A 55,561-nucleotide genomic window follows, 5' to 3' on the forward strand; every position below is an offset into this window, starting at 1 on the left:
GCGGGGTCGAGCGTGCCCACGCGGTCGAGGATCTTCGCGGGCCCGGAGAACGCGGCCTCCATCGCGATCTGCTGGTCCAGGAGCATGCCCACGAGCAGCGCGAAGGGGTCGTCGGTCAGCAGCTGGTCGGCGGTGTCGTCGCCGGTGATCGAGAGGCTCATGGCACCATCCTCGCTCCTGCGGCGGGCGAGCTGCCACCCGCGGCCAGCTCGCGCATCCGCGCCACGAGGGTGTCGAGCCAGGCGCCGACGTTCCGCCGCGCCTCGTGGGTGTCGGGATAGCGGCAGCGCAGGTGCACGCCCGAGTCGTCGATGATGAACCACAGCATCACGCCGTGCGTGCGGATGGCCGCGCCCACGTACTGCGCGTCGAGTCCGGCCGTGTCGATCCGCACGGGGAGGCGGCGCAGGTCGAGCCACGAGACCGCGAACATGCCCGGCTGCTCGGGCATCCCGCCCCACGGCTTCATCAGGTCGGCCAGCGGCCAGGAGCCGAGCCGGATCGCCTCCTTCACCGCGGCGGAGCACGCCCGCGGGTCCTCGTCGGCGGACTCGAGCACGGAGTTCGTGATGAACCAGCCGACGGAGTCGTGCCAGCGGTCCTCGTGGCGACTGTGCACGGGGAAGACCGTCCGCAGCGGCGTGCCCGCGAGCTCGAGCGTCGTGGCCGTCATGGCAGAGACCGCGAGGGCGAGCGTCGAGACGCGCTGGTCGGCGGCGCGCGCGGAGAACGCGGCCAGCTCCCCGAGGTCGAGCACGTCGCGGATCACCACGCGCTCGGGCTGGGGCGTGGGTCGCCGGGGAGGAAGCGCGGCATCGCCCCGCCGCCCGCTTCGATGACCTCGTCCCAGCGCTGGCGGATCTCCTCCGGCGCGGGGTCGAGCCGCGCGAGCTCGACCGTGTGCTCGGCGAACGGCGGCACCGCCGCTCCGCGTCCCGGCCCTCGCGGATCCGGCCGAGCGCCGACAGCAGGTCGCGCGCCATGACGAGCAGCGACCACATGTCCACGTGCGAGTGGTCGGCCGCGATGACGAGGCTCGGGCCGTCCGCCGTCTCGATGACGCAGAACCGGTGCGACGGGCGCTGGTAGGGGCGGCAGCTCTCGTCCAGCACGTCGCGCAGCGCGTCGTTCATGGACTGCCCCGGCAATACCTCGTGCTCGGTCCAGCGTCCGGCCTCCACCGTCACCTCGTGCAGGGCGGCGGAGCCGTCGGGCCCCGGCACGAACACCGAGCGCAGGGTCCCGTGCGCCTGCACCACGGCTCGCCACGCGGCCGCCAGGTCGTCGCGGGGCACGGGAGCGCCCAGCCGCATGGCCAGCGCCATCCACGAGCCCGTGCGGTCGCCCATGCCGACGTGACGCGCCTGGTCGAACGAGACGGGCAGCTCCGGACCGGGCTCGGACACCACGAGGTCGTGGCTGAGCAGCGGACCGAAGGGAAGGCGCAGGTGCGCGACGTGCGTGAGACGCATGCCAGTAACCTATTGCCCCGGTCACCCCCATCAGATCAGGAGCCGTCGTGCACAGGTTCTCCGTGCCGGATGCCGAGCTCGCCTGGGCGTTCAGTGACGAGTCCGGCCATGCCGTCGTCCAGCTCCACGGCCTGACGTCGAGCCGGTCCCGCGACCGCGTGCTCGACCTCGACCTCGGACGTGGTCTGTCCGACACGCGCCTGCTGCGCTACGACGCCCGCGGGCACGGGCACTCGTCCGGCAGGGGAGTGCCCGAGGACTACCGGTGGTCGACGCTCGCCGACGACCTGCTGCGGCTGCTGGACTTCTGGTTCCCCGACGAGCCGGTGCACGGCGTCGGGCCCTCCATGGGAGCCGGCACGCTGCTGCACGCGGCCGTGCGCGATCCCGGCCGCTTCGACGGCCTCACGCTGCTGCTGCCGCCGACGGCCTGGGAGACCAGGGCGGCGCGAGCCGACGACTACCGTGCCATGGCCGACGTCATCGAGGCGCAGGGCGTCGAGCCGTTCCTCGAGCTCGACGGCGGGGCGCCGAAGCCTCCGGCGACGGTCGGGCACCTGGACACCGTGCCCCACGTCCGTCCCGAGCTGTTGCCGTCGGTGCTGCGCGGCGCCGCGCTGAGCGACCTCCCGTCCCCGGAGGAGATCTCCCGCATCGACGTCACCACCACCGTGCTGGCGTGGGTGGAGGACCCCGCGCACCCGCTGTCCACCGCCGAGGCGCTCGTGGAGCTCATGCCGCAAGCTCGGCTCCAGGTGGCGCACACGCCTGACGACGTGCAGCGCTGGCCCGGCGTCCTCGCCGACGACATCGCCCACCGCGCCCGCTGAGCGGACCGAGCGGCGCTTCCCCGAAAGTCCACCGACAACGAACGAGGGCCCCGACCGGAACGGTCGGGGCCCTCGTTCGAGGTGACTCAGTGGACGCGCGGGACGCCGGTCTCGGAGACGCCCTGGAAGTCGTCGCCGAGCTCCACCGGGTGCTCGCCGCCGCCGGCCAGGTGCTCGGCCGCGTGCTCCATGTCGTGGCGGGTCGGCTTGTCGACCGAACCGTCGTAGTAGAAGTTGCGCAGCTTCGCGCGCATCGACTGCTTGCGGTACTTCGGGTTGCGCACGCCGTAGGCGTCCTGCTTGTGCACTTCCTCCAGTTCGGGCAGCCGCTCGCGCGACGACGTGAGCGCGTACGCGGCGCTGTCGGGCAGCGGCGCGTGACGCTCGGCGTACCCGCCGTCGGGCGAGCGGTCGATGACGCCCGTCTCCCAGCCGTGGGTCAGCGTCTCGTTGTCCTTGCGCTGCAACGAGATGCAGATGCGCTTGGTCACGATGAACGCGATGACCGGGAAGACGAAGATGCCGATACGCAGCACCCACGTGATCGCGAAGATGTCCAACCCGAACTTCAGCGCGATGATGTCGTTGCCGCCGGCGATCCAGCCGCAGGCGTAGGCGGTCATCGCCGCGACACCGAGCGCGGTGCGGACCGGCGCGTTGCGCGGACGCTCGAGCAGGTGGTGCTCGCGCTGGTCACCGGTGATCCACCGCTCGATGAACGGCCACACGGCCAGGGACGTGAACAGGATCCCCAAGCCGCCGACGCCGGGCAGGAAGACGCTCCACGTCCACGTGCGGTTGAACCATGTGGTCTCCAGCGGAGGCATGAGGCGCACGAGGCCCTCTGACAGGCCCATGTACCAGTCGGGCTGCGAGCCGGCCGTGACCTCGGACGGGTTGTACGGACCGTAGGCCCACACCGGGTTGATCTGGATCAGGGCACCCATCAGCGCGGTGAAGCCGAAGACGACGAAGAAGAAGCCGCCGGCCTTGGCCATGTACACCGGGAGCATCGGGTAGCCCACGACGTTGTCGTTGGTGCGTCCGGCGCCGGGCCACTGCGTGTGCTTGTGGTAGACGAGCAGCAGCATGTGGGCACCGATCAGGCCGAGCAGCAGCGCCGGGATCAGCAGGATGTGCGCCATGTAGAGGCGGGGGATGATGATCTCGCCGGGGAACTCGCCGCCGAAGATGAAGAACTCCAGGTAGGAGCCGACGAGCGGGATCGAGCGGATCAGGCCGTCGACGAAGCGCAGACCCGTGCCGGACAGCAGGTCGTCGGGCAGCGAGTAGCCCGCGAAGCCCTCGACCATGCCGAGGCTGAGCAGGCCGACGCCGATGAGCCAGTTGAGCTCACGCGGCTTGCGGTACGCGCCCGTGAAGAACACGCGCAGCATGTGGGCCATCATCGACGCGATGAACAGGTTCGCCGACCAATGGTGGACCTGGCGCATGAGCAGGCCGCCACGGATGTCGAACGAGATGTCGAGGGTCGAGGCGTAGGCCTGCGACATCTCGATGCCGTACAGCGGCGCGTAGGAGCCGGTGTACTCGACCTCGCCCATGCTGGGGACGAACCACAAGGTCAGGAAGACGCCCGTCAGCAGCAGGACGACGAAGCTCCACAGCGCGATCTCGCCGATCATGAAGGACCAGTGATCGGGGAAGACCTTGCGCAGGTTCTTCTTGCCCGCCGCGGCCAGGCCGAGGCGGTCGTCGAACCAGCCGACCGGGCCTGACAGCTTCTTGCCGGTCGGGGAGTCCTCGATCCGGGTGAACGTGCTCTGGCTCATGCCTCACCACCGAACTTCTCGTTGAGCTTTTCCTGGTCGCGAGCGAGCTCGGGGTAGCTGGGCGCCACGATCTCGGGGAAGTCGCTGACGGCGACCAGGTAGCCCTCACCATCGACCGCGAGCGGCAGCTGCGGCAGCGGACGGTAGGCGGGACCGAAGATCACCTTGCCGTTGTCGGCCAAGTCGAACGTCGACTGGTGGCACGGGCAGAGCAGGTGGTGGGTCTGCTGTTCCCACAGGCTGATCGGGCAGCCGACGTGGGTGCAGATCTTGGAGTAGCACAGGATGCCCTCGACGCCCCAGTTCTCACGGCCCTTCTTCGGCGTGATGTCCTCGGGGCGCATGCGCACCACGATGACGGCGGCCTTGGCCTTGGCCGCCAGCAGGTCGTGACCGTGGATGACGGCGTCACCCTTCTCGTCGGTCTCGAAGAAGATCGCGGGCTCGGCGTTGACGAGCTGGCCGACCTCGAGGTCGGCCGGCTTGATCGGCTCGCCCGAGACGTCATTGACGACGCGCATGCCCTTCTTCCAGACCGTCTCGTCCTGGCTGTGGGGGAGCGGTCCGAGGTCGCGGAGCAGCACGATGGCCGGCAGGCCCATGGCGCCGACGGCACCGAGCAGGCTGTTGCGGATCAGGGGACGGCGGCCGATGCCGCTCTCCTGGGCGCCGGCGTTGATGTCGGCCATGACCGCGGCGCGGTCCTCGTCGCTCGAGCGGGCGGGGTGGCGCATCTCGACCATCTCGTGGTCGCCCATGAGCTTCTTGGCCCACTGGATGATGCCGATGCCGATCAGCAGCAGGGCGCCGCCGAGCGTGGTGCCGAACGTGAAGTTCTGCGCCGACCAGCCACCGAAGGCGTTGCCGCTGTTCGGGTCGCCGAAGGCGAAGATGCGCACGTCGGAGTCGATCGTGAAGTAGGCGACGCAGAAGCCCAGGAGCAGCAGCGTGGCCACGCCGAACATGCCGGCGATCTGGCGCTCGGTGCGACGCTCCTGGTTGCCGTCGACGTCCTGCGGGCGGTACTGGTGGGGCGCGAGTCCCGGGTCGGCGATCGGGTCGCCGGTGCGTTCGATTTCCGTCGTCATCGCTTCTTCGACCTCGTTCCGTGCATGCCGATCCACACCGCGAAGGCCGTGAGTCCGCCGATGCCGACGATCCACGCGAACATGCCGTCGACCACCGGGCCGAGTCCGCCGCCGCCGATGCCACCGTTGTTGCCCTGCTGCTGGATGGTCTTCACGTAGGCGATGATGTTGCGCTTGTCCTCGGGGGTGAGCACGTCCTCGGAGAAGACGGGCATCTGCTGCGGGCCGGTGAGCATCGCCTCGTAGATGTGGACCGCGTCGACGCCCTGGAGCGTCGGGGCGTAGCGGCCGCTCGGCAGCGCGCCGCCGGCGCCGACCGAGTTGTGGCACGCCGTGCAGTTGGTGCGGAAGAACTCGCCACCCTCGGCGATGCCCTCCTTGTCGACGCTCTGCCAGTCGAGGTCCTCCTCGGAGGGACGTGCCGGCCCCGGGGCCAGCGACGCGACGTAGGCCGCGATCTGGTTGATCTCGTCCTGCGTGTACTCGATGTGCTTGCGCGGGGCCTGGGGCGCCGTCTGCGCCATCGGCATGCGCCCGGTCTCCATCTGGAAGCCGACGGCGGCGGCGCCGACGCCGATCAGCGAGGGGCCGTAGTTGCCCTTGGCGTCATCGGTGCCGGCGGTCGTGATGCCCTCGGCGTTGAGGCCGTGGCAGCTGGCGCAGCCCACGACGAAGAGCTGCCGGCCGGCCTCGACCTGCGAGACCGACGAGGCGGACTCGGCCGTGGCCGATTCCGGTGCGACCGTCGCGTACGCCGCGCCGGTCAGCAAGAGCGCCAGGGCCAGCAGCGCGAGTAGCGCCATGGGATGCCGGCGGCGTGTCGACAGTTTCCGCACCGAGAACCTCGTTCCTGAAGATCTGAAAATCGGACCAGAAGTGAGGACGGCGTTCCGCTTCGTCCCCATCCCTGTGGGCCCATGCGTTCGCCTCAGCGTAGCGAGGGCCGAGGTCAGACTGTGTAGTTAGGTCCGCCTATCCCCGAGGGGGTCAGCGGATGATGTAGATGGCCGCGAACAGGGCCACCCAGACGACGTCGACGAAGTGCCAGTAGTACGACACGACGATGGCCGAGACGGCCTGCTCGTGGGTGAACTTGCGGGCGGCGTAGGTGCGGCCGATCACCAGCAGGAAGGCCAGCAGGCCGCCGATGACGTGGAGGCCGTGGAAGCCGGTGGCGAGGTAGAAGAGGGAGCCGTAGGCGGAGCTCTGGATCGTCAGGCCCTCCTGGACCAGCTCGGCGTACTCGGTGGCCTGGCCGCCGATGAAGACCGCTCCCATGATGAAGCTGATGATGAACCACTTGCGCATGCCGGCCGCGTTGCCCTTGGCCGCGGCGTAGACGCCGAGCTGGCAGGTGACGGACGAGAGCACCAGGATCGTGGTGTTGACCGTGGCGAACGGGATGTTCAGCATCGCGGTCTCCTGTGCCCACAGCTCGGGCGCGACGCTGCGCACCGTGAAGTAGGCCGCGAACAGCGTCGCGAAGAACATCAGCTCGCTCGACAGCCACACGATGGTGCCGACCGTCACGTAGGACGGGCGGCCCTCGACGCCATGGAGCCGGGACGCGGGGATCGCAGAAGTAGTTGCCACGTGTTCATTATGTACGATGCCATCGTGAGCGAGCACCAGCCCCTTCGAGTCCTGCTCTTCAGCGATGATCAGGAGGTCCGAACCGCCGTCGTCGCAGCGCTGGGCACCCGGCCGCACCCCGATCTGCCGCCCCTGGAGTTCGTCGAGTGCGCCACCGAGCCAGTGGTGTGGGAGCAGCTCGACGCCGGCGGGATCGCCCTGGCGATCCTCGACGGCGAGGCCGTCCCGGCCGGCGGCATGGGCATCGCCCGGCAGATGAAGGACGAGCTCTACCAGGCCCCGCCGAGCCTCGTCCTGACCGGTCGCCCGCAGGACGCGTGGCTCGCCACGTGGTCGCGCGCCGACGCGGTCGTGCCGCAGCCGCTCGACCCGTTCCGGCTCGCCGAGTCGGTCATCGCGCTGCTGCGCGGCGTTGCCGTGTCCGGCGCGCGTCCTTGAGCGGCCGGCCCGTGGCCCTCACCTGGCCCCATGTCCTGACCGAGCTGATCGCCGCGCGCGATCTCGACACGGCCACCACCGAGTGGGCGATGGGCGAGATCCTCTCCGGTGACGCCACCGGTGCCCAGATCGCGGGGTTCGCGGTCGCGCTGCGCGCCAAGGGCGAGACGGCCGCCGAGCTCCAGGGCCTCGTCGACGCGATGTACGCCAAGGCCACCACGCTCGACCTCGCCGACCGCGTGGTCGACATCGTCGGCACCGGTGGCGACATGGCCAAGACGGTGAACATCTCCTCCATGGCGGCCGTCACCACGGCGGGTGCGGGCATCGGCGTGGTCAAGCACGGCAACCGCGCGGCCTCCAGCCAGTCGGGCACGGCCGACGTCTTCGAGAAGCTCGGCGTGCGCCTCGACGTTCCCGCCGAGCACGTCCTCGACGTCTACCGCGAGGCCGGCATCACCTTCTGCTTCGCGCCCGTCTTCCACGCCTCGATGCGCTTCGCCGGGCCCACGCGACGCGAGCTCGGCGTCCCCACGTTCTTCAACTTCCTCGGCCCGCTGACCAACCCGGCGCGCCCGGCGGCCTCGGCGATCGGCTGTGCCGATCCGCGGATGGCGCCGCTCATGGCCGACGTGCTGGCCCGGCGCGGCAGCAGCGCGATGGTGTTCCGCGGTGACGACGGCCTCGACGAGATCACGGTCACCACCCCCCCTCGGGTCTGGCTCCCGGGCCCCGACGGCATCGAGGAGCAGGTGCTCGACCCGGCCGAGCTCGGCTTCGACCACGCGCCCGCCGATGCGCTGCGCGGCGGCGAGCCGTCGTACAACGCCGACGTCTTCCGCCGGGTGCTCGACGGCGAGCCCGGCCCGGTGCGCGACGCCGTGGTGCTCAACGCCGGCGCGGCGATCGCCGCGCACGAGAACGCCGAGGGCACGTTGGTCGAGCGGCTGCGGGCGGGCGTCGCCCGCGCCACGGAGTCCATCGACTCCGGGTCGGCCCGCGCGGCTCTCGGCCGCTGGGTCGAGGCGACCTCGCGCCACGTGGCCTGATCCCACTGGCCCCGCGCCGGAGCGCGCTCTAGCGTGATCGCATGACCATCGCCGGGGACCTGACGCTGATCGCGACCGATCCCGCGACCGGGAAGTTCCGGCTCAGTGCCGCGAACCCGGGCGCGGTGTACGGCGGTGCGCACCTCATCGACCTGCTCGAGGCCGGACGGCTCTCGACCCGGGGCGAGGGCCGGAGGCTGAGGGTGGTGGTCGACGACCGGAACCCGACGGGACGCCCGGACCTCGATCACGCGCTCTCGCGCCTGACGAAGGACAAGCCGCTCACGGTGTCCTCGGTCATCTCCCGGCTCGGCCACCAAGGGCGACAGCGCGCCTATGCGGCGCTCGAGCAGGAGTACCGCGTGCGCTCGCGCACCGACAAGGTGCTGCTGTTCGACGTCACCCGGTACGACGTGCTCGACACCGACGGTCGCGACGAGCTGGTGCAGGCGGTGCGAGCGGTCCTGCTGGAGGATGCGGCACCCGACGGGCGGACCGGGCCGGTGGTGTCGCTGCTGGCCGCGGTGAGCCAGCTCGGGCTGGTCGTCGACCGGCCCGACCGCAAGAGGGCGAGGGCACGCGCGAAGACGGTGTCCGCCGATGACTGGGCGAGCGAGGCGGTGCGCCGAGCCGTGGCCGGTGCGGAAGCGGCGGTGATGGCCGCGATCATGAGTGCCGCCGTGGCGGGCGCGGCCGGCGGGAGCAGCTGAGTCAGTCCAGCCCGATGCTGAACGCGTCCTCGAGGTCGTGACGGCTGAACGCGCGGAAGGCGATCTGGGTCTGCGTGGACAGCACGCCGGGCACCTTGTTGAGCCGGTCGGCCACGACCGACGCGATCTCCTCGTGGCTGCGCACGCGCACCATGGCGATCAGGTCGTGGTCCCCGGTCACGGAGTAGACCTCGCTGATCCCGGGGATGTCGGCGATCGCTGCGCCGGTCTCGGGGATGGAGGAGACCTCGGCCTGGACGAAGACGATGGCGGTGATCACCGGGCCAGCCTAGCCGCGTCGTCAGGCCAGGCGCGCGACCTGGAGGTCGACGTCGAACCGGTCGAGGTGCCGTGCCGCGGCGGGCCACGGAGAGCGCCACGCGCCCCGGACCATGCGGACACCCGGGGACTCCAGCCAGCGCAGCAGCGCCTCGGTCTCCTCGATGAGGGCAGCCGGCATCGGCCGGACCGCCGGCTCGACCGACTCGGCGGTGGTCAGCAGGGTGTCGACCCAGCCGGCCGTGGCGCCTCGGGTGGTGGCGACCTGGCGCGGCAGGATCGCCGCGGCCGCGAGACGGCCGTGGCGGATCACGTGCACCTGCCACCCGTCGGCGTGGGGTGCGGCGGCGATCACCTCGGGCTCGGCCGCGAGGGAGTCGAGCCGCTGCGTGCGGCGTACGGCGCGGATCAGGCTGGCGGCGCGGTCGCGCAGGACGGCGGCGTCCTCGAAGCGCTGGGTCTCGGCGAGGTGCGCCATGCGCTGCTCCAGGTGGGTGACGACCTCGACCGGGTCGGCGGTCATCGCCGTGCGCACCCGCGAGACCTCGAGGAGGTAGTCGACCGTCGTGACCGCGCCGTCGCAGGGGGAGAGGCACTGACCGAGCTCGGCCAGCACGCACGCGGCGCGACTGGGCTTGATCGGCAGCCGCCCGGAGCACTGCCGGATCCGGAAGGCGTCGTGGAGGGTGGCCAGCGCCGCCTCGGCCTGTCGGCGGCTGCCGAAGGGGCCGATGTGGCTGGCCGCGCCCTCGGTGACCGAGCGGACGAGGGAGACGCGCGGCCACGGCTCGTCGGTGAGGCGCAGCCACGAGACCCGCTCGGGGAACTTGGAGCGGCGGTTGTAGGGCGGTCGGTGCCGGTCGATGAGCCGCAGCTCGCGCACCCGCGCCTCGGTGTCGGTGGCGCACACCACGGTGTCGACCCGCTCGGCCAGCGCGATCATCTCGCCCATGCGCGAGCGGGTCTCGGCCTTGGTGAAGTACGACCGCACGCGGGTGCGCAGCGAGCGCGACGTGCCCACGTAGAGGACCTCGTCGCGCGCGTCGCGGAAGAGGTAGACGCCCGGTGCGTCCGGGACGCCGTCGGCGAGGTGGCGCTTGCGGCGCTGCTGGGGCGTGACCTTGGAGGTGAAGCTGGCGACGTCCTCGACGGTGGCCACGTTCCAGGTGCCCAGCCGCTCGAACAGGGCGTGCAGCACGTCGACCGTGGCGCGGGCGTCGGTGAGGGCCCGGTGGTCGGGTTGAACGGGGGAGAAGCGTGCCGCGAGCGTGGAGAGCTTGACGTTGGGGACCTCGTCGCGCAGCAGCACCCGACGGGCCAGGGGGACGGTGTCGATGACGTCGAAGCCCGGCCACGTGATGCCCAGCTCCTTCGACGCGTGCTTGAGGAAGCCGACGTCGAACGGCGCGTTGTGGGCGACCAGGACGCTGCCGTGGGCGAACTCCAGGAAGCTGGGCAGCGCCTCGGCGATGCGTGGCGCCTCGACGAGCATCTGGTCGGTGATCCCGGTGAGGACGGTGATGAACGCGGGGATCAGCTGGTCGGGGTTCACCAGGGTCTGGAACTCGCCCAGGATCTCACCACCGCGCACCTTGACCGCGCCGATCTCGGTGATCCGCGACCCCTTGGCGGGCGATCCGCCCGTGGTCTCCAGGTCGACCACGCAGAACGTGGTGTCGTGGAGGGGGCGGCCACCCCAGTCGATGTCGGGGTCGTCGAAGGCGGGTTGGTGCGATGCCATGGGGTGACCGTAGGTCGCGGGTCCGACGAATCCGGTCAGGCGGCGCCGCGGAGGGAAACTGTCGGACGTCACACCTAGCGTCGCGGCCATGAACGAGATCGAACCCACGGCACCGGTCGTCGTCGACTGCGACAGCTGCCTCGTCCGCTGCCCGGCCGTGTGCGGCGACTGCGTCGTCTCGGTGCTGCTCGGACCGCCCAGCGACGTGGCCTTCGACGCCGACGAGCGCGCCGCCCTCGATGCCCTCGCCGCCACCGGCCTGGTCCCGCCGCTGCGCCTCGTCGTGGGCGTGTCCGACCCGGAACGACACGTCGATGCGAGTTGATCGGGGTTGACCCGGCAACTACAGTTGCGTCTTGTGTCGCCGAACGGCGGCGCCGCCGAATCGTCGGACCGGAAACGGCCGACGAGCCGGGGAACCAAAGGTACGTGGGGTGAATCGACCGGCTCGCCGGTCGTAGGGCAAGACCGAGGCCCGAATCCGTCAGCTCACCTGGTAGGCGTCGAGGTACTCAGGAGTTCATTTCGTGCGCTTTCGCACCGCCGCGGCCACTGTGGCCGTCTCCGCCTTCGTGGCGGGTTCATTCATCGTCGTCTCCCCGGCCAACGCCGAGCCCGAGGTGACCGAGGCCGACGTCGAGAAGGCCTTCGACCAGGCTGAGGCCGCCAACGAGACCCTCAACCAGCTGAACGAGGACGCCGACGACCTCGACGCGCGCATCGACGAGGTCGGTGCCGAGATCCGCAAGATCCGCAAGGTCTTCACGGTCCAGCGCGACGAGCTGGGCGCCGACATCGTCCAGCAGCAGCTGGAGCAGCCGCTCGGCCCCACGGTCGGCCTGCTCGGCAGCCAGGACCCCGACCTGTTCATCGAGGGTCTCAGCGCCATCGACGCGCTGAACACCACGCGCGCCGACGCGCTCGAGTCGTTCACCCGCACGCGGGTCGAGCTCGAGAAGCGCCAGGCCCAGCTCGCCGAGCACGAGCAGGAGCTCGACGCGAAGCTGACCAAGGCCGAGAAGACCAAGAAGAAGCTCGTCGACTCCTACCAGAAGGCCAAGTCCGACTTCGCCCTCCTGTCGGCCGCCCAGCAGTCGGAGATGAACGCGGGCGACGTCGACGCCGTGCAGAACGCGGGCGCCGGCGCCGCCAAGAAGGCCATCGCGTTCGCGATGAGCCAGCTCGGCGAGCCCTACGTCTACGGCGGCACCGGCCCCGACAGCTGGGACTGCTCCGGCCTGGTGATGAAGGCCTACGCAGCGGCGGGCGTCTCGCTGCCGCGCGTGGTGGGCCCGCAGATGTCGGCCGGCCGCTCGGTCTCGGCCGGCGACCTCGCGCCCGGCGACCTCGTGGCCTACTCGAGCATGTCGCACATCGGCATCTACCTGGGCGGCGGCAAGGTCATCCACGCGCCGCGCCCCGGCAAGAGCGTCGAGATCACCAGCCTGTCCTCGGGCTTCGGCGTCTACGCGCGCGTCTCCTGACCGCGACGGCCTGACCGGCCACACGAGAAAGGCCCCCGGCGATCGCCGGGGGCCTTTCTCGTGCTGGGGTGCTCAGCGCACGTACAGCGCCTCGATGGTGTCGTGCAGGTCGCGCACGACCATGTGGCGCTTCACCTTGAACGAGGGAGTCAGGTAGCCGTTCTCCTCGGTCCAGTCCTCCTCGACGATCGAGAACTTGCGGATCGCCTCGGCGCGCGAGACCTGGGAGTTGGCGTCGTCGACGGCCTTCTGGACCTCGGCGAGCAGCTCGGGGTCGTCCAGCTCGCCCTCCCACGCCTCGACGTCGATCGTGACGAGCGCCGCGACGAAGGGCTTGCCCTCGCCCACGACGAGGCACTGGCTGACCAGCGGGTGCGCACGCACGCGGTCCTCGAGGATCGCGGGGGAGACGTTCTTGCCGCCCGCGGTGACGATGAGCTCCTTCTTGCGGCCCGTGATCTTCACGAAGCCGTCCTCGGTGACCTCGCCGAGGTCGCCGGTGGAGAACCAGCCGTCCTCGCTGAGCACGTCGCGCGTGGCGGCCTCGGCGTTCCAGTAGGCCGTGAAGACCTGCGGCCCGCGGAACTGCAGCTCGCCGTCGTCGCCGATGCGGACCTCCACGCCGGGCAGCGGGGGACCGACCGTGCCGATGCGCTGCGCGCCCGGGTGGTTCACCGTGAGGGCGGCGGTGGTCTCGGTGAGGCCGTAGCCCTCGAAGACGTTCAGGCCGACGCCGCGGTAGAAGTGACCGAGACGGTCGCCCAGCGGGGCGCCGCCGGAGATGGCGTACTTCGCGCGCCCACCGAGAGCGGCACGGAGCTTGCCGTAGACGAGCTTGTCGTAGACGCCGTGCTTCGCGCGCAGCGGCAGCGAGGGCTTGCCCGACTCGGTGGCGCGGCTGTAGGCGATCGCGGTGCGCACGGCGGCGTCGAAGATCTTGCCCTTGCCCTCGGAGTACGCCTTGGTGCTGGCGCTGTTGAAGACCTTCTCGAAGACGCGCGGCACGGCCAGCACGAACGTGGGCTGGAACTCGCCCAGGTGGTCGACGAGGTTGGCGATGTCGGCGGTGTGGCCCAGCACGGAGCCGAAGCGGATCGCGCCCACCTGCACGATGCGGGCGAACACGTGCGCGAGCGGCAGGAACAGCAGGGTGGCCGCGTCGTCGGGCGCGAACATCACCTCGAGACGCTCGTTGGCGCCCCACAGCTCGGCGCGGAAGTTCGCGTGCGTCAGCTCGCAGCCCTTGGGGCGACCGGTGGTGCCCGACGTGTAGATCAAGGTGGCGATGTCGTCGTCGACGACCGCCGCGCGACGGGCCTCCAGGGTCTCGTCGTCGATCGCGGCGCCCTCGGCGGCCAGGGGGGGGAGGACGTCCTCGATCGGACGGCTCGACGCCAGCTCGGGGGTCTCGGGGCGGGCCTCCTCGATCCGGGCCCGGTGCTCGTCGTTCTCGTAGAACACGTGCGTGGCGCCCGAGTCGGCCAGGATCCAAGCGATCTGCGGCGCCGACGAGGTCTCGTAGATCGGGACGGTCACGGCGCCGATCCACCAGTTGGCGTAGTCCAGGACGGTCCACTCGTAGCGGGTCTTGGCCAGCAGGGCGACGCGGTCGCCGTGGGCGACTCCACCGGCCAGCAGGCCCTTCGCGGCGGCCGTCGCCTCGTCGTGGAACTGCCCGAGCGTGACGTCGGCCCACGCGCCGCCGACGACGCGGCGCAGCGCGACACGGTCGCGATGGGCGTCGAGCCGGTCGAGGACGTCAAGGCTCAGGGTTCCCCACGCGCGCGGGGGGACGGCGTTCGAATTCTGCGAAGTCACAGACAGCACCGTACCGTCCCCGCCGTCGCCGTCGCCGCGCCGATAGGCTGGTCCGCAGTCGAGGAGGTGGACATGGCGCGCACGGTCAGCGACATCGTGATCGAGGCTCCGGCGGGGGCCGTGATGTCGGTCATCGCCGCGTTCGCCGACTACCCCGACTGGGCCACCGGCATGCGCGAGGTCACCGTCCTGGACACCGACCCACAGGGCCGCCCGCTCGACGTCCGCTTCGTCGTCGACTCCGCCCCGATCCGCGACACGTTCACGCTGCGCTACGACTGGCGCGACGAGCTGCTCGTCACCTGGAGCCTCGTGCCCGAGGACGCGACGATGCTCTCGGCGATGGACGGCTCCTACTCGCTGGACGCGGTGGACGCCGGACGCACCCGCGTGACCTACCAGCTGTCGGTCGAGCTGAAGCTCCCGTTGCTGGGGATGCTCAAGCGCAAGGCCGAGAAGGTCATCGTCGACACCGCGCTCAAGGGACTCAAGCGCCGGGTCGAGAGCCAGGTCGGTGCCTGAGCGTCTCGCCGTCGGGATCGACGTCGGCGGCACCAAGATCGCCGGGGGAGTCGTCGACGAGGACGGCCGGATCCTGGCCCGCACCCGGCGCGCCACGCCCAGCACGGATCCCGCGGCGGTGCTGGACGCGATCACCGGGATCGTCGAGGAGTTCCGCGACCGGTACCCCGTGCGTGCGGTCGGCGTCGGCGCGGCCGGCTACGTCGACGTCACCGGCTCCTCCGTGGTCTTCTCGCCCCACCTGGCGTGGCGGAACGAGCCGTTGCGCGACGCGGTCGTGCGGCGCACCCGGCTGCCCGTGCTCGTGGACAACGACGCGAACGCGGCAGGCTGGGCCGAGTGGCGCTTCGGCGCCGCCCAGAACCTTCCCGACGTCGTCCTGGTGAACCTCGGGACCGGCATCGGCGGCGCCATGGTCCTCGACGGCAAGCTGTACCGCGGCCACTCGGGCATGGCGGGCGAGTTCGGCCACCAGCGCGTGGTCGACGACGGTCTGCCGTGCGAGTGCGGCAACCGGGGCTGCTGGGAGCAGTACGCGAGCGGGCGCGTCCTCGAGCGCCGCGCCCTGGCCGCCGTGGCGGAGGGCTCCGAGATCGGGCGGGCCCTCGTGCAGCTGGCGGGTGCCGCCGATCTGGTCGACGGCTCCACCGTGGGGCTCCTCTCGTCCGAGGGCCACGAGGAGGCCCAGGCGTGGGTCGGCGACGTGGGCCGCTGGCTGGGCATCGGCCTGGCGAACCTCGCGGCGTCGCTGGACCCCGCGATCTTCGTCATCGGCGGGGGAGTGAGCCGCACGGGGGAGTTCCTGCTGCGGCCCGCGCGTGCGGCGTTCGCCGAGCACCTCACCGGTCGCGGCTACCGCTCGGAGGCACGGATCGTGGCGGCGCACCTGGGCAACGACGCTGGCCTCGTGGGGGCCGCCGACCTCGCCCGGCTCAGAGCGCGGCGCCGTCGTCCGGCCAGTCCGGGTTACTCGGTCCGCGGTCCGGCAGTCGCGCGATCAGGTAGACGACGGCGACGACGACCGCGATGACGACGCACGCGACGACGAACGTCGGCGGCCGGATCGATGCGAAGCGCGCCAGCAGCAGCAGGGCCGGCGCGCCGACCACGACGAACCAGGCGAGCTTCGTGCGGCGGTCCGACGGCAGGTCGGCCGGCCCGACCTCACGGTAGAACTGGTCGTCGGCCTCGACGGGCTCGGCCGCGCGACGCTGCTCCTCCTCGAGCTCGGCCCGCTCCCGCTCGGCGGCGGCCTGCGCAGCCGACCGGTCGAAGTCCTCCAGCCCCGAGAGGTCCAGGTCGAGTCCCTCGACGATGCGGTCGAAGTCGTCACGGGGCGATGCGGGGTCGGTCATGGAGACCTCCTGGTGACGTCGGCGACGAAGCGGCTCACGCGACGGGCGCGTGGTCGGCGAGGAACTGTGCCGACCTCTCCATGATGAACTCCGCATCGTGATCCAGCGTGGCGACGTGGTAGCTGTCGTTGAGCTCGACCAGCTCGCGGACGGGGGAGGAGACCCCCTTCATCACCAGGCCGGCCGTGGTGGCGTCGACGACGTGGTCCTCGGTCGAGCGGAACATCAGCAGGGGAGCGGTGACGCTGTCGAGGTTCTCGCGGACGTCGCGCCACAGCTGCAGCTGCGACGCCATGGCCTTGAGGGGCATGCGGTCGTAGGCGACCTCGTCCTGCCCGGCGAGCTTGATGTCGTTGCCGACGCCCGGCATGGACGGCAGCACGCGGCTGAGCAGCGGCACGAGCTTGAGGTCGCGGCGCTTGAGCGCGATCGCCGGGTTGACCAGCACGAGCGCGTCGACGTCGTCGGGGCGCTGCTCGGCCAGTCGCAGCGCGAGCGCGCCGCCCATCGAGAGACCGCAGACGGCGACGAAGTCGCACTGCGAGCGCAGGTCGGTGAGGGCGGTGTCGAGCTCGCCGTACCAGTCACGCCACGTGGTGGTGTTCATCTCCTGCCACGTGGTGCCGTGACCGGGGAGGCGGGGCACGGTGACGGTGTGACCGGTCTCGGCCAGTCGGCGGCCCCAGGGAACCATCGAGGCGGGCGACCCGGTGAAGCCGTGGCTCAGCAGGACGCCGACGCGGCCGCCGGGGGCGAAGAACGGTTCGGCGCCCGGTCGGACGGGGGACGCGCCGCGCGCGCTGGAGTCGGACATGACGCCATGGTGCCCCATGTCACGTCGACTGGTGCAGGGGCGCGGTAATGTCTCGTGCGTGTTCTATTGGTTCCTGAAGTTCCTGGCGCTGGGTCCGGTGCTCAAGCTGATCTTCAGGCCGTGGGCCGAGGGCACCGAGAACGTCCCCCGCGAGGGCGCCGTGATCCTGGCCAGCAACCACCTCTCCTACAGCGACTGGCTGTTCATGCCGCTCGTCATCCCGCGGCGCGTCACGTTCGTCGCCAAGGCCGAGTACTTCGAGGGGACCGGGCTGAAGGGCTTCCTGCAGCGCCAGTTCTTCTCGGGCTCGGGGCAGGTCCCGATCGACCGCTCCAGCGGCAGTGCTGCCGCGGGCGCGATCCGCACCCAGCTGCGCCTCCTGGCCGACGGCGAGGTGTGCGGCATCTACCCCGAGGGCACCCGCTCGCACGACGGCAAGCTGTACCGCGGCCGCACGGGCGTGGCCCGCCTCGCCCTGGAGGCGAAGGTGCCGGTGATCCCCGTCGCGGTGATCAACACCGACGTCGTCGCCCCTCCCGGCCGCATCTTCGGCCGGTACGCCCGTCCCGGCGTGCGGTTCGGCAAGCCGCTGGACTTCTCGCGCTACGAGGGCATGCAGGACGACCGCTACATCCTGCGCGCGATCACCGACGAGATCCTCTACGAGATCATGAACCTCTCCGGCCAGGAGTACGTCGACCTCTACGCCCCCGACGCCAAGAAGCGCGACAAGGAGCTGGAGCGCCAGGCGGCCAAGGAGCGCGACAAGGCCGAGGCCGACGAGGTCTGGGAAGAGATCACCGAGTAAACGGCGCCACCGTTCTGGACGGCGTTCAGAGGCGTCGCGGGGGTCGCGTATTCTTGGCAGGTGAGCATTCCCAGCCTGGAAGAACTGCGTGCGATCGGCGCTGCCCAGCAGCCGACGTACCCCGACCTCGACGCGCGTGATCGTGCGGTCGAGAAGCTGGGCAAGATGCCGCCGCTGGTCTTTGCGGGTGAGTGCGACTCGCTGCGCGACAAGATGGCGGCCGTGGCCCGGGGCGAGGCGTTCCTCCTCCAGGGCGGCGACTGCGCCGAGACCTTCGAGGGCGTCACCGCCGAGAACGTCCGCAACAAGCTGCGGGTCCTGCTCTCGATGGCCGTCGTCCTGACCTACGCCGCGAGCGTTCCGGTGGTCAAGGTCGGCCGCCTCGCCGGTCAGTACGCCAAGCCGCGCTCCAGCGACACCGAGACCCGCGACGGCGTCACGCTGCCGGCGTACCGCGGCGACGCGGTCAACGGCTTCGACTTCACGCCCGAGGCGCGTCACCCCGACCCGCAGCGGCTGCTCGACGTCTACCACGCGTCCAGCGCCACCCTGAACCTCGCGCGCGCCTTCACCACCGGCGGCTACGCCGACCTGCGCCAGATGCACGCGTGGAACACCGACTTCGTGCGCAACAGCCCCGTGGGCGAGCGCTACGAGCGCATCGGCGACGAGATCGATCGCGCCCTCGCGTTCATGGACGCGATCGGCTCCGACCCCGACGAGCTGCACACGGTCGACTTCTACTCCTCGCACGAGGCCCTCGTGCTCGAGTACGAGCACGCCCTCACGCGCATCGACTCGCGCACGAACCTGCCGTACGACGTCTCGGGCCACTTCGTGTGGATCGGCGAGCGCACCCGCCAGCTGGATGGCGCCCACGTCGAGCTGCTGAGCCGCATCGCCAACCCGATCGGCGTGAAGCTCGGCCCCACGAGCACCGCCGACGACGCGCTCGCGCTCTACGAGAAGCTCAACCCCGAGCACGTGCCGGGCAAGGTCACCTTCATCACCCGCTTCGGCGCCGAGAAGATCCGCGACCTGCTGCCCACGCTCGTGGAGAAGGTCACGGCTGCGGGCGCGGAGGTCGCCTGGGTCACCGATCCCATGCACGGCAACACGTTCTCCACCGACAACGGCTACAAGACGCGCGAGTTCGACGCGGTCATCGACGAGGTCCGCGGCTTCTTCGAGGTCCACCGGGCTCTCGGCACGTGGCCGGGCGGCCTGCACGTCGAGCTCACCGGCGACGACGTCACCGAGTGCCTCGGCGGCGGGATGAAGCTGTCCGCGCAGGACCTCGAGCACCGCTACGAGACGCTGTGCGACCCGCGCCTCAACCGCGCGCAGTCGCTGGAGCTGGCGTTCCTCGTCGCCGAGATGCTCGCCGGCCGGTCCTGATCACGGTCTGACGCGGGTCAGGACAGGAAGACCGTCACGGTCGACCCCGGCTTGACCTTCTTGCCGGCGTCGGTCATCTGGTACTGAACGCGCGCGTCGTCCCCGGAGAACGGGTTCTTCGCCGCGTTCAGCTTCAGGCCCACCGCCGAGGTGGCGGCGCGCGCCTCGGCCTCGGTCATGCCGCGCAGGTCGGGGACGGCGACCGACTCGGGTCCCTTGGAGACGGTGAGCGCGATCGTGTCGCCCCGCACGCCGGTGCCGGCGGACGGCGTCTGCGAGATCACGACGCCCTTCTTGACGGTGCTGCTGAACTGCTCGACCGTGCGGACGGCGAAGCCCTGGTCCTCCAGCTCGGCGGTGGCCTCGTCGGCCGGGTCGCCGGTGTGGTCCACGATCTCGATGGGCTTCGGGCCCTTGCTCACCACGAGGTCGACGGCGGTGTCGCGCTTGACCCGGTCGCCGACCTTGTGGCTGGTGGACTTCACGATGCCGTCGGTCGGGATCTTGTCGCTGAACTGCTGGGTGACCTCGCCGACCCGCAGGTTCAGCGAGCCCAGGATCGTCTCGGCCTCCGACAGGGTGCGGCCCTGGATGTTCGGGATCTCGTACCGCTCCTTGCCCTTGGAGACCACCAGCGTGATCGCCTCGTCCGGCAGGAGTCGTGAGCCGGCGTCGGGGTCGGTCGACACGACCGCGCCCTTCTCGACGACCTCGGAGTACGCGGGGGTGCCCAGGTCGACGGTGAAGCCGGCGGCCTCGGCGGTCTTGACCGCCTCGGCCTGGTCGAGGGACACGAGGTTGGGCACCGTCTCGTAGCGGCCGATCGCCAGGTACCAGCCGAGGAGGGCCGTGGCGGCGAGCGCGGCCAGCGCCACCAGCAGCAGGACCGGGCCCCGGCGCCGTCGGCCGGAGGGCGCCTCCTCGACGGCCGACGCGGCCGGGCGGGTGGCGACGAGGGGACCGCCGAACGTGGTGGTGGGCTCGTGGACCGTGGTGGTCGGCTGCTCACGACCGATGTCGTAGAGGGAGGTGACCGGTGTCGTCATCTCGACGTCGGCGGGCGCGCCGTCGAGCGACGGGAACTCGGCGGGCGTGGGCCCGGACCCGGGCAGCAGGTCCTGGGTGAGCTCGGGGTCGTCCGCGAGACACGCGGCCAGCGCGCGCTGCACCTGGCGCAGCTGGTGCAGCAGCACCCGGGCGTCGGGGGAGCGACGACCGCGATCGCGCGTCATGGCCCGCGAGACGAGTGCGTCGAGGTAGGGAGGGATGCCGGGCTGCAGGGTGGACGGCGCGGCGACGTCCTCGTTGACGTGCAGGTGCGCCACGGCCAGGGGCGAGTCACCGGTGTGCGGCTTGGAGCCGGTGAGCATCTCGAACAGCATCGCGCCGCAGGCGTAGACGTCGGTGCGCGGATCGGCGCCCTGGTGGGTGATCACCTCCGGCGCGAGGTAGGACACCGTGCCCACGAGGACGCCGTCGAAGGTGGACTCGTTGCTGATGGCGCGGGCCAGCCCGAAGTCGGCCAGCTTCACCTCGCCCGTGGTGGAGATGAGGACGTTCTCGGGCTTGATGTCGCGGTGGATGAGGCCCGCGTCGTGCGCGGCCGAGAGGGCCATGAGGACCGGCTCGAGGTAGGACAGCGCCCGCCGGGGAGGCATGGGCGCCTCCTCGCGCAGGACGTCGCGCAGGGTGCGGCCCGGGACGTACTCCATGACGAGGTAGATCGTCTCGCCGTCGACCCCTTGGTCGTAGACCGAGACGATGCCGCGGTGGTTCAGCTTCGCGGCCGACTGCGCCTCGCGGACGAAGCGCTCGGGATTGTCCTCGAGGTCGCTGTCGGGGTGCATGATCTTCACCGCGACGATCCGGTCCAGACGCAGGTCGGTGGCACGGAACACGCTGGCCATCCCGCCGCGGGCGATGCGTTCGTGGATCACGTAACGCTGGTCGAGCGTGCGCCCGACCAGTGCGTCGTCATCCGTGAGCGTCATGCCCGCCTCCCTTGGAACACCTTGATTCTAAGGGCTCGAACCCCATGCACCGTGCTCCGCCGGATCAGCGGACGCGTCGGACGGCCGCGTCGACGAGCGGCTCGAGCACCGCGGCGGCCGACGCGCCGATCGCGTCGATCGCTCGCAGGGACTGCTCGACCAAGCGGTCGATGTCCGATTCGACCTCGGCCAGCGCGCCGCTGGAGGCGATGAGGTCGTGCAGCTCGTCCACGCCGTCCTCGGTGCCGAGCAGCGCCAGGACGCGGTCGTCGCCGCAGACCTGGGCGGTGCGGGCGACCAGCACGGTGCGCTTGCCCTCGCGGAGGTCGTCGCCCGTGGGCTTGCCCGTGTCGGCCGGGTCGCCGAACACCCCGAGCACGTCGTCGCGCAGCTGGAACGCCTCGCCGAGGGGGAGCGCCACCTCGGTGAGCTGGGCGAGCAGCGCGTCGTCCCCGCCGGCGAGTGCGGCGCCCACGTGCAGGGGACGCTCGATCGTGTACTTGGCGGACTTGAAGCGGATCACGTGCATCGCGCTCGCGACGTCGAGCCGGTCACGGGTCTGGGCCAGCACGTCGAGGAACTGACCTGACACGACCTCGGACTTGCAGGCGTCCCACAGCCGGGCGGTGCGGGCGTCGGGCTCGGCGCGCCGGAGGTGCTCGTCGGCCCAGGAGAGCATCAGGTCGCCGACGAGGATCGCGACGCGGGCACCGAACTGGTCGGCGGCGCCGTGGCCGTGCGCCGCGGCGCGGCGTGCCTCGAAGTCGCGGTGGACGCTCGGGCGGCCCCGTCGGGGGTCCGATCCGTCCATCAGGTCGTCGTGGACGAGGGCGCTGCCCTGCAGCCACTCGAACGCGGCCCCGGCGGCGGCGATCCGCTCGTCGGCCGGAGCGCCCCCGGCGAGCAGCCAGCCGGCGTGGCAGAAGGTGGGCCGGAAGAGCTTGCCGCCGGCCGTGAAGTCCACGGCCGCGTCGACGAGGTCGCCGACGGCGGGGTCCAGATCGGTCAGCAGCTCTCGCTGGTCCAGGACGAAGGAGTCCAGCTGCCGGGCGACGGCTGTCCGAAAGGTGGGATCGGCTGCCGGGCTGTTCACGTCCGTGACGATACCGTTGGGGGCATGCCCGACTCCCTCGACGCCGCGCTCGACGACCCGATCCTGCAGGCCCTGGCCGCCGATCGGCCTGCGGTGTCGTTCGAGTTCTTCCCGCCGAAGGACGACGAGGGCGAGGCCCAGCTCTGGCGCACGATCGCCGACCTCTCGCCGTTGGAGCCCACGTTCGTCTCGGTCACGTACGGCGCGGGCGGCACGAGCCAGGACCGCACCGTGCGCATCACCGAGCGCATCGCCCGCGAGGCCCCGATGCCGCCCGTCGGGCACCTCACTCTCGTCGGCCAGACCCGCGGCGAGATCGAGACTGTGCTCAAGCAGTACGTCGCGTCGGGCGTGCAGCACGTCCTCGCCCTGCGTGGCGACCCGGTCGGCGGCCCGCGGGCTCCGTGGGAGCCGCACCCCGACGGCATGGACCACGCCATCGACCTCGTCGCCCTCGTCCACGAGGTCGGCGGCCTGTCGGTGGGAGTGGCCGCGTTCCCCGAGGGTCACCCCGACTGCAGCGGCCTCGACGCCGACGCCGACGTGCTCGTCGCCAAGGCGCGCGCCGGCGCGTCCTTCGCGATCTCCCAGCTGTTCTTCCGCGCCGACGACTACTTCGGGCTCGTGCGGCGCGTCCGTGACCGCGGCTGCGACCTGCCGATCGTCCCGGGCATCATGCCGATCCTGAACTTCGGCCAGGTCGCCCGCATGGCCGAGCTGTCCGGGGCCGAGATGCCGCGCGAGGTGCTCGACCAGATCGAGCCCATCGCCGACGACCGCGCGGCCGTCCGCGCCAAGGGCATCGAGCTCGCCACGCAGCTGTGCCGCGACCTCCTCGACGGCGGCGCCCCCGGCCTGCACTTCATGACCCTCAACCGGTCGCCCGCCACGCGCGAGATCTTCGACCAGCTCCGCGCCGACGGCCTCGTCTGACCCAGCCGCCCTACCGCGGAGCGGCACCCAGGTGGGCCGCCAGCGCGGCGGTCCCCATGCCGGTGACCTCCAGGCCGGCCCCGGGCGCGGCGGCGGATCCGACGAGCCACAGGCCGTCGCGCGGACTGCGGGCCGCGAGCGGCAGCTCGGTGAGCGTCGGGGGAGCGGGAACCGCCTCCCGCCACGTGACGTGGGGTCGCAGGTCGAGCCCGGCCCGGGCCAGCTCGGCGAGCGGGTCGACGCCCGTCGGCGCCTCGAGGCCCCAGCCGTCGTCGCCCGACCTCCACCCGCGCACGACGTCGCGCCCGTGCACCACGAGGTCGTCGGGGGCGACGGCGCCCGAGAGCCGGACGAAGGTCAGGGTGCGGGACGTGCTCGGCGCCGAACCCACGGCCCACACCACCACGTCGGCCGGGCGGTGGGAGCCGTCGGCGAGCACCACGCCGTCGAGGACCCCGGACGAGGCGGCCGGCTCCACCACCTCGACGCCGGTCTCGACCGTGACCTTCCGCTCGCGCAGTCGCGTCAGCAGGGCGGCCGCCAGTCCGGCGCTGCCGCCGTCGAACCGCCACCGGCCGAAGTTCCGCTCCACGTAGTGCCACACGGCCAGGACGGACGGGCCCGACGCATCCCCGCCGGGCAGGTCGGCGCCGATCCGGCGCAGGCGGGGATCGCCAGCGCCGCGGGCCACCTCACGCAGCGACCGGTCGGCGAGGGGGGCCCGGGCGACGGGGGCGCCCGACGGGTGGACCGCTTCGAACACCGTCCGGCGCACCGTGTCCCACGGGTCGGCGAGCTCGTCGACCCACGGCGACCACGGGTCCGACCCGAGGACGGTGGTGACCGCGTCGTGCTGGGCGCCGCGCGTGCCGAACGGCAGGTCGAGCTCGGTGGAGCGGCGGGGCCAGCGTGCCGCGACGACGTGCCGGCGCGGGCCCGAGGGCGAGATGGCGATGAGGGCGTCCATGGGGCGGCCGGACTTGCGGAAGAGGTCGCGGAACACACCGGGGAGGGTGACGCTGTCGGGGCCGGCGGCCCATCGGCGGTCGCCGATCGTGCGGCCTAGCAGCAGGCCGCCGGGCTCGGGCTCGCGTTCGAGGACGGTGACGTCGTGACGCAGCTTCGCCAGCCGGGCGGCGGCGGACAGCCCGGCGAAGCCGCTGCCGACGACGAGGATCCGGGCCACCGTCACTCCCTCCGCTCGCGGCGCCGCGAGCGCGCCCGGCGGACGGCGCGCCACAGCCAGAGGAAGAGCGAGACGCCGAGCACCAGGGCGACCGCGGTGACGGCCAGTGCGACCCACGGGTGTGCGAGCGCCAGCAGCACGACGGCCACGACGCTCACGTCCTCGCCGACGCTGAGGGCAGCGTTTGAGAAGGGCTCGGGCGAGGTGTTGACCGCGGCCCGCACGCCGGACTTCACGCCGTGCGAGGCCAGTGCGGTCCCGCCGCCGAGGAACGCGAGCAGGGCCGGGTCGAGCTCGCCACCGTACTCGGCCAGCTTCCACGCCACGACCGCGCCGACCACCGGACGCACGACCGTGGAGATGCCGTCCCACGCCGAGTCCAGCCACGGCACCTTGTCGACGACGAACTCGATCGTGAACATGCCCAGGCTCAGGCCGATCACCCCCCAGTCGCCGAAGCCGGCGGGGACCCACTCCGAGCCGCCGGCGCGCGCCACGATCCCGAGGACGCCCACGGTGGCCCAGGCGTTCACGCCGCTGGCCCAGCCGGTGGCGAAGACGAGGGCGGCGAGGTCCATGCCGTGACCGTATCGCGCGGGGGACCGGCCATCGATCGCGCTCCGGGGACTGTGGGAGGGTGGCGTCATGGGTCCGATCCGTGGCGTGCTGGCGTGGCAGTCCGTGCTCGACGCGCTCGTGCAGGCCGGCGCCGCTGCCGACGGCTCGGGCTCCCTGCGTGTGCTCGACCTCGGCGGGGGAACGGGGTCCGACGCGGTCCGCGTCGCCGCGCTGGGCCATCGGGTCGTCGTGGTCGACCCCAGTCCCGATGCCCTCGCGGCCTCCGCCCGGCGTGCCACCGAGGCGGGCGTCGAGGTCGACGGACGGCTCGGCGACTCCACCGACCTGGCCGAGCACGTGCCGCCCGCCAGTGTCGACCTCGTGATCTGCCACGGCGTGCTGGAGTACGTCGTCGACCCGGCCCAGGCCGTGGGAGCGGCGCGCGACGTCCTGCGGCCCGGAGGCTGGCTCAGCGTCGTGGTCGCCGGACGGGTCGCCACCATCACCGCACGCGCCGCCGCGGGCGACTTCGCCGCCGCCCGTGCCCTCGTCGACGCCGTGCCCGATGACACGTGGGACCTCGACGCCCTCGGGCCGCGACGGTGGTACGTCGAGGAGCTCGAGCAGCTGCTCTCCGGCCAGGGCCTGACCCCCGTCGTGAGCCAGGGAGTGCGTGTCCTGAGCGACGAGGTTCCGGGCGTCGTGGTCGACGGATCGGCCGGTGCGCGCGAGGAGCTCTTCGCACTCGAGCAGGCGATTCGCCGGATTCCGCAGTTCGCAGGTCGTTCGGCTGGTTTGCAGTCCATGGCCCGCCTAGAATCGATCTCACACCCCTGACCAAGGAGTCACCGTGCCACTGTCGGACGAAGAGGCCCGGCTGCTCGCCCAGTTGGAGCAGTCGCTGGCCGCAGAGGATCCCGAGTTCGCGTCCACGCTGCGCGGCTCCAAGCTCATCGCGCACAACCGCCGTGTCGCGGCCATCTGCGTCGTGGGCTTCCTGGCCGGTGTGGCCATGCTGCTGGGCGGAGCCGTGTCCAAGATGACCTGGATCGGTGCTCTCGGCTTCGTGGCGATGGTGGCCGCCGCCTACTTCTTCGTCCGGGCCTGGCGCCGCGGCATCAGCGGAGCGCAGGACGCCGGCGGACCGGCCCCGTCCTCGCCGAAGGGCTCCGGCTCCTTCGTCGAACGCATGGAGGAGCGCTGGCAGCGACGCCAGGACGACGGGATGTGACCCGCCAGCACGACACGCACGCCCCACGAGGCCCCGCCGACCGGCGGGGCCTTCGTCATTCCTGCCTCGGGACGGTCCCGATCGCCTGACATCCCCCCACTTCGCTCCACCGGCCCGCCATCACTGAGATGGCGGGTCTTTTTCGTTCCCGTCCCACGCGACACGCCCCTCCCTTGACGAAAAGCAGGTGGATGGTGGAGCGTTGTGGGTTAAGGTGGGGCGTAGTGGTGGAAACACCGGACTTCGACCTCAGAGGAGAGCGACGTGGAGCAGGGAGGACGCGATGACCGCACCGGCATCGACGCACTTCTTCGGCACGTTCACGCCGCGCCTCGACGAGAAGGGTCGGCTCTTCCTGCCGGCGAAGTTCCGTCCGCTGCTCACGGACGGTGTGGTGCTGACCCGCGGTCAGGAGCACTGCATCTACGGCTGGACGCCCGAGGCGTTCGACGACTTCTCCGGACGTGCCCGGCAGGCCTCGTTCACGAACCGGCAGGCGCGGAACTTCGTCCGCATGCTCTTCGGTGGAGCGGCGCACGAGACGCCGGACAAGCAGGGACGCGTGCCCGGGTCGCAGCTGCTGCGCGACTGGGCCGGCCTGGACCGCGACTGCACGGTCGTGGGCACGGGCGAGCGGTTCGAGATCTGGGACTCGGCTCGCTGGAACGACTTCTCCGACGAGCACGAGGAGGGCTTCGCCGACCTGTCGGAGGAGATCTTCCCCGGGATCTTCTGAGCACCTCCGCGGTGGGGCGCGATGCCCGCCTGAGGGGTTCTGACGTCACTTCCCCGGCGTCAGAACTCTGCAGGCGGGGATCGGGCCCCATCGCCCTGCCGGTCTGCCCGGGCGAGGCGGCATGAGCGCCCGGCACGTCCCGGTGATGCTGGACCGCGTCGTGTCGGAGTTCGCCCCCGTGGTGGAGCGTCACGAGCACCCGGTGATCATCGATGCGACGCTCGGCCTGGGCGGACACGCCGAGGCGATGCTCACGCGCTACCCGTCCCTGCACGTCATCGGCGTCGATCGCGATCCCGAGGCGCTGCGCCGGGCGGGGGAGCGGCTGGCTCCCTTCGGTGACCGCTTCGAGGCCGCCCACGCGGTCTACGACGAGATCCCCGAGGTCGTCGCGGAGAGCGGCCGCACCACGGTCGACGGGGTCCTGTTCGACCTCGGCGTCTCCTCGATGCAGCTCGACCTGGCCGACCGCGGCTTCGCCTACGCGCAGGACGCGCCGCTGGACATGCGGATGAACTCCGAGGACGAGCTCACCGCGGCCGGCGTCCTCAACACGTACGACGAGAACGACCTCGCCCGGATCCTGCGCGAGTACGGCGAGGAGAAGTTCGCCCGCCGGATCGCCAAGGAGATCGTCACCGAGCGCGAGACCCGGCCCTTCGACCGCAGCGAGCAGCTCGTCGACCTCATCCGTCGCTGCATCCCGGCGCCGGCGCGGCGCACGGGCGGCAACCCCGCCAAGCGCACGTTCCAGGCGCTGCGCATCGAGGTGAACGACGAGCTCGGCGTCTACCGCCGCGCCCTGCCGGCCGCGCTCGACCTGCTGTCGGTGGGCGGACGCGTCGTCGTGCTGTCGTACCACTCGCTGGAGGACCGGATCACCAAGCGCGTGTTCACGTCCGTCACCACGTCCACGGCGCCGCGGGACCTCCCCGTGGTGCCCGAGTCCATGCTGGCCCGCTTCCGCTCCCTCACGCGGGGTGCCGAGCTGGCAGGCGAGGACGAGATCGCCGACAACCCCCGCGCGCGTTCGGTCCGGATGCGCGCTGTCGAACGGATCGCCACATGAGCACTGCTACCTCGCCCCGTGCCCTGAGCCGCTCGGCGGCCGCCCGCTCCTCCGCGCTCGCGTCCGGCCTGGCCGCGCGTGGGCGTGACGCCCGCGACGTCGGCCTCAAGCTGGTCGGCCCGGTGCGGGTCCGTGCGCGTCGCGCCCCGTTCGTCGTCGTCGTGCTCTCGATCCTGGCAGCCGGACTCGTCGGCCTCATCCTGCTGAGCACCGCGATGCAGGCGCAGGCCTTCAAGATCGACGACCTGCAGCAGCGCTCCACGCTCCTGCAGGCCCAGCGCGAGCAGCTCGCCACCGAGGTCGACCGGATGCAGAGCCCCTCGGGCCTGGCTGACCGCGCACTGAGCGAGGGCATGGTGCCCAACGCGAACCCCGTCTTCCTGCGCCTCGCCGACGGCAAGGTCATCGGCGAGCCCGTCCCCGCCGAGCCCGACACCAACGTCAGGAGGGCCGGCTGATGCCGCTCGCCATCACCCGCAGCCGCCTGCGCGTCCTGGTCATCTGCGTCTTGGCCCTGTTCGTCGTCTTCGGCGCCCGGCTGTTCCAGATCCAGGCCGTCGACACGAAGGCCTACGCCGCGATGGCGGTGGAGGCCGGAACCCGCAAGGCCGTGATCCCGGCGCCGCGCGGTGACATCGTCGACCGCAACGGCGAGGAGCTGGTGACGAGCACCGACGGCCTGACGATCACGGCCGACCCGTCGATGACGGCCGAGAACGCCCCGGAGATCGCGCGGATCCTGCACGAGAAGCTCGGCGACGAGATCGACTACTTCGACACGATCCAGAAGCTGCGCACCCCCGACTCGAAGTTCGTCTTCCTGGCCAAGGACCTGCCGGCCTTCGAGGCCCGCAAGGCCGTGAAGGCCGTGGCCGAGGCCAACTACACGGGCGTCTTCACCGAGACCGAGAGCCTGCGGAGCTACCCGGGCGGCTCGCTCGCGGCGAACGTGCTGGGCATCACAGAGGAGAACGGCAAGGGCATCGCCGGCCTCGAGATGCAGTACGACGCCGGGCTGACCGGCACGGACGGGTCCTCCACCTACGAGGTCTCCTCGACCGGCCAGCGCATCCCGATGGCCGACTCCACGGTCAAGGAGATGGTGCCGGGTGCCAACGTCAACACCACGATCGACCGGGACCTGCAGTGGTACTCCGACCAGCGGCTGCGTGACGTCGTCAGCTCGGCCGGCGCCGACTACGGCCTGGCCGTCACGATGGACGTCCGCACCTGCCAGATCGTGCAGCTCTCGCAGGCCCCGACGTTCAACCCGGACAGCCGCGACGGCGTCAGCGACGACACCCTGGTGAACCGTGCGGTCTCCAACGTCTTCGAGCCCGGCTCGGTCATGAAGACGATCACGATGGCGGCCCTGGCCGACCAGGGCAAGGTCTCGGCCGACACGAAGATCAAGGTGCCCTCGGGCATGGTCATCGACGGCTTCCCGATCGGCGACTACTGGCAGCACGGCGCGCTGAAGCTCACGGCCGCCGGCGTGATCGCCAAGTCCTCCAACCTGGGCACGATCGTCGCGGCCGAGCAGATGTCGGACTCGACCTTCTACTCCTACCTGCGCAAGTTCGGCTTCGGCACGCGCAGCGGCATCGACCTGCCGGAGGAGTCGGTGGGCATCGTGTCCCCGGTGCGCGACTGGACGAAGGCCAAGCACGCCACGACCTCCTTCGGCCAGGGCGTCTCGGTCAACGCGATCCAGATGGTCCGCGCCGTCGGCGCGATCGCCAACGGCGGTGTCATGTGCACGCCGCGGGTGGTCGACTCGCTGACGAAGGCCGACGGCTCGGTCGAGAAGACCCCGGCGGGCGAGTCCCGACGCGTCGTCTCCCGCGAGGCCGCCGCCGAGGTCACCCGGATGATGGAGGCCGTCACGGCCGACGACGGCACGGCACCGGCCGCCCAGATCGAGGGCTACCGCGTGGCCGGCAAGACGGGCACCGCCTGGCGGGTCAACCCGACCACGGGACGCTACGTCCGCGGCCAGAACACGATCTCCTTCATGGGCTTCGCGCCGGCCGACAACCCGCGCTTCATCACGTACGTCGTGATCGACAAGCCGCCGCGCAACGCCGGCGGTGGCTCGATGGCCGGCCCGGTCTTCCACGACATCATGTCGATGGCGCTGGAGCGGTTCGGCGTGACGCCCACGGGCGCCAAGCCGCCGAAGATCAAGCAGGACTGGTAGCCGTCGTGCCGCCCGGTAGGTTGGGGCGGGTGGACGAGATGAGGGTCAGGCCGCACGACAGGCCCACGTGGCCCCTCTCCAGGGTGGCCGCCGAGCTGCCCGCGGCCACCGTGTCGGGCGAGGCCACCGTCACCGGCATCAGCCTCTCCACCCACGACGTCGTCGCCGGCGACCTGTTCGCCGCGCTGCCCGGCGCGACCACGCACGGCTCCCGGTTCGCGCCCCAGGCGCTGGAGGCCGGTGCGGTCGCGATCCTGACCGACGCCGAGGGGGCGGCGACGCTCCCGGTGGGCGTCCCCACGGTCGTGGTCGAGCACCCGCGCGCGCACCTGGCCGAGTTCGCGGCCCGGTTCTACGACCGCCCCAGCAGCCGCTTCACCACCGTCGGCGTCACCGGTACGCAGGGCAAGACCACCACGACCTACCTCGCCGAGGCCGCGCTGGGAGAGTCGCGCTCGGCCGTCATCGGCACGATCGGCACGCGGATCGCCGGGCGCCCGGCGGCCAGCAGCCTCACCACACCCGAGGCGCCCGCGCTGCAGGCGCTCTTCGCGGTCATGGCCGAGGAGCAGGTGGCCGCGTGCGCGATGGAGGTCTCCAGCCACGCGATCGTCCAGGGGCGCGTGGACGGGTTCGTGCTGGACTCGGCCGTGTTCCTCAACCTGGGCCGCGACCACCTGGACTTCCACCACGACGTGGAGTCCTACTTCGCCGCGAAGGCCGAGCTGTTCACGCCGGAGCACGCCCGGCGGGCCGTGATCAACCTCGACGACGCCCACGGCCGGCGGCTCACCGAGCTGACCTCGCTGCCCGTCACCACGTTCTCCACCGAGGGCGCGGCGGCCGACTGGCGCGCCGTCAATGTGCGGGCCCACCGGCTCGGCAGCGACGTCACGCTCATCGCGCCCGACGGCACCGAGACCGAGCTCTCGGTCCCGCTGGCCGGCGCGTTCAACGTCTCCAACGCGGTGGCGGCGATCGTCGCGCTCGCGGGGGAGGGCCACGACCTCGACGACCTCGTCCGCGGTGTCGCCGCTGCCCGAGGCGTCCCCGGCCGGATGGAGCGGGTCGACGCCGGCCAGCCCTTCACCGCGGTCGTCGACTACGCGCACAAGCCCGAGGCGGTCGAGGCGGTCCTCGGTGCCCTGAGGCCGGTCACGGCCGGGCAGCTCATCGTCGTGATCGGCGCCGGCGGCGACCGCGACCGGGGCAAGCGACCCCTCATGGGCGAGGGGGCCGCCCGGCTCGCCGACGTCGTCATCGTCACCGACGACAACCCTCGGAGCGAGGACCCGGCCCGCATCCGCGCCGAGGTCCTGGCGGGCGCGGAGCGCGGCGCGGCCCAGGTGGTCGAGGTCGGCGACCGCCACGACGCGATCGCCACCGCGGTTCGGCAGGCCCGCACCGGCGACACCATCGTGGTCGCCGGGAAGGGTCACGAGCGCGGCCAGCAGGTCGGCGACGTCGTCCACCCCTTCGACGACCGCGAGGTGCTCGTCTCCCTGATCGGCGGCGCGTCGTGATCCGCACGACCCTCGCCCAGGTGGCCGACGCGACGCACGGGCGGGTGGAGGGCGACGACACCCTCGCCGTCGAGGGCCCGGTCGTCATCGACTCGCGCCGCGTCGCCCCGGGGTCGCTCTTCGTGGCGATCCCCGGCGAGCGCGTCGACGGGCACGACTTCGTCCAGACCGCGCTCGACGCCGGAGCCGTGGCCACGATCGCCACGCGTGCCGTCGCCGGACCTCACGTGATCGTCCAGGACCCCGTCCAGGCGATGGGGCGGCTCGCGGCCGACCGGCTGGCGGCTCTGAGGGCGGAGAGCGACGTCGACGTCGTCGCCGTCACCGGCTCGCAGGGCAAGACCTCGGTCAAGGACCTGATGGCCCACATCCTGGCCGCGCACGGGGCCACGGTGGCACCCGAGGGCTCGTTCAACAACGAGCTCGGCGTGCCGCTGACCGTCCTGCGCGCCGATGCCGGGACGCGTCACCTGGTGCTCGAGATGGGTGCGCGGGGGATCGGCCACATCGCCTCGCTGTGCGCCATCGCGCCGCCCGACGTCGCCGTGGTGCTCAACGTCGGCACGGCCCACGCCGGCGAGTTCGGCGGACTCGAGCGCACGGCCCGGGCCAAGGGCGAGCTCGTCGAGGCCCTCGGCCCCGAGGGCACCGCCGTCCTGAACGCCGACGACCCGCGCGTCGCGGCGATGGCCTCGCGCACGCGGGGCACGGTGCTCACCTTCGGCCGTGCGGGCCGCGTGCGGCTCGACGGCGACGTCTTCCTCGACGAGTCCGGCCACCCGCACTTCCGGATCGAGGTCAACGGCGACCTCCTCGACGCCACCGTCCCGCAGCTGGGCGAGCACCACGCGATCAACGCCGTCGCCGCGGTCGCGGCCACCTCCGCGCTCGGGGTTCCGGCCGCCGATGCCGTGGAGGCGCTCGCCACCGCGGTGGCCGGCTCGCCCATGCGCATGGAGCGTCACGAGACCCGTGGGGGAGTCGTCGTCGTGAACGACGCGTACAACGCCAATCCCGAGTCGATGGCCGCGGCGCTGCGAGCCCTCGCCGGGCTGGCCCCGGGACGTGGCACCGCCGTCCTCGGTGAGATGCTGGAGCTGGGCGACGAGTCGTCCGAGCAGCACCACCGGATCGGCCGTCTGGCCGCCGACCTGGGCATCGCCCGGGTCATCGCCGTGGGTGTCGGAGCCGCCGAGATCGCTCGCGGTGCCGGCCCTGTCGGCGTGCTGGTGGACGATGTCGAGTCGGCGGTGGCAGAGCTCTCAGCGAGCCTCAGCGCCGGTGACGTGGTGCTTGTGAAAGCATCGAGGGGCGCCCGTCTCGAGCGGATCGCCGAAGCGCTGCTGCGCGACTGAAACGCACGGAAGGAAACAACGGAAGCGATGCTGGCCGTATTGATCGCGGGAGTCGTGGGGCTCGTCGGCACTCTCGTCGGCACCCGTTTCGCGATCGCCGTCCTCGTGAAGAAGGGCTACGGACAGCTCATTCGCGACGACGGTCCCACGTCGCACCACGTGAAGCGCGGGACGCCCACGATGGGCGGCCTCGTCATCATCATCTCCACCGTGCTCGGCTACGCGATCGCGAAGCTGTGGACGGGCTACGAGCCCAGCGCCTCCGCCGTCCTGCTGCTGTTCCTGTTCGTCGGCCTCGGCGTCATCGGCTTCCTCGACGACTGGATCAAGGTCGCCAAGCAGCGCAGCCTCGGCCTGCGCAGCAAGGCCAAGATGATCGGCCAGATCCTGGTCGGACTGGTCTTCGCGGTGCTCGCGATCGGCTGGGAGAACGACAACGGCCAGACCCCGATCACCCACGCGATCTCCTTCACCCGCGACCTGTCGTGGGAGCTGCCGACCGTCCTGCTGATCGTGTGGGTCCTGCTCATGATCGCCGGCGCCAGCAACGGCGTGAACCTCACCGACGGGCTCGACGGCCTCGCCACGGGCGCCGCCGTCATGGTCTTCGGCGCCTTCGTCCTGATCAACGTGTGGCAGTCCAACCAGAGCTGCTTCCTGCTCGACCCCGGCCCGAAGTGCTACGAGGTGCGCGATCCGCTCGACCTCGCGGTGGTCGCCTCCGCCGTCACCGGCGCGTGCTTCGGCTTCCTGTGGTGGAACGCCTCGCCCGCCAAGATCTTCATGGGCGACACCGGCTCGCTGTCGCTCGGTGGTCTGATGGCCGGCTTCGCGCTGATGACCCGCACCGAGCTGCTGCTGATCGTGCTGGGCGGACTGTTCGTCATCATCACCTTCTCGGTGATCCTGCAGGTGGGCTACTTCAAGATCAGCGGCGGCAAGCGGATCTTCCGGATGGCGCCGTTGCAGCACCACTTCGAGCTGAAGGGCTGGGCCGAGATCACGATCGTCGTCCGGTTCTGGATCATCAGCGGCATCTGCGTGATCTCCGGCATCGGCCTCTTCTACTGGGAGTGGGTCGTCGGTGCCTTCTGAGCGTGACGTCACGTCGCTGCACCGCGACTCCTCGTGGGAGGGCGTCCGCGCGGTCGTCGCGGGCTTCGGCGTCAGCGGGTTCGCCGCGGCTGACACCCTGAACCACCTCGGCGCCAGCGTCGTCGTGCTCGACGAGTCCGAGGGCGATGACCACCGTCGCGAGCAGGCCCACCTGCTCGAGGTCCTCGGTGCCGACGTGCGGCTCGGTCCCGGCACGACGGCCTCCCTGCCGGGCGACGTCGACCTCGTGGTCACCTCGCCTGGCTGGCGCCCCAGCGCGCCGTTGCTGACCGAGGCCGCAGGTCGCGGCATCCCCGTCTGGGGCGAGGTCGAGCTGGCCTGGCGCCTGCGCGGCAGCGACCCGGCACCGTGGCTGGCGGTCACGGGAACGAACGGCAAGACCACCACCGTCCAGATGCTCGAGGCGATCCTGCAGGCGGCCGATCTGCGCGCGCAGGCCGTGGGCAACGTCGGCACCCCGATCCTTGAGGCCGTCATGGATCCGGAGGGCCGCGACGTGCTCGCGGTCGAGCTCTCCAGCTTCCAGCTGCACTGGACGCAGTCGATGTCGGCCGAGGCGGCCGCCGTGCTGAACCTCGCGCCCGACCACTACGACTGGCACGGCGGGGCGCAGGCCTACGCCGCCGCCAAGGGCAAGGTCTACGAGCAGGTCCAGCGCGCGTGCGTCTACAACGTCGCCGACGAGGCCACGATGCACCTGGTCGAGGAGGCGGACGTCGTCGAGGGCGCCCGCGCCATCGGCTTCACGCTCGGCATCCCCGATCGCGGCATGGTCGGGATCGTCGACGACCTGCTCGTCGACCGCGCGTTCGTCGAGGAGCGCGCCACCAGCGCGGCCGAGCTGGCGTCCCTCTCCGACCTCGACGACGCCTCGCCCCACAACGTGCAGAACGCCTTGGCGGCCGCGGCGCTGGCGCGGGCCCACGGCGTGCCCGCCGTCGCGGTCCGCAACGGGCTGCGCGCCTTCAGGCTGGGCCCTCACCGCATCAGCACGGTGGCCGAGGCCGACGGCGTGCGGTGGGTCGACGACTCCAAGGCCACCAACCCGCACGCGGCACGCGCTTCGCTGCAGGCGTTCGACCAGGTCGTGTGGGTCGCCGGGGGACTGGCGAAGGGTGCTGCCTACGGCGACCTCGTCCGCGACGCCCGCGACCGGATCCGCGGGGCGGTCCTGATCGGCGCCGACCGCGAGCTGATCGCGGCCGCGCTCGCCGAGCACGCGCCCGACGTTCCCGTCGAGCTGGCCGACGGCGCCGACGCCGACGCCCTCATGGACTCCGTCGTCGCCGCCTCGCGCCGGCTCGCGCACCCGGGCGACACGGTGCTGCTCGCGCCCGCCGCCGCCTCGATGGACCAGTTCCGCGACTACGCCCACCGCGGCGACGCGTTCGCCGAGGCCGTGCGCCGGCTCGGCCACAGCTGACGCCAGCTGCTCAGGCTCCCGCCCCGGGCCTCTCGGCGGGCGGCGGGAACGGGGGACGCGGGGGCCGCTCGCGCAGGAACCGTCGTGCCGCGATCGCCGCGAGGACGGTGCCCGCGATCGACGTCGCGACCACGACGTCGCGCCACCAGGGCGGTCCGGGGGAGTCGCTGTTGCCCACGCAGTCGTGCATCGGGTTCGGGGCGTCCACGTTCTGCAGGAAGGTGCGCGCGGCCGAGACGTAGGCCGAGGTCGCCGCCGGGTCCCAGCCACCGGGGTTCCACAGCTTGTACCAAGCACCGTTGCGGCGACTGATGCGGCACGTGACGTTCGTCGCCGACGAGTGGAAGCCGTCCGCGGGGCCGAGGTGGCCGATCACCCGCCGCCCGAAGTAGATCGGGACGCGGTCGTCCGGATCGCTGATGCGTGCCACGGGGAAGTTCCCATCGAGCCCCATCGATCCACCGTACGCCCGCACCGGGTCACCGGCCAGGGTGCGCACGCCACCGGATGGGCCCGGATCGGGTCCCCGGGCGACACGCGCCCCCAGGTCCCGGAGGCACGCCGTCCCACGGGCCACACTGGTGAGCAGTTTCTCTTCTCTTCCCCGAAGGAACGCCATGAGTACCACCGCATCTCGGCGGTCGTCGAGCACGCTCGACACCGTGCGGACCCTGCTCGAGCGTCCGCTCGCCTCCTACCAGCTCGTGCTGGGCACCACCGGACTGCTGCTCGGACTCGGCCTGATCATGGTGCTGAGCGCGAGCTCGGTGTTCGCCCTGCGGGTGTACGGCAACTCCTTCGAGATCTTCGGTCGCCAGGCCATCTTCGCCGTCGTCGGCCTCGTCGCCATGGTCATCGCGATGCGCATCCCCCTGGAGCGGGTGCGGCAGCTGGCGCGACCGGCGCTCCTCGCTGTCGTGCTCCTCATCGGCCTGACCTTCACGCCGCTGGGCATGGACATCAACGGCAACCGGAACTGGATCCCGCTGTTCGCCGGATTCAACCTGCAGCCGTCGGAGTTCGCGAAGCTCGCGATCGTGCTGTGGATCGCCGACCTCTACACCCGCCGGCACCGTCACCTCGGCACGCCGCGCTACGTCATCACCCCGGTCGTCCCGATCGCCGGGGCCGTGGCGGCCCTGGTCGTGTTCCAGAAGGACCTCGGCACCGCCGTGATCCTGTTCGCGATCATCGCGGGCATGCTCTGGGTCGCCGGGCTGCCGCTGAAGCCGATGCTCGGCTTCGGCGCCGGGCTGGTCGTGCTGCTGCTGTTCTTCGTCGCCACGGCCCAGCACCGGGTCGACCGGTTCATGTCGTTCCTCAACCCGATGGCCGATCCCGAGCAGTCCGGCTACCAGGCGATCAAGGCCATGATGGGCTTCGCCCGCGGCGGCTTCTGGGGACTCGGCCTGGGCAGCAGCCGCCAGAAGTGGGGCGCCCTGCCCGAGGCCCACACCGACTTCATCCTGGCCGTGATCGGCGAGGAGCTCGGCCTCGCCGGCAGCCTCGTGATCCTCGTGCTGTTCTGCCTGCTGGCGTACACCGGCTTCCGGATCGCGCACCGCAGCCGTGACCGCTTCGCCGGCTACCTCGCCGCCGGCATCACCATCTGGCTCACCACGCAGGCGATCATCAACATCGGCATGGTGCTGGGCATGCTGCCGGTCATCGGCGTCCCGCTCCCACTCATCTCGTACGGTGGTTCCAGCATGATCGCCACTCTCGCCGCGCTGGGCCTCCTGGCCAACTGCGCCACCACCGAACCGGGCGCCGCACGGGCGCTGTCCACCTCGCGCCGCGCGAAGGCGCGCAAGAAGCAGCGCACGGTGGGTCGCTGACCGTGCGCGTCCTGCTCGCCGGCGGTGGTACCGCCGGTCACACGTCTCCGCTGCTCGCGACCGCCGCCGTGCTGGCCGACGCCGGGGACGACATCGTCTGCCTCGGCACGCCCCGTGGTCTCGAGGTCACGCTCATCCCGCAGGCGGGTCACGCGCTCGAGCTGGTGCCGCCGGTGCCTCTGCCTCGCCGCCCCAACGCCGACCTGGTGAGGCTGCCGGCGAACCTGCGTCGCTCGGTCTCGGCCACCCTCGACGTGATCGACCGGTTCCGTCCCGACGTCGTCGTGGGCTTCGGCGGCTACGTCTCGGTGCCGGCCTACCTCGCCGCGCGCCGCCGGAAGCTGCCCCTCGTCGTGCACGAGGGCAATGCCCTGCCCGGCATCGCGAACAAGCTGGGCGCGCGCCTGACCCGTCACGTCGCCACCAGCTTCCCCGACACCGAGCTGCGCCACGGCACCTACATCGGCCTGCCGATCCGGCGCCAGATCGCCGACCTCGACCGTCACGCCACGCGCGCCGAGGCGCGCGCGCACTTCGGCCTCGACGCCGACCGGCCGACCATCCTGGTCACCGGCGGCTCCCAGGGCGCCCGCCGCATCAACACCACGATGTCGGCCGCGGCCCGCGACCTCGCCGAGGCTGGCGTGCAGGTGCTGCACGCTGCCGGCCGGCCCGAGGAGGTCGACCTCGACCGGCGTGAGGGCGACCCGCCCTACGTGGTCGAGCAGTACATCGACCGCATCGACCTGGCCTACGCGGCCGCCGACCTCGTCGTGTGCCGCTCCGGGGCCAACACCGTCACCGAGGTTGCCGCCGTCGGCCTGCCCGCCGTGTTCGTGCCGCTGCCCATCGGCAACGGCGAGCAGGCCCTGAACGCCCATCCGGTCGTGGGCGCGGGCGGTGCGCTGCTCATCGAGGACGGCGCCTTCACCCCGGCCTGGGTCGACAGCGCCGTCGTGTCGCTGGTCACCTCGCCCGAGCGCCTCGAGCGCATGTCGCAGTCCGCCTCGGGCATCGTGCGGCGCGACGCCGCCGAGCGCCTCGCCGACCTGGTGCACCGCGCGGGGGAGGAGCGCCGGTGAGGATCGACCTGCCGAGTGAGGTCCTTCCCGCCGACCAGCTCGGTCGCGTGCACCTCATCGGGATCGGCGGCGCCGGCCTCTCGGCGATCGCCCTGCTCCTGCACGAGGCCGGGGTCGACGTGAGCGGCAGCGACGGCAGGGACTCCGCGGTGCTCCAGCGCCTGCGGGCGGCCGGCATCACGTGCCACGTGGGCCACGACCCGGCGTACCTCGCCGACCGCGACACCGTCATCGCGTCCACGGCCGTCCCCGAGGACAACCCCGAGATCGTCGAGGCGCAGCGGCGCGGGCTGCGGCTGTGGCCGCGCTCGGCCGGGCTCATGTCCACGATGCTGGGTGACCGCCGGATCGCGATCGCCGGCACCCACGGCAAGACCACCACCACCGCGATGCTCACCTTCGCGCTGCGCGGCGCCGGGGCCGACCCGTCCTTCGCGATCGGCGCTGAGGTCGCGGGGCTGGGCACCAACGCCCGCCGCGGCGCGGGTCCGGAGTTCGTCGTCGAGTCCGACGAGAGCGACGGCGCCTTCCTGCACTACCGCCCGCACGCCGCCGTGATCACCAACATCGACGCCGACCACCTCGACACGTGGGGCACGGTCGAGGCGTACGAGCAGGCGTTCGCCGAGTTCGCCGGCACGGTCGAGGAGGTCGTGGCGCTGTCGGCCGACGACCCCGGCTGCCGCCGGCTGCGCGAGACCGTCGACAGCCCGCGTCTCGTCACGGCGGGGTTCGCCGACGACGCCGACGTGCGAGGTCAGGACGTGGAGGTCGTGGGCTCCACGACGCGCTTCACGGTCACGGCCGACGACCTGCCGCCCACCGAGGTCGTGCTCGCCGTCCCGGGACGCCACTACGCCGCGGACGCACTGCTGGCGCTGGCGATCGGCCGCGAGCTCGGTCACGACGTCGCCGGGATGGTCGAGGGCCTGGCCGGATACACCGGTGCCGCTCGTCGGATGGAGCCGAAGGGCGAGGCCGCGGGGGTGCGCGTCGTCGACTCGTACGCCCACCACCCCACCGAGATCGCCGCCGACATCGCCGCGGCCCGGGCCCTGGCCGGCGACGACCGCCTCGTCGTCGTGTTCCAGCCCCACCTGGTCAGCCGCACGCGGCTGTTCGGGGCACGGATGGGCCAGGAGCTGGCCGCGGCCGACCTCGTCGTCGTGGCCGACCTCTACCTCGCCCGCGAGGCCGCCGACCCGGACGTGACGTCGGCGCTGGTGGTCGGCGCTGCCGGTCCGCATGCCCTCGCCGGGGGACCGGTCCAGGACGTGCCGGGGTTCCTGCTGCCGCTGGTCCGGGCGGGCGACCTCGTGCTGACCCTCGGCGCCGGGGACGTCACCACGGTCGGGCCGGCGCTGCTCGAGCTGCTGCGGGACTCCGGCGATGAGTGACCGCTTCGCCGAGAAGCTCCGCCTGAAGCGTCGTCGCTCACGCTGGCGCATCGCCGGCGTGGTCCTGCTCGTGCTCGTCGTCTCGGCAGCCGTGTGGGCCATCTGGTTCTCGAGCCTCTTCGAGTCCCGCGAGGTCACCGTGAGCGGCACCGAGCACGTGCCGGTCGACCGGGTCGTGCGCACCGCCGAGGTTCCGCTGGGGACGCCCGTCCTGCGCGTCGACACCGAGGCGATCGCCGAGCGTGTGGCGACCCTCAAGCCCGTCGAGTCCGTGAAGGTCGAGCGCGACCTGCCGCACACGATCCGCATCGTCGTGACCGAGCGCGACGCGGTCGCCTGGGTCGACCGCTCGGGCACGCCCTGGGCCGTCGATTCGTCCGGGGTGGTCTACCGCCCGCTGAACTCGCGTCCGCGGCACCTGCCCGAGCTGGACGTCGACGTCGAGGACCGCCGTGTGGTGGCCGCCACGGCACGGGTGGCGGCCGACATCGCCGCGGGCGACCGCGACCTGCTCGGCGACACCGACACGATCACGGCCGAGACCCGCGACTCGATCGAGCTGGCCCTGTCGAAGGGCCGCACCGTGGTGTGGGGGAGCGCGGAGGAGGCGCAGGCCAAGCTGTCGGTGCTGCGCCCGCTGCTGCAGATCGACGCACGCAGCTACGACGTCAGCGCTCCCGAGCGCCCGACGACGCTCGAGTGACGCGCGTCCTCAGCCGCCCCACCCGCATCGAGTTCAACAACACACGCCCGACACGGCGTGTCATCGACGATCGTCCGGACGGCCCACCTAGTGTCAAACCATCGACGAGGTTGACATAACTATAAGCCTCCACTTGAAGTTTAAGGTTTGAAGGGGAACGACATGGCGGTCCAGAACTACCTTGCGGTGATCAAGGTCGTCGGCATCGGCGGCGGGGGTGTCAACGCCGTCAACCGCATGATCGAGGCCGGGCTCAAGGGTGTGGAGTTCATCGCGATCAACACCGACGCCCAGGCATTGCTCATGACCGATGCCGACGTGAAGCTCGACGTGGGTCGTGACTCCACGCGCGGTCTCGGCGCCGGCGCCGATCCCGAGATCGGCAAGAAGGCGGCCGAGGACCACGCCGAGGAGATCGAGGCGGCCCTCAAGGGCGCCGACATGGTTTTCGTCACGGCGGGCGAGGGCGGCGGCACGGGCACCGGCGGCGCGCCGGTCGTGGCGCGCATCGCGCGGTCGCTCGGTGCGCTGACCATCGGGGTCGTCACGCGGCCCTTCAAGTTCGAGGGACGCAACCGCGCGGCGCAGGCCGACGTCGGCGTCCAGCGTCTGCGCGAGGAGGTCGACACCCTCATCGTGATCCCGAACGACCGACTCCTGTCGATCAGCGACCAGAGCATCAGCCTGCTGGACGCGTTCCGCCAGGCCGACCAGGTGCTCTACCAGGGCGTCTCGGGCATCTCCGAGCTCATCACCACGCCCGGTCTGATCAACGTCGACTTCGCCGACGTGAAGTCGATCATGAGCGATGCCGGCTCGGCCCTCATGGGCATCGGCTCGGCGCGCGGTGAGCACCGCGCCGCCACGGCCGCCGAGCTGGCCGTCTCCAGCCCGCTGCTCGAGGCCTCGATCGAGGGCGCCCGCGGCGTCCTGCTGTCGATCGCCGGCGGCTCCGACCTCGGCCTGTTCGAGATCAACGAGGCTGCCGAGCTGGTGCAGGAGGCCGTCCACGACGACGCCAAGATCATCTTCGGCACGGTCATCGACGACTCGCTCGGCGACGAGGTGCGCATCACCGTGATCGCCGCCGGCTTCGACGGTGGCGAGCCCAAGCAGCGCGACGCCGCCCAGCCGGCGCTGCGCAGCCGTGAGCAGCAGGCCGCCGCCAAGGAGTCGGCGCCCGCGACGCAGAAGCCCGCCGAGCGCCCCGAGGGCTCCGAGCAGCGGGTCGTCACCGAGCCCGTGCCGGTCGGCCAGCCCGCCGGCCAGGAGTTCGGCGACGGTCTCGACATCCCGGACTTCCTGCGCTGACCGTGCCTGACCACTCCGCGCCGTTCTGGTTCCGGTCCGACCTGGGGGTCGCGTCGTTCGGTTTCACCGACGCGCGCACCGACCTGGGCCGGGGCCCGGCCGACGGATCACCCGCGGAGGGTCCGGGCGTGGTGGCTGCGGCGCTCGGTGGCCGCCCGGCGCTCATGCGCCAGGTCCACGGAGCGACCGTCGCCGTCGCCGACCCCGAGGCCCAGCCCGAGGCCGACGCCCTCGTGCTCGACCGCCCCGGCGTCGTGGCGATCGTCCGCGTCGCCGACTGCGTGCCGGTCGTGCTCGTCGATCCCGACCGGCCCCTCGCCGCCGTGGTCCACGCCGGCCGCGGCGGCATGGCCTCCGGAGTCGCCGGCGCGGCGGTCGGGGCGCTGCGGTCCCGCGGCGCCTCGCGCCTCGAGGCGTGGGTGGGTCCCCGGGCGTGCGGCTCCTGCTACGAGGTGCCGGCCGCCATGGCCGACGAGGTCACGGCGGTCGAGCCGGCCGCCCGCGCCACCACCCGCCGGGGCACGCCGGGACTCGACATCGGTGCCGGCGTCGTCGCCCAGCTGGAGCGCGCCGACGTGGTCGTCCACGACCTCGGTGGCTGCACGATCGAGGACGAGCGGTTCTGGTCCCACCGGCGGCAGAGCGACGCGGCCGGTCGCTTCGGCGCGGCCGTGGTGTTGCGCCGCGAGAGGAGTGGCGATGGACCGCCGTGACGAGCTGGCGCGGAACCTCTTCGCCGTCCGCGAGCGCATCGCCCGGGCGTGCGACACAGCCGGTAGGTCCTCCGACGAGGTGACCCTCGTCGTCGTCACCAAGACCCATCCGGCGTCCGACGTCGCGCTGCTGGCCGAGCTCGGGGTCACCGACGTCGGCGAGAACCGTCACCCGGAGGCGGCCGAGAAGCAGCTCGCCGCCGTCGACGCGGGTGTGGCCCTGCGCTGGCACTTCGTCGGCGGCCTCCAGACCAACAAGGCCGGTGCCGTCGCGCGCTACGCCGACGTCGTCCACAGCGTCGACCGGGCCAAGCTGGCCCGCTCCCTCGACCGTGGCGCACAGGCCGCCGGGCGCACCCTGCGCTGCCTCGTCCAGGTGGACTTCGACACGACCGACCCCGGGCGTGCGGGAGTGCCACCGGCCGACGTGCCGGTCCTGGCCGACGTCATCGCGGGGGAGTGCCCCCACCTCGAGCTCGGAGGCGTGATGACCGTCGCGCCGCTGGGCCAGGACCCCGCCCCGAGCTTCGCCCACCTGCGCGAGATCAGCGCCGAACTGCGGCGCACCACGCCGTCGGCGACGATGATCTCAGCGGGGATGAGCGAGGACTTCGAGGTCGCGATCGCGCACGGCGCGACACACGTGCGCGTGGGTCGTTCGGTGCTCGGGCAGCGCCCTGTACTGCAGTAGTCTCAACAACGTCAAGACCGAAGATCGGGAGTGAGCATGGCTGGCGCAATGCGGAGGATGGGCGAGTACCTCGGACTCGTCGAGCAGGCCGAGTACGACGACGCGCTCGAGTACGAGACGGAGGCCCCGGCTCGTACCGCGGCACCCGTGCGCCAGGCCGCCCCCCAGCCGGTCGCGCCGCGGTCCGTCACGGCCCTCGACGACCGTCGTCAGCCCGGCATGTCCGTGGCCGACCTCGCGCGCATCGAGACCGTCACGCCCCGGACCTACAACGACGCCCGCACGATCGGCGAGTCGTTCCGCTCCGGCGTCCCGGTCATCATGAACCTCTCGGACATCGGCGACGACGACGCCAAGCGCCTCGTCGACTTCGCGGCCGGCCTGGTCTTCGCGGTCCACGGCACGATCAACCGCATCACCGCCAAGGTGTTCCTGCTGTCGCCCGAGGGCGTGCAGGTCTCCGACGAGGACCGCGCGCAGCTCGCGGCCGGCGGCTTCTACAACCAGAGCTGAGGCGACGTGTCGACGATCGGCGTCGTCCTCTACAACCTGATCTACCTGGCGATCATCTTCGTGATCGCCCGGTTCGTCGTGGACTGGGTGCAGCTGCTGGCCCGCCAGTGGCAGCCGCGCGGCTTCATCGCGGTGCTGTGCGAGTTCATCTTCACGGTCACCGATCCGCCGCTGCGCGCGCTGCGCAGAGTGATCCCCTCCATCCGTCTCGGCGGGATCATGCTCGACGTCTCGGCGATGGTCCTGTTGCTGCTGTTGTTCATCGCCCAGTCCCTGGTGGTCGTGATCTTTTAGGTGATCGTTGAGACTTGAGCACCAGCCCGTTGTCCGGTGCCTAGGATGAAGCGGTACCGTTGATGAGGCCCCGAATCTTTCCCAAGACAGACCCGACTCACACGCAGAGGTGACCAGATGGCGCTCACGCCCCAGGACATTCGCGACAAGCAGTTCACCGCCGTGCGCTTGCGCGACGGCTACGACATGGGCGAGGTCGAGCAGTTCCTCGACGAGGTCGAGGTCGAATTCGAGCGTCTCGTCAGCGAGAACTCCGAGCTCAAGGCCAAGGTCTCCGAGCTCGAGTCCGCGCTCGAGCAGGCCTCGAAGGCCCAGCCCGCCCCGGTCGCCGCGAAGCCCGAGCCCGTCAAGGAGCCCGAGCCGGTCAAGGAGCCCGAGCCGGCTCCCGCCCCCGTGGCCCCCGCCGCCCCGCAGGAGTTGCGCGTCACCTCGACCTCCGAGGCCTCCACGGCCGCCGCGCGTCTGCTCGAGATCGCGTCGGCCAACGCCGACCAGCTCATGGACGCCGCGAAGGAGGAGGCCGACACGATCATCGGTGAGGCCCGCGTCGAGGCCGAGCAGCTCTCCGCCGAGGCCCGTCGCAACGCCGACACGCTGCAGTACGAGTCGCGCAAGCGCGCCGAGCAGCTCGACGTCGAGACCGAGCAGCGTCGCAAGGAGGTCATCTCCAACCTCGAGCGCGAGCGTCAGGAGCTCCAGGGCGAGATCGACCACCTGCGTGCCTACGAGCGCGAGTACCGCGCCCGCCTGAAGGCCTACTTCCAGGACCAGCTGGCCCAGCTGGAGGGCAGCCAGCCCGTCGCGCCGCAGCAGGGGACTGCGCTCGACGGCAAGGAGTGACGCTGCGACACCGCGCGTACTGAGTCAACGACGGCGTTCGATCCCTCAGGGGATCGGGCGCCGTCGTTCGTCTGTCCGGGTGCTGATCTCGACACGCGACTCGCGGCGCTCGCCAGCTACTCGATCACCCGGCCGGGGGTCGAGTGCCGACGAGCGCAGCGAGGCGGTGTATCGAGACCACGCGACGCTGGAGCGTCAGGCGCGGCTGAGGCTGACCGCGAGGCCGAGGTCGTCGTCGCGCACGTCGGCGGCGTCGCCGGGCTCGAACGAGACCGCGAGGACCTCCTCGGCGATGCTCGCGCCGTGCTCGCGCAGCGCGTCGGCCGTCTCGCCCTCAGCGGTCCACGTCAGGGTGATCCGGTCGGTGATCTCCAGTCCGGCGGCCTTGCGCGCCTCCTGGATCACGCGCACGGCCTCACGGGCCAGTCCGGCGCGGCGCAGCTCGTCGTCGATCGCCAGGTCGAGCGCGACGGTCTCGCCCTGCTCGTTGACGACCGACCAGCCCTCGCGCGGACGTTCGGTGACGATCACGTCGTCGGCCTCGACCTGCCACGTCTGGCCGTCCTCGCCGGTGACCGTGGCCTCGCCCTTCTCGAGCCGCGCGGCGAGCTCTCCGGCGTCGGCCGCGGCGATCGCCTGGGCGACCACCGGGGTCTGCTTGCCGTAGCGCTTGCCGAGCTGGCGGAAGTTGGCCTTGGCGGAGAACTCCACCAGGTCGGCGCCGGCGTCGGCCAGCGACCCGAGCTGCTCGATGTTGAGCTCCTCGCACACCTGGGCGCGCAGGTCGTCGCCGAGCTGCTCGAAGTGGGCCGAGCCGATCAGGGCGCGGCGCAGCGGCTGGCGCGTGCGGACCTTCGCCTCGGCGCGCGCGGCGCGTCCCAGCTCGGTGACACGGCGGGCCAGCGAGACCCGCTCGGCGAGACCGTCGACGCGCAGCGACTCATCGGCCACGGGCCAGTCCGCGAGGTGCACGGAGGGGGCGGCGTCGGGGTCGACCGGCACGATGAGGTCCTGCCAGACGCGCTCGGTGACGAACGGCACGAGCGGGGCCATCAGCCGCGTGAGGACGTCGAGGACCTCGTGCAGGGTGGCCAGCGCGGCGGCGTCGCCACGCCAGAAGCGCTTGCGCGAGCGGCGGACGTACCAGTTGGACATGTCGTCGACGAAGGTCGAGATCATCAGGCCGGCGCGCTGGGTGTCGAAGTCCTCCAGCGCGGAGGTCACCTCGCGCACGAGGTCCTGGGTCTGCGAGAGCAGCCACCGGTCGAGCACGCCTCGCTCGGCGGGCGGCGGCACGTCGGCACCGGCCGGGCTCCAGCCCTCGGCGCGGGCGTACAGGACGTGGAAGGCCACGGTGTTCCAGTAGGTCAGCAGGACCTTGCGCACGATCTCGGTGAGGGCGTTGTGGCCGATGCGGCGCGCCGACCACGGCGAGCCGGAGCAGGCCATGAACCAGCGCAGGGCGTCCGCGCCGTGCTCGTCCATGAGCGGCATGGGCAGCAGGATGTTGCCCAGGTGCTTGCTCATCTTGCGGCCGTCCTCCGCCAGGATGTGACCCAGGCAGACGACGTTCTCGTAGCTGGACCGGTCGAACACGAGCGTGCCGACCGCCATCAGCGAGTAGAACCAGCCGCGCGTCTGGTCGATCGCCTCGGCGATGTACTGCGCGGGGTAGGCGCGCTCGAACTTCTCCTGCGAGCCCTCGGCGTGGGGGTAGCCCCACTGCGCGAACGGCATCGAGCCGGAGTCGAACCAGGCGTCGATGACCTCGGGGACACGGCGGTAGGTGCCGGGCTCGCCGTCGATCGTGAAGGTCACGTCGTCGATGTAGGGCCGGTGCGGGTCGAGGTCGGACTGGTCGGTGCCGGTCAGCTCCGAAAGGTGAGCCAGCGACTCGACGCACACGACCTTGCTCGGGTCGGCGTCGTTGCGCCAGATCGGTAGGGGAGTGCCCCAGAACCGGTTGCGCGACAGCGACCAGTCGATGTTGTTCTCGAGCCAGTCGCCGTAGCGGCCGTGCTTGATGGTGCCGGGGTACCAGTTGGTCTGCTCGTTCTGCGCGAGCATCTCGTCCTTGCGGGCGGTGGTGCGGATGTACCAGGCGGGAAGGGCGAAGTACATCAGCGGCGTGTGGCAGCGCCAGCAGTGCGGGTAGCTGTGCTCGTAGTCGAGCTTCGTGAACAGCAGGCCGCGGGCGTCGAGGTCGGCGACGAGGGTCGGGTCGGCCTCCTTGAAGAACGCGCCGCCCACGAGGGGGACGTCGGCCTCGAAGTGACCGTCGGGCGCGATCGGGTTGACCACGGGCAGGCCGTACGCCTTGCAGACCGCCATGTCGTCGGCGCCGAACGCGGGGGACTGGTGCACCAGTCCGGTGCCGTCCTCGGTGGTCACGTAGTCGCCGAGCACGACGAAGTGCGCGTCGGGGATCTCGACGAGGTCGAACGGGCGGCGGTAGGTCCAGCGCTCCATGTCGCGGCCCGTGACGGTCTCGACGGCCTCCCAGCCCTCGCCGAGGGCGGCGCCGACGAGCGGCTCGGCCACGACGACCCGGTCGGTGCCGTCCGTCGCGACGACGTAGGTGACGTCGGGGTGCACGGCGACCGCGGTGTTCGACACCAGCGTCCACGGCGTGGTGGTCCAGACCAGCAGGTCGGTGCCCTCCCACGGTCCCGACGTCAGCGGGAAGCGCACGTAGACCGACGGGTCGACGACCGTCTCGTAGCCCTGCGCCAGCTCGTGGTCGGACAGCGTGGTGCCACAGCGGGGGCAGTAGGGAGCGACGCGGTAGTCCTCGACGAGCAGGCCCTTGCCGTGGATCTGCGACAGCGCCCACCAGACGCTCTCGACGTAGGGCGCGTCCATCGTGCGGTAGGGGTCGGACATGTCGGTCCAGTACGCCATCCGCTCGGTCATGGCCTCGAACTGGTCGACGTTGCGCAGGACGGACTCGCGGCACTTCGCGTTGAACTCGGCGATGCCGAAGGCCTCGATGTCGGGCTTGCCGTTGAAGCCCAGCTCCTTCTCGACCGCGATCTCCACCGGCAGGCCGTGGCAGTCCCAGCCGGCCTTGCGCTCGACGTGGTAGCCCTGCATCGTCTTGAAGCGCGGGAAGACGTCCTTGAAGACCCGGGCCTCCACGTGGTGGGTGCCGGGCACGCCGTTGGCGGTGGGCGGACCCTCGTAGAAGGTCCAGCGCTCGGCGTCGGCGCGGGTGCTCAGGCTGGCCGCGAAGGTCCCCTGCTCGGCCCACAGGTCGAGGATCTCTCGCTCCATCGCCGGCAGGTCGACGTGGGCGGGCACGGGGCGGTAGCGCAGCGCATCACCGGCAGCCCCGGAGGGAGCGGAGGTGGGCGGCACTGCGGGGGCGTTCGGGGCGTCCTGACTCACTCGGCCAATCCTACGGTGGGCCGACTTGCACCGGCCCCGTGGTCGGTCTACTGTCCCGGGCATGCCCAAGACCACATTGGCCGTGCGCGCGGACGAAGAGCCGTGGACCCCCGCCGAGGCCAAGGCCGTGCGCGAGGAACTCACCGAGGACCTCGCCAGGCTCAAGACCGAACTCGACCATTCGGCGAAGGATCTGCAGGACATGCTGTCCGGAGGGGTCGACGGTGCGGGCAACGACCAGGCCGATGTCGGATCGAACAGCCTCGAGCGTGACGCCGAGCTCTCGCTCGCCGCGAACCAGCGGGAGCTGCTGCTCCAGACCGAGAAGGCACTGGCCCGTCTCGAGGACGGCACCTACGGCGTCTGCGAGCAGTGCGGCGAGCCCATCGGCAAGCTGCGCCTGATGGCGTTCCCCCGCGCGACGCTGTGCATGGACTGCAAGCGCCGCGAGGAGCGTCGCTGACTCCCGTGACCCCGTCCACGGACCCGGCGGCCGAGCCCCTGGGCCGGCGCCGGGTCGGCCTCTTCGCCGGCGTGGCCCTGGCGGTCGTGCTGGTCGACCAGCTCACGAAGTGGTGGGCGGTCGCGCGCCTCGAGGGGCGCGACGCCATCCCCCTGCTCGGCGATCTGCTGAGCCTGCGCTTCGTGCTCAACCCCGGCGCCGCGCTCGGCACCGGAGCCGGATACACGATCGTGCTGAGCCTGATCGCGATCGCGGTCACCGTCACGCTCGTCGTCATCGCCCCTCGGCTGCGTGATCCCTGGTGGGCGGTGGGGCTCGGGCTGTTCCTGGGCGGCGCCGTGGGAAACTTGATCGACCGGCTCTTCCGTGAGCCGTCGTTCCTGCGGGGCCACGTCGTCGACTTCATCGACTACGCCGGGTTCTTCGTCGGGAACGTGGCCGACATCGCCCTGACGGTGGCGGCCGTGATCATCATCTGGCGGTCGTGGCGGGGTCACCGCTTCGACGGCACCCGGGAGGACTCGTGACATCGGACGACACCACCGAGGTGCGTAGCGTCCACATCCCGGAAGGCCTGGCCGGCGAGCGCGTCGACGTCGCCCTCGCGCGGCTGTTCGGCGTCTCCCGCACGCGGGCCGGCGACCTGGTCGCCGAGGGGCTCGTGCTGCTCGACGGCAGCGCGCCCATCAAGTCCGAGCGCGTCGAGCACGGTGCCCTCATGGAGGCCACCATCCCGGCTCCGCGGCGTGCCGTGGTCGTCGCCACCGAGGTCGAGGGCATGTCGATCGTGCACGAGGACGACGACATCGTGGTCGTGGACAAGCCCGTCGGCGTGGCCGCGCACCCCGGCGTGGGCTGGGACGGCCCCACGGTCTCGGGTCACCTGGCCGGCGTGGGCGTGCGGATCTCCACCAGCGGTGCCCCCGAGCGGCAGGGCATCGTGCAGCGGCTCGACGTGGGCACCAGCGGGCTCATGGTGGTGGCGAAGTCCGAGCGCGCCTACACGATCCTCAAGCAGGCGTTCCGCGACCGCACGGTCGACAAGACCTACCACTCGCTCGTGCAGGGTCACCCCGACCCGCACACCGGCACGATCGACGCACCGATCGCCCGCCACCCCAAGCACGACTTCAAGTTCACGGTGCGCGCCGACGGTCGCGCGAGCGTGACGCACTACGACACGCTCGAGGCACACCGCTACGCGTCGCTGCTCGAGATCAAGCTCGAGACGGGCCGCACCCACCAGATCCGCGTGCACATGGCCGCGATCAAGCACCCGTGCGTCGGCGACCCGCTCTACGGCGCCGATCCGGTGCTGGCCAAGCGCGTCGGCCTCGAGCGGCAGTGGCTCCACGCCGTGCGGCTCGGGTTCACCCACCCCGGCACCGGCGAGTGGGCCGAGTACGAGAGCCCGTACCCCGACGACCTCCAGCGCGCGCTGGACGTCGTCCGCGACCTCGACTGAGCGCGACACCGGGCGCGGGAAGCGCTGGCAGTGACGTTTGCGGGGCCGACACGCCGGTGAGCACCCGCGAAACGGCACGCCCACGGAATCGGGTGTGGACAACACGGGCAGCGGCGGCTGGAGGGCCCCACGCTTGCGGGTCATGGAGCCCATCTTCGCGACCGCGAGAACTCGTGTCGTGCCGGCAACGCCCGACGAGCTGCGAGGCCGGATGTGGGAACAGCGTGCACACGGTCTGTGGCGACCGGCCGGCATGGCGGTGGGAGAGGCTGACGGACGCGTCGCTGACGCGATAGGCCTGATGAGTCACGGGTGCGTCCTGGGCGGATGGGCCTCACTGCGCTTCCAGGGCAATGACGCATTCGGTGGCGGCGAGGAGCTGCGCCCGGCTCTCGTGCACTGCGGCGCCGGGACGCAGATGCGCCGCCGCACGGTCGTGGAGCCGTGCCGGGCCACCGTGTGGGACCACGAGGTGACGTCCTTGGAGGGCGTTCCCGTGACGACCACGGCGCGAGCCGTGTACGACGAGATGCGTCTCGCTCCTTCCCTCCGGGCAGCGGTCGTCGCCCTGGACTCGGCCGTCTCGGGAGTGAGGGACACCGCGCACACCTCGCTGCGTGCGGTCCAGCAGGTGGTGAGCTCCCACCGCAAGACACGGGGCATCGTTCGGGCGAAGCGGGCCCTGCTGCTGGGATCGGAGCGCAGCGCGAGTCCGTTGGAGACCCGGACGAGACTGGTCGCGCAGCTGGATGCCGGTCTTGATGCGCTCCTGGTCAATCCACCGGTCTTCGGTCCATCGGGAGCCCTGCTCGGGGTCGCCGATCTCCTCGACGAGGACACCGGGCTGGTCATCGAGACCGATGGCGCTCACCACCGGGACGCGCAGAACCACTCCGACGACAACGTCCGTGAGGAGCGGTTCGAGCGCGCGGGCCTGGTCGTGGTCCGTGCGACGTCGCTCGACCACAGGGACGTTCAGGGCCTCGTGAGTCGCATCCGGCTCGGACACCGCGACGGCCGGCTCTCCCACCGTCGCGACTGGACCCTCGAGCAGCCCTCATGGTTCCGCTCGTGGGGCCCGGGTCAGCGCTGGCGGTGACGTCCGCGGCGTCGTGACCGGCGTGTCGCGCCCGCAAACGTCACTGCCAGCGCTTCGCGTGGAGGCCGTCCGGCACAATGGGCGCATGAGCCCTGTCGTGCGCCAGTCGGAGAAGTTGAGGGATGTCCTGTACGACATCCGCGGCCCCGTCAGCGCGCGAGCCGCCCAGCTGGAGGCCGAGGGCCACCGGATCCTCAAGCTCAACATCGGCAACCCGCAGCCGTTCGGCTTCGACGCGCCGTCGGAGATCCTCCAGGACGTCATCGCCGGCCTGCCGACGGCGCAGGGGTACTCCGACTCCCGCGGCATCCAGTCGGCCCGCCGCGCGGTGGTGCACCACTACCAGCTGCAGGACGGCTTCCCGGCGATCGACATCGACGACGTCTGGCTCGGCAACGGCGTCAGCGAGCTGATCCAGATCGCCCTGCAGGCGCTGCTCGACAACGGCGACGAGGTGCTGATCCCCACGCCGGACTACCCGCTGTGGACCGCCGTTACCAACCTCGCCGGGGGCCGGCCGGTGCACTACCGGTGCGACGAGGACAACGACTGGAACCCCGACCTCGAGGACCTCGAGTCCAAGATCACCGACCGCACCAAGGTCATCGTCGTGATCAACCCGAACAACCCGACGGGTGCGGTCTACAGCCGCGAGACGCTCACGGCGATCGCCGACCTGGCGCGCAAGCACGACCTGATCCTCATGGCCGACGAGATCTACGACAAGATCCTCTACGACGACGCCGTGCACATCCCCATGGCCAGCGTCGCGCCCGACGTGCTGACCCTGACCTTCAACGGCCTGTCCAAGGCGTACCGGGTGTGCGGCTACCGCGCCGGCTGGCTCGTGGTGACCGGCCCGCTCGAGCGCGCCGAGGACTACCTCGAGGGCCTCACGCTGCTGGCCTCGATGCGCCTGTGCCCCAACGTGCCGGCGCAGAACGCGATCCAGGTGGCGCTCGGCGGCTACCAGTCGATCAAGGAGCTCATCCTGCCCGGCGGTCGCCTGCTCGAGCAGCGCGACACCGCCGTCAACGAGCTGCGCAAGATCCCGGGCGTCAGCGTGGTCACCCCGCGCGGAGCGCTCTACGCCTTCCCGCGGCTGGACCCCGAGGTGTACCCCATCAAGGACGACCAGCGATTCGTGCTTGACCTGCTGATGAGCGAGAAGATCCTCCTCACGCAGGGGACGGGCTTCAACTGGCCCGACCCCGACCACCTGCGGATCGTGACGCTGCCGTGGTCGCGCGACCTCGCCGAGGCGATCCAGCGGATGGGGAACTTCCTCAGCACCTACCGCCAGGACTGAAGCACGCGGGCGAGCCAGCCGCGGCGCTCGGGCTCGGGCTCCGAAGGGGTAGGCGCCACGGTCTGGTCGGCGAAGTCCCGCTTGCGCCAGGTGTGCTTGAACCCCGGGTCGGGCGTGCTCCAGCCGGGCCCGTAGATCGTCTCGAGGTACGCCACCGGGTCGGCCGGCAGCGGGCACCGGACGCCGAGCAGCTCGCCCTCGCCGGTGGGGAACATCGTCGAGCGGTCGAGGGCTCCCCGGGTGCCGGGGTACCACGCGATGCGGTCGCCCTCGAAGAGCGCCGAGAACACGTCGACGCTCTTCTCGCCGGTGGCCGGGGCGACGTGCCGGTGGCCGAAGAAGTCCCCCTTCACGGCGAAGCCGCGGGCGCCCAGGAACTCCTCCACGCGGGCGTGCGCCTCGGGCAACGTGGCCGCCTCGTGGGGCTCGAACGCCACGATGAGGTCGAGGTCGTCGTCATGGGGGATGAGGTCGCCGTCGCGGACGACCGCCAGCGCGGCGCCGTAGCCGAAGCACACGTGCGGGGTGAGCTCGCGCAGCGCCTCGGCGACCGAGACCGTGAAGCGGACGTAGTCGACCTTCTCCCGTTCGGACCAGAACCGGAACGACCGGGTCGGGCCGTGGGCGGTCCACTCCAGCGACCGCCCGAGGAGCACGTCGTCGGAGACCACGCGCGCGAAGGCGCGTCGCGCCTCGTCGGGGACCTTCTTCGCGACCTGCTTCATCGCGGCCCGGGCGTCGCGGTAGTCGCCGGCGATGGTCATCTCTAGCGGACCCACCAGCATCACGAACTCGGACCGGAGCTCTGGCGGCACCTGCGCGGCAGCCACGGACAGGAGGGTGTGGAGCAGCTCCCGGCGCTCGCGCGCGTCGTACACGGCCACGAGCTCCGCTCCGGGGGAGCCGACCTGCACCCGGATGTCGCGGTCCTCGACCGCCGCACGGGCGTCGATCGCGCGCAGCTGCACGGCGGCGACCTCGACGGGCTCGTCGAACGTGACCTCCGCCCAGGGACGGTCGTCGTGCTGCGTTTGGATCATCGGGCCGTCCCGGTGATCGGGGTCCAGGAGACGGGACGGCCGGAACGCCTCCTGCCGACCCGCGGACCAGCTGCTCGCGACGACGGTGCTGCGACTCGCCAGCGCGTCGGGCGGAAGGCCGTCCGTCGTGACGATGCCGAGGGACTGCAGGCGCAGAGCCCCGGGGGAGAGCAGGTCCACCCGCACCCGGTCGACGAGGGTGGGGCCGAGGTCGACCCGCAGCTGACCGCCCGGGCCCACGAAGTCGATGTCCGGGAGCCGGGCGCCCACCTCGCCGATGGTCCGGCGAAGCGCCGCTTCGAGGGAGGTCACGTCACCGCCTCAGGAACAGCGCCCGTGCCACGTAGGCGTCGTCCTGCCGGTACTTCGCGAAGCCGAAGCCCTCGACCGCATACGCGACGTCGAACCCGTGCAGGACCGCCTCGGCGTTGAACGAGGTCGGGTCGACGAATCGGCGGAAGTGGCTGCCGGTGACCTTGGCGCCACTGGAGTCGCGCAGGGTGCGGTACTCGACGGCCAGCCGGTCGCCGGGGGACGTCAGGGACGCCGCCAGGTCGAGGAACGCGGTCTGCTCCTCGTCGGTGATCGCGTGGACGAAGAAGCGGGCGTAGACCACGGTGGTGCCGGGTCTCACGCGCAGCTGCGCCGCGAGGCCGTCCTGGTCGATCGTGGCCGCGAGGAACTCGACGTCGAGGCCCAGGTCGGCGGCCTCCGCCGTGCACGCCTCGACCGCGGCCTTGGAGGCGTCGACGCCCGTGACGTCGTGACCGTGCGCTGCGAAGAACAGGGTGTCGCGCCCGGACCCGCTGCCGAACTCGATCACCCGCCCCGGCTGGTCGAGCTCGCCCGCCACGAAGGCAGCGAACTGCGACGGCAGGGGACGCGCCACGCCGCTGTCGGCGTAGTAGGCGTTCCAGTAGTCGTCGCGCTCCTGCGGGGCGTCGAGCCGGTCGGCGGCGCGGGCCATGCTTCCCCCTGGGTCCGGTGTCACGCACGCGAACCGTACGTGAACGTCCGGTTAACGTACACGGTTCGCAGGTCCCGGGGGAGGACCTTCGTCAAGCCGGCCGTGCGCCGGGTTCAGTCGGCCTGACGGAAGGAGCGGCGCACCTCGCGGGCCCCGCGCTCGTCGAGCTCTCGCAGCTCGCGCGCGATCTCGTCACCGGCCTTGCGGGCGTGATTGAGGTCCTCGCGCACCTGGTCGAGGTGCTCCTTCCACGTGCGCTGGAACCCGTTCATGCTGCCGATCTGCTCGTCCTCGGGCGTCATGCGGCCCTCGCGGATGGCGATCCTGATGTCGGGGATCTGCTCGTCGGCGCGGTTGAGGGCCTGCGCGCACTCCTGCAGCTGCTCGCCGACCGTGGTGAGGTCCTCGGGGCGGGACACGCGGGTCAGGTCGGGTGCGGCCTGCTGGTCGGGGGTCTGAGCCACCGAGGCGAGGGCCTTCTCGCGACGGGGGAGCTGCTCGACGAGCTGCTCGTCGACGCGGTGGACTTGGCGCAGCGCCTCCACGATGTCGTCGAAGATCGCCTGCACGCTCTGGCGGTAGCGCTCGGCGATCTGGTCGACCTTGCCGTCCATCGCCATCGCGACGGCGCCGTGGCGGTCGGTGAACTCGAGGCCGGCGAGGCGGCGCAGGGGACCGTCCACCTGGTTGAGCACCTGCTGGTCCATGGCGCGGATCAGCTGGGCCGCCTCGGTGGGCGGCTCGGGATCGCGACGCTCGCGGTCCCCACCGCCGCCACCTCCGCCGCCGTGACCGCCGCCCTTGCCGTCCTTGCGGGCCCTCTCCTCACGCTCCTCGCGCTCG

General features: G+C 71.6%; 57 protein-coding genes and 1 riboswitch (2 of these 58 cut by a window edge). Of the genes, 36 read left to right on the forward strand and 21 right to left on the reverse strand.

Features of this window, described 5'->3' with window-relative positions:
* The 3 genes in view from H1W00_RS15765 to H1W00_RS16310 are tightly spaced (each overlapping or abutting the next) and all read right to left on the reverse strand, a layout consistent with a single transcriptional unit that may run on beyond the window.
* Positions 1-161: the 5' end (the start) of an HhH-GPD-type base excision DNA repair protein gene (locus H1W00_RS15765; RefSeq protein WP_181756749.1), read on the reverse strand. 415 nt of this gene lie to the left of the window's left edge; the window shows 161 of its 576 coding nt (coding positions 1-161); the start codon lies at positions 159-161; its stop codon lies beyond the left edge, outside the window.
* Positions 158-772 carry a hypothetical protein gene (locus H1W00_RS16305; protein ID WP_206680098.1) on the reverse strand — a complete coding sequence of 205 codons (615 nt, stop codon included), beginning with the start codon at positions 770-772 and terminating at the stop codon, positions 158-160. The genes H1W00_RS15765 and H1W00_RS16305 overlap by 4 nt, the downstream gene beginning before the upstream one ends.
* Positions 766-921, reverse strand: a complete 156-nt coding sequence (locus H1W00_RS16310) for a hypothetical protein (RefSeq protein WP_206680099.1) — start codon at positions 919-921, stop codon at positions 766-768. Before H1W00_RS16310 ends, H1W00_RS16305 begins: the two co-directional genes overlap by 7 nt.
* 598 nt (positions 922-1,519) lie before the next feature.
* Here H1W00_RS16310 and H1W00_RS15775 point away from each other — a divergent pair.
* The gene (locus H1W00_RS15775; protein ID WP_181756750.1) at positions 1,520-2,302 is read left to right on the forward strand and encodes an alpha/beta fold hydrolase; all 783 of its coding nucleotides are present in this window, start codon (positions 1,520-1,522) and stop codon (positions 2,300-2,302) included.
* 86 nt (positions 2,303-2,388) lie between these two features.
* Here H1W00_RS15775 and qcrB read toward each other — a convergent pair whose 3' ends face one another.
* The 4 genes from qcrB to ctaE all read right to left on the reverse strand — a co-directional run bounded on the left by qcrB (position 2,389) and on the right by ctaE (position 6,776).
* The gene (gene qcrB, locus H1W00_RS15780; RefSeq protein WP_181756751.1) at positions 2,389-4,095 is read right to left on the reverse strand and encodes a cytochrome bc1 complex cytochrome b subunit; all 1,707 of its coding nucleotides are present in this window, start codon (positions 4,093-4,095) and stop codon (positions 2,389-2,391) included.
* The gene (qcrA, locus tag H1W00_RS15785; RefSeq protein WP_181756752.1) at positions 4,092-5,183 is read right to left on the reverse strand and encodes a cytochrome bc1 complex Rieske iron-sulfur subunit; all 1,092 of its coding nucleotides are present in this window, start codon (positions 5,181-5,183) and stop codon (positions 4,092-4,094) included. Before qcrA ends, qcrB begins: the two co-directional genes overlap by 4 nt.
* Positions 5,180-6,019, reverse strand: a complete 840-nt coding sequence (gene qcrC / locus H1W00_RS15790) for a cytochrome bc1 complex diheme cytochrome c subunit (protein WP_181756753.1) — start codon at positions 6,017-6,019, stop codon at positions 5,180-5,182. The genes qcrA and qcrC overlap by 4 nt, the downstream gene beginning before the upstream one ends.
* A gap of 151 nt (positions 6,020-6,170) precedes the next feature.
* On the reverse strand, positions 6,171-6,776 hold the full coding sequence (gene ctaE / locus H1W00_RS15795) for an aa3-type cytochrome oxidase subunit III (RefSeq protein ID WP_181756754.1): 606 nt from the start codon (positions 6,774-6,776) through the stop codon (positions 6,171-6,173).
* A 24-nt stretch (positions 6,777-6,800) separates the two neighbouring features.
* Between ctaE and H1W00_RS16205 the strand changes: the two genes are divergently transcribed.
* From H1W00_RS16205 to H1W00_RS15805, 3 genes are read left to right on the forward strand one after another with little or no spacing between them, the layout of a single operon-like run.
* Positions 6,801-7,214, forward strand: coding sequence for a hypothetical protein (locus H1W00_RS16205; protein ID WP_286928155.1), 414 nt, complete (start codon positions 6,801-6,803; stop codon positions 7,212-7,214).
* Between the two features lie 11 nt (positions 7,215-7,225).
* Positions 7,226-8,263 carry an anthranilate phosphoribosyltransferase gene (gene trpD, locus H1W00_RS15800; protein ID WP_338072924.1) on the forward strand — a complete coding sequence of 346 codons (1,038 nt, stop codon included), beginning with the start codon at positions 7,226-7,228 and terminating at the stop codon, positions 8,261-8,263.
* Between the two features lie 41 nt (positions 8,264-8,304).
* The gene (locus H1W00_RS15805; RefSeq protein WP_181756756.1) at positions 8,305-8,973 is read left to right on the forward strand and encodes a GOLPH3/VPS74 family protein; all 669 of its coding nucleotides are present in this window, start codon (positions 8,305-8,307) and stop codon (positions 8,971-8,973) included.
* A 1-nt stretch (position 8,974) separates the two neighbouring features.
* Here the strand turns inward: H1W00_RS15805 and H1W00_RS15810 are convergent, their stop codons facing one another.
* Together H1W00_RS15810 and H1W00_RS15815 are read right to left on the reverse strand one after the other, a co-directional pair.
* Positions 8,975-9,253 (reverse strand): Lrp/AsnC ligand binding domain-containing protein, encoded by a 279-nt coding sequence (locus tag H1W00_RS15810; RefSeq protein ID WP_181756757.1) that lies wholly within the window; start codon positions 9,251-9,253, stop codon positions 8,975-8,977.
* Between the two features lie 21 nt (positions 9,254-9,274).
* The gene (locus tag H1W00_RS15815) at positions 9,275-10,993 is read right to left on the reverse strand and encodes a DEDD exonuclease domain-containing protein (protein WP_181756758.1); all 1,719 of its coding nucleotides are present in this window, start codon (positions 10,991-10,993) and stop codon (positions 9,275-9,277) included.
* A gap of 88 nt (positions 10,994-11,081) precedes the next feature.
* Between H1W00_RS15815 and H1W00_RS15820 the strand changes: the two genes are divergently transcribed.
* Positions 11,082-11,318 (forward strand): hypothetical protein, encoded by a 237-nt coding sequence (locus H1W00_RS15820; RefSeq protein WP_181756759.1) that lies wholly within the window; start codon positions 11,082-11,084, stop codon positions 11,316-11,318.
* Positions 11,319-11,361: 43 nt separating this feature from the next.
* A riboswitch (cyclic di-AMP (ydaO/yuaA leader) is annotated at positions 11,362-11,511 on the forward strand.
* 9 nt (positions 11,512-11,520) lie between these two features.
* A complete protein-coding gene (locus H1W00_RS17140) occupies positions 11,521-12,477 on the forward strand; it encodes an NlpC/P60 family protein (RefSeq protein WP_181756760.1) in 957 nt (318 codons plus the stop codon).
* Positions 12,478-12,549: 72 nt separating this feature from the next.
* Here H1W00_RS17140 and H1W00_RS15830 read toward each other — a convergent pair whose 3' ends face one another.
* Positions 12,550-14,295, reverse strand: a complete 1,746-nt coding sequence (locus tag H1W00_RS15830; protein ID WP_181756761.1) for an AMP-binding protein — start codon at positions 14,293-14,295, stop codon at positions 12,550-12,552.
* Positions 14,296-14,367: 72 nt separating this feature from the next.
* Between H1W00_RS15830 and H1W00_RS15835 the strand changes: the two genes are divergently transcribed.
* Both H1W00_RS15835 and H1W00_RS15840 read left to right on the forward strand, forming a co-directional pair.
* Positions 14,368-14,817 carry an SRPBCC family protein gene (locus H1W00_RS15835; protein ID WP_181756762.1) on the forward strand — a complete coding sequence of 150 codons (450 nt, stop codon included), beginning with the start codon at positions 14,368-14,370 and terminating at the stop codon, positions 14,815-14,817.
* Positions 14,810-15,847 carry an ROK family glucokinase gene (locus H1W00_RS15840; RefSeq protein ID WP_181756763.1) on the forward strand — a complete coding sequence of 346 codons (1,038 nt, stop codon included), beginning with the start codon at positions 14,810-14,812 and terminating at the stop codon, positions 15,845-15,847. Before H1W00_RS15835 ends, H1W00_RS15840 begins: the two co-directional genes overlap by 8 nt.
* Here H1W00_RS15840 and H1W00_RS15845 read toward each other — a convergent pair.
* Positions 15,750-16,172, reverse strand: a complete 423-nt coding sequence (locus H1W00_RS15845) for a hypothetical protein (RefSeq protein WP_181756764.1) — start codon at positions 16,170-16,172, stop codon at positions 15,750-15,752. The genes H1W00_RS15840 and H1W00_RS15845 overlap by 98 nt on opposite strands.
* 34 nt (positions 16,173-16,206) lie before the next feature.
* Complete coding sequence (locus H1W00_RS15850; protein ID WP_181756765.1) at positions 16,207-16,986, reverse strand: alpha/beta hydrolase; 780 nt, start codon at positions 16,984-16,986, stop codon at positions 16,207-16,209.
* A 58-nt stretch (positions 16,987-17,044) separates the two neighbouring features.
* Here H1W00_RS15850 and H1W00_RS15855 point away from each other — a divergent pair, with 58 nt between their 5' ends.
* Entirely contained in the window at positions 17,045-17,794 is a 750-nt protein-coding gene (locus H1W00_RS15855; protein WP_078700716.1) for a lysophospholipid acyltransferase family protein, read from the forward strand.
* Between the two features lie 60 nt (positions 17,795-17,854).
* Positions 17,855-19,192, forward strand: coding sequence for a class II 3-deoxy-7-phosphoheptulonate synthase (locus tag H1W00_RS15860; RefSeq protein WP_338072925.1), 1,338 nt, complete (start codon positions 17,855-17,857; stop codon positions 19,190-19,192).
* 17 nt (positions 19,193-19,209) lie between these two features.
* Here the strand turns inward: H1W00_RS15860 and pknB are convergent, their stop codons facing one another.
* Positions 19,210-21,183: a Stk1 family PASTA domain-containing Ser/Thr kinase gene (gene pknB, locus H1W00_RS15865; RefSeq protein WP_181756767.1), complete on the reverse strand. Its 1,974-nt coding sequence runs from the start codon at positions 21,181-21,183 to the stop codon at positions 19,210-19,212.
* 64 nt (positions 21,184-21,247) lie between these two features.
* A complete protein-coding gene (locus H1W00_RS15870) occupies positions 21,248-22,276 on the reverse strand; it encodes a polyprenyl synthetase family protein (RefSeq protein WP_181756768.1) in 1,029 nt (342 codons plus the stop codon).
* Between the two features lie 24 nt (positions 22,277-22,300).
* Here H1W00_RS15870 and metF point away from each other — a divergent pair, with 24 nt between their 5' ends.
* A complete protein-coding gene (metF, locus tag H1W00_RS15875; protein ID WP_181756769.1) occupies positions 22,301-23,209 on the forward strand; it encodes a methylenetetrahydrofolate reductase [NAD(P)H] in 909 nt (302 codons plus the stop codon).
* Positions 23,210-23,219: 10 nt separating this feature from the next.
* Here the strand turns inward: metF and H1W00_RS15880 are convergent, their stop codons facing one another.
* Positions 23,220-24,395, reverse strand: a complete 1,176-nt coding sequence (locus H1W00_RS15880; RefSeq protein ID WP_181756770.1) for an FAD-dependent oxidoreductase — start codon at positions 24,393-24,395, stop codon at positions 23,220-23,222.
* A gap of 2 nt (positions 24,396-24,397) precedes the next feature.
* Entirely contained in the window at positions 24,398-24,973 is a 576-nt protein-coding gene (locus tag H1W00_RS15885) for a DUF4126 domain-containing protein (RefSeq protein ID WP_181756771.1), read from the reverse strand.
* A 67-nt stretch (positions 24,974-25,040) separates the two neighbouring features.
* Between H1W00_RS15885 and H1W00_RS15890 the strand changes: the two genes are divergently transcribed.
* The 10 genes from H1W00_RS15890 (at position 25,041) to murD (ending at position 35,606) form a co-directional block, all read left to right on the forward strand.
* A complete protein-coding gene (locus H1W00_RS15890) occupies positions 25,041-25,790 on the forward strand; it encodes a class I SAM-dependent methyltransferase (protein WP_181756772.1) in 750 nt (249 codons plus the stop codon).
* 13 nt (positions 25,791-25,803) lie between these two features.
* Positions 25,804-26,184 carry a DUF3040 domain-containing protein gene (locus tag H1W00_RS15895; protein WP_181756773.1) on the forward strand — a complete coding sequence of 127 codons (381 nt, stop codon included), beginning with the start codon at positions 25,804-25,806 and terminating at the stop codon, positions 26,182-26,184.
* A gap of 283 nt (positions 26,185-26,467) precedes the next feature.
* Complete coding sequence (gene mraZ / locus H1W00_RS15900; protein WP_181756774.1) at positions 26,468-26,920, forward strand: division/cell wall cluster transcriptional repressor MraZ; 453 nt, start codon at positions 26,468-26,470, stop codon at positions 26,918-26,920.
* Between the two features lie 121 nt (positions 26,921-27,041).
* On the forward strand, positions 27,042-27,989 hold the full coding sequence (rsmH, locus tag H1W00_RS15905; RefSeq protein WP_181756775.1) for a 16S rRNA (cytosine(1402)-N(4))-methyltransferase RsmH: 948 nt from the start codon (positions 27,042-27,044) through the stop codon (positions 27,987-27,989).
* Positions 27,986-28,447: a cell division protein FtsL gene (ftsL, locus tag H1W00_RS15910; RefSeq protein WP_181756776.1), complete on the forward strand. Its 462-nt coding sequence runs from the start codon at positions 27,986-27,988 to the stop codon at positions 28,445-28,447. The genes rsmH and ftsL overlap by 4 nt, the downstream gene beginning before the upstream one ends.
* Positions 28,447-30,189, forward strand: a complete 1,743-nt coding sequence (locus tag H1W00_RS15915; RefSeq protein WP_181756777.1) for a peptidoglycan D,D-transpeptidase FtsI family protein — start codon at positions 28,447-28,449, stop codon at positions 30,187-30,189. Before ftsL ends, H1W00_RS15915 begins: the two co-directional genes overlap by 1 nt.
* Positions 30,190-30,227: 38 nt before the next feature.
* Positions 30,228-31,712: a UDP-N-acetylmuramoyl-L-alanyl-D-glutamate--2,6-diaminopimelate ligase gene (locus H1W00_RS15920; protein WP_181756864.1), complete on the forward strand. Its 1,485-nt coding sequence runs from the start codon at positions 30,228-30,230 to the stop codon at positions 31,710-31,712.
* A complete protein-coding gene (locus H1W00_RS15925) occupies positions 31,709-33,067 on the forward strand; it encodes a UDP-N-acetylmuramoyl-tripeptide--D-alanyl-D-alanine ligase (protein ID WP_181756778.1) in 1,359 nt (452 codons plus the stop codon). Before H1W00_RS15920 ends, H1W00_RS15925 begins: the two co-directional genes overlap by 4 nt.
* Positions 33,068-33,094: 27 nt before the next feature.
* Positions 33,095-34,162 carry a phospho-N-acetylmuramoyl-pentapeptide-transferase gene (gene mraY, locus H1W00_RS15930; protein ID WP_181756779.1) on the forward strand — a complete coding sequence of 356 codons (1,068 nt, stop codon included), beginning with the start codon at positions 33,095-33,097 and terminating at the stop codon, positions 34,160-34,162.
* Positions 34,152-35,606: a UDP-N-acetylmuramoyl-L-alanine--D-glutamate ligase gene (murD, locus tag H1W00_RS15935; RefSeq protein WP_181756780.1), complete on the forward strand. Its 1,455-nt coding sequence runs from the start codon at positions 34,152-34,154 to the stop codon at positions 35,604-35,606. Before mraY ends, murD begins: the two co-directional genes overlap by 11 nt.
* A gap of 10 nt (positions 35,607-35,616) precedes the next feature.
* Here murD and H1W00_RS15940 read toward each other — a convergent pair whose 3' ends face one another.
* Positions 35,617-36,060: a hypothetical protein gene (locus H1W00_RS15940; protein ID WP_181756781.1), complete on the reverse strand. Its 444-nt coding sequence runs from the start codon at positions 36,058-36,060 to the stop codon at positions 35,617-35,619.
* Positions 36,061-36,223: 163 nt separating this feature from the next.
* Here H1W00_RS15940 and ftsW point away from each other — a divergent pair, with 163 nt between their 5' ends.
* The 10 genes from ftsW (at position 36,224) to H1W00_RS15990 (ending at position 44,988) form a co-directional block, all read left to right on the forward strand.
* Positions 36,224-37,444 carry a putative lipid II flippase FtsW gene (gene ftsW / locus H1W00_RS15945; RefSeq protein WP_181756782.1) on the forward strand — a complete coding sequence of 407 codons (1,221 nt, stop codon included), beginning with the start codon at positions 36,224-36,226 and terminating at the stop codon, positions 37,442-37,444.
* A gap of 2 nt (positions 37,445-37,446) precedes the next feature.
* Positions 37,447-38,526, forward strand: coding sequence for an undecaprenyldiphospho-muramoylpentapeptide beta-N-acetylglucosaminyltransferase (murG, locus tag H1W00_RS15950; protein ID WP_181756783.1), 1,080 nt, complete (start codon positions 37,447-37,449; stop codon positions 38,524-38,526).
* Positions 38,523-39,923, forward strand: a complete 1,401-nt coding sequence (gene murC / locus H1W00_RS15955) for a UDP-N-acetylmuramate--L-alanine ligase (protein ID WP_181756784.1) — start codon at positions 38,523-38,525, stop codon at positions 39,921-39,923. Before murG ends, murC begins: the two co-directional genes overlap by 4 nt.
* Positions 39,916-40,626 carry a cell division protein FtsQ/DivIB gene (locus H1W00_RS15960; protein ID WP_181756785.1) on the forward strand — a complete coding sequence of 237 codons (711 nt, stop codon included), beginning with the start codon at positions 39,916-39,918 and terminating at the stop codon, positions 40,624-40,626. The genes murC and H1W00_RS15960 overlap by 8 nt, the downstream gene beginning before the upstream one ends.
* 162 nt (positions 40,627-40,788) lie before the next feature.
* Positions 40,789-41,937 carry a cell division protein FtsZ gene (ftsZ, locus tag H1W00_RS15965; protein ID WP_181756786.1) on the forward strand — a complete coding sequence of 383 codons (1,149 nt, stop codon included), beginning with the start codon at positions 40,789-40,791 and terminating at the stop codon, positions 41,935-41,937.
* A 2-nt stretch (positions 41,938-41,939) separates the two neighbouring features.
* Positions 41,940-42,650 (forward strand): laccase domain-containing protein, encoded by a 711-nt coding sequence (locus tag H1W00_RS15970; protein ID WP_181756787.1) that lies wholly within the window; start codon positions 41,940-41,942, stop codon positions 42,648-42,650.
* Positions 42,637-43,341: a YggS family pyridoxal phosphate-dependent enzyme gene (locus tag H1W00_RS15975; protein ID WP_181756788.1), complete on the forward strand. Its 705-nt coding sequence runs from the start codon at positions 42,637-42,639 to the stop codon at positions 43,339-43,341. The genes H1W00_RS15970 and H1W00_RS15975 overlap by 14 nt, the downstream gene beginning before the upstream one ends.
* 36 nt (positions 43,342-43,377) lie before the next feature.
* Positions 43,378-43,854, forward strand: coding sequence for a cell division protein SepF (locus H1W00_RS15980; protein WP_181756789.1), 477 nt, complete (start codon positions 43,378-43,380; stop codon positions 43,852-43,854).
* A gap of 6 nt (positions 43,855-43,860) precedes the next feature.
* Positions 43,861-44,148: a YggT family protein gene (locus tag H1W00_RS15985; protein WP_078700740.1), complete on the forward strand. Its 288-nt coding sequence runs from the start codon at positions 43,861-43,863 to the stop codon at positions 44,146-44,148.
* A gap of 117 nt (positions 44,149-44,265) precedes the next feature.
* Positions 44,266-44,988 (forward strand): DivIVA domain-containing protein, encoded by a 723-nt coding sequence (locus H1W00_RS15990; RefSeq protein ID WP_181756790.1) that lies wholly within the window; start codon positions 44,266-44,268, stop codon positions 44,986-44,988.
* 195 nt (positions 44,989-45,183) lie between these two features.
* Here the strand turns inward: H1W00_RS15990 and ileS are convergent, their stop codons facing one another.
* Complete coding sequence (gene ileS, locus H1W00_RS15995; protein WP_338072931.1) at positions 45,184-48,345, reverse strand: isoleucine--tRNA ligase; 3,162 nt, start codon at positions 48,343-48,345, stop codon at positions 45,184-45,186.
* 91 nt (positions 48,346-48,436) lie between these two features.
* Between ileS and H1W00_RS16000 the strand changes: the two genes are divergently transcribed.
* From H1W00_RS16000 to H1W00_RS16020, 5 genes are all read left to right on the forward strand, one after another.
* Positions 48,437-48,838, forward strand: a complete 402-nt coding sequence (locus H1W00_RS16000; RefSeq protein WP_181756792.1) for a TraR/DksA family transcriptional regulator — start codon at positions 48,437-48,439, stop codon at positions 48,836-48,838.
* A gap of 5 nt (positions 48,839-48,843) precedes the next feature.
* A complete protein-coding gene (gene lspA / locus H1W00_RS16005) occupies positions 48,844-49,365 on the forward strand; it encodes a signal peptidase II (RefSeq protein ID WP_181756793.1) in 522 nt (173 codons plus the stop codon).
* On the forward strand, positions 49,362-50,303 hold the full coding sequence (locus H1W00_RS16010) for an RluA family pseudouridine synthase (RefSeq protein ID WP_181756794.1): 942 nt from the start codon (positions 49,362-49,364) through the stop codon (positions 50,301-50,303). Before lspA ends, H1W00_RS16010 begins: the two co-directional genes overlap by 4 nt.
* Before the next feature lie 301 nt (positions 50,304-50,604).
* Entirely contained in the window at positions 50,605-51,402 is a 798-nt protein-coding gene (locus tag H1W00_RS16015; protein WP_181756795.1) for a hypothetical protein, read from the forward strand.
* A gap of 85 nt (positions 51,403-51,487) precedes the next feature.
* Positions 51,488-52,711 (forward strand): pyridoxal phosphate-dependent aminotransferase, encoded by a 1,224-nt coding sequence (locus H1W00_RS16020; protein WP_181756796.1) that lies wholly within the window; start codon positions 51,488-51,490, stop codon positions 52,709-52,711.
* On the opposite strand, the gene H1W00_RS16025 is transcribed toward H1W00_RS16020, so the two are convergent.
* From H1W00_RS16025 to H1W00_RS16035, 3 genes are all read right to left on the reverse strand, one after another.
* Positions 52,696-54,063 (reverse strand): hypothetical protein, encoded by a 1,368-nt coding sequence (locus H1W00_RS16025; RefSeq protein ID WP_181756797.1) that lies wholly within the window; start codon positions 54,061-54,063, stop codon positions 52,696-52,698. The genes H1W00_RS16020 and H1W00_RS16025 overlap by 16 nt on opposite strands.
* A 1-nt stretch (position 54,064) precedes the next feature.
* On the reverse strand, positions 54,065-54,718 hold the full coding sequence (locus H1W00_RS16030; RefSeq protein WP_181756798.1) for a class I SAM-dependent methyltransferase: 654 nt from the start codon (positions 54,716-54,718) through the stop codon (positions 54,065-54,067).
* A gap of 113 nt (positions 54,719-54,831) precedes the next feature.
* Positions 54,832-55,561, reverse strand: the 3' portion of a protein-coding gene (locus H1W00_RS16035) for a putative T7SS-secreted protein (RefSeq protein ID WP_181756799.1). 413 nt of this gene lie beyond the right edge of the window; only the last 730 of its 1,143 coding nucleotides appear in the window; its start codon lies off the right edge, out of view; the stop codon is at positions 54,832-54,834.

Origin of the sequence: Aeromicrobium phoceense, assembly GCF_013868155.1 — a bacterium.
GTDB classification, from domain to species: Bacteria; Actinomycetota; Actinomycetes; order Propionibacteriales; family Nocardioidaceae; genus Aeromicrobium; species Aeromicrobium phoceense.

Coding starts and splice junctions, on each gene's coding strand:
- qcrB (WP_181756751.1), bottom strand. CDS start 4,095: ATGAGCCAGAGCACGTTCACCCGGATCGAGGACTCCCCGACCGGCAAG.
- qcrA (WP_181756752.1), bottom strand. CDS start 5,183: ATGACGACGGAAATCGAACGCACCGGCGACCCGATCGCCGACCCGGGA.
- H1W00_RS15805 (WP_181756756.1), top strand. CDS start 8,305: ATGACCATCGCCGGGGACCTGACGCTGATCGCGACCGATCCCGCGACC.
- H1W00_RS15815 (WP_181756758.1), bottom strand. CDS start 10,993: ATGGCATCGCACCAACCCGCCTTCGACGACCCCGACATCGACTGGGGT.
- H1W00_RS15820 (WP_181756759.1), top strand. CDS start 11,082: ATGAACGAGATCGAACCCACGGCACCGGTCGTCGTCGACTGCGACAGC.
- H1W00_RS15835 (WP_181756762.1), top strand. CDS start 14,368: ATGGCGCGCACGGTCAGCGACATCGTGATCGAGGCTCCGGCGGGGGCC.
- H1W00_RS15845 (WP_181756764.1), bottom strand. CDS start 16,172: ATGACCGACCCCGCATCGCCCCGTGACGACTTCGACCGCATCGTCGAG.
- H1W00_RS15850 (WP_181756765.1), bottom strand. CDS start 16,986: ATGTCCGACTCCAGCGCGCGCGGCGCGTCCCCCGTCCGACCGGGCGCC.
- pknB (WP_181756767.1), bottom strand. CDS start 21,183: ATGACGCTCACGGATGACGACGCACTGGTCGGGCGCACGCTCGACCAG.
- metF (WP_181756769.1), top strand. CDS start 22,301: ATGCCCGACTCCCTCGACGCCGCGCTCGACGACCCGATCCTGCAGGCC.
- H1W00_RS15885 (WP_181756771.1), bottom strand. CDS start 24,973: ATGGACCTCGCCGCCCTCGTCTTCGCCACCGGCTGGGCCAGCGGCGTG.
- H1W00_RS15890 (WP_181756772.1), top strand. CDS start 25,041: ATGGGTCCGATCCGTGGCGTGCTGGCGTGGCAGTCCGTGCTCGACGCG.
- mraZ (WP_181756774.1), top strand. CDS start 26,468: ATGACCGCACCGGCATCGACGCACTTCTTCGGCACGTTCACGCCGCGC.
- rsmH (WP_181756775.1), top strand. CDS start 27,042: ATGAGCGCCCGGCACGTCCCGGTGATGCTGGACCGCGTCGTGTCGGAG.
- ftsL (WP_181756776.1), top strand. CDS start 27,986: ATGAGCACTGCTACCTCGCCCCGTGCCCTGAGCCGCTCGGCGGCCGCC.
- H1W00_RS15915 (WP_181756777.1), top strand. CDS start 28,447: ATGCCGCTCGCCATCACCCGCAGCCGCCTGCGCGTCCTGGTCATCTGC.
- H1W00_RS15920 (WP_181756864.1), top strand. CDS start 30,228: ATGAGGGTCAGGCCGCACGACAGGCCCACGTGGCCCCTCTCCAGGGTG.
- mraY (WP_181756779.1), top strand. CDS start 33,095: ATGCTGGCCGTATTGATCGCGGGAGTCGTGGGGCTCGTCGGCACTCTC.
- H1W00_RS15940 (WP_181756781.1), bottom strand. CDS start 36,060: ATGGGGCTCGATGGGAACTTCCCCGTGGCACGCATCAGCGATCCGGAC.
- ftsW (WP_181756782.1), top strand. CDS start 36,224: ATGAGTACCACCGCATCTCGGCGGTCGTCGAGCACGCTCGACACCGTG.
- H1W00_RS15960 (WP_181756785.1), top strand. CDS start 39,916: ATGAGTGACCGCTTCGCCGAGAAGCTCCGCCTGAAGCGTCGTCGCTCA.
- ftsZ (WP_181756786.1), top strand. CDS start 40,789: ATGGCGGTCCAGAACTACCTTGCGGTGATCAAGGTCGTCGGCATCGGC.
- H1W00_RS15975 (WP_181756788.1), top strand. CDS start 42,637: ATGGACCGCCGTGACGAGCTGGCGCGGAACCTCTTCGCCGTCCGCGAG.
- H1W00_RS15980 (WP_181756789.1), top strand. CDS start 43,378: ATGGCTGGCGCAATGCGGAGGATGGGCGAGTACCTCGGACTCGTCGAG.
- H1W00_RS15990 (WP_181756790.1), top strand. CDS start 44,266: ATGGCGCTCACGCCCCAGGACATTCGCGACAAGCAGTTCACCGCCGTG.
- H1W00_RS16000 (WP_181756792.1), top strand. CDS start 48,437: ATGCCCAAGACCACATTGGCCGTGCGCGCGGACGAAGAGCCGTGGACC.
- H1W00_RS16015 (WP_181756795.1), top strand. CDS start 50,605: ATGAGTCACGGGTGCGTCCTGGGCGGATGGGCCTCACTGCGCTTCCAG.
- H1W00_RS16020 (WP_181756796.1), top strand. CDS start 51,488: ATGAGCCCTGTCGTGCGCCAGTCGGAGAAGTTGAGGGATGTCCTGTAC.
- H1W00_RS16030 (WP_181756798.1), bottom strand. CDS start 54,718: ATGGCCCGCGCCGCCGACCGGCTCGACGCCCCGCAGGAGCGCGACGAC.